The organism is Aeromonas ichthyocola (genome assembly GCF_046087985.1).
GTDB classification, from domain to species: Bacteria; Pseudomonadota; Gammaproteobacteria; order Enterobacterales; family Aeromonadaceae; genus Aeromonas; species Aeromonas rivipollensis.
In genome coordinates this window covers 57672-115342 of record NZ_JBJSWH010000003.1, presented here as the reverse complement: position 1 = coordinate 115342, position 57671 = coordinate 57672, and the positions used below count along the sequence as shown (strand labels likewise).

Here is a 57671-nt window from a genome sequence, read left to right as displayed (position 1 = left end):
CGGATGTTTCAAGAAATCATTCAGGCAAGTTGTCGCTTGTTCTCCGCGGATCGAAATCTCTATGAAATAGCGGCCTCAGCCGCAGCCGAACGCTGGCAAGCCACCATTGTCTATGAGCAAAACATTCAGACATTGCTGCAAGATATCCTTCAAGAAGGCCGTAAAACTGGTGATTTTGAGCGAAAAACACCATTGGATGAAATAACTGCGGCGATTTATCTTGTCATGAGGCCCTATTTAAATCCTCTCATGCTGCAACACAACTTCGACTGCATTGACAAGGCGCCAACCCAATTATCTAACCTGGTGCTGCGCAGTCTCGCGCCATAATAATTGTGACTATTGACCAATTTGGTCACTTGAATTACATTGCCTCCTGAATCGTTCTTCATGGAGGCTTCTGTATGTCTCGTCACAGCATACTGGCAATTATCACTGCTTTACCGCTGGCCCTGACGGCTTGTGGTGAGCAACAACCATCTGATCCGCGTACGCAAGTACCGCTGGTGCGTACCGTCACGGTCAATGATGCAGAGGTTGAATCACGCTCTTTTACTGGGGTAGTCGCGGCTCGCATTGAGAGTGACTTGGGTTTTCGCGTATCTGGCAAGGTGCTGCAGCGCCTCGTAGACGCAGGACAAACCGTCAAACGGGGTCAATTGCTGATGCGTATTGACCCGGTTGATCTGACACTCGCCGCGCACGCACAACAGGAGTCGGTTGTGGCAGCCAGGGCGAGAGCGAAACAAACCGCGGAGGATGAAGCCCGTTACCGAAATTTGCGTGGCACGGGCGCGATCTCCGTTTCCACTTACGATCAGGCCAAGGCGGCGATGGACACGGCCCAAGCCGAACTTCGAGCCGCCGAAGCACAAGCGGAAGTGGCCCGTAATGCCACTGGTTATACAGACCTGGTCGCCGATGTTGATGGCACCGTGGTAGCGACACTGGCGGAGCCAGGGCAAGTCGTTAACGCCGGGCAAGCCGTCGTGCGCATTGCCCATGCGGGGGCGCGTGAAGCGGTCATTCAATTGCCAGAAACATTGCGTCCCCCATTGGGTTCCCAGGGCCAGGCAACGCTCTTCGGAAGAGGCGATGGCACAGCCGCGGCAACGTTAAGGCAGCTTTCCGACGCAGCAGACCCGAGCACTCGCACCTTTGAAGCACGATATGTGCTGACAGGAGCGCTTCAGGATGCACCTTTGGGTTCCACTGTGACTCTCCATCTGACAGAGGACCCGGTTGCGGCAAGAGCTGGCGTTCAGATCCCGATCAGCGCCTTGCTCGATACCGGTCAAGGCCTTGGCGTGTGGCGTGTTCATGGTCATCCCACCAAAGTCTCCTGGAACCCTGTCACAGTGTTGAACCTTGACAGTGACGCTGCCCAGGTTTCAGGCCAGCTCCGGCAAGGCGATCTGGTGGTCGCCATGGGCGCTCACTTGCTCCATGAAGGGGAGCTGGTGCGCACGCTCCTACCCTCTGCCAATGTGACAACAGAGGATGCACGTCCATGAGCGAACGTCGCTTCAACCTGTCGGCGCTTGCGGTGCGCGAACGGGCCATCACGCTGTTTCTGATCATGCTGATCTCCTTGGGCGGGATCACCGCCTTCTTCAAGCTGGGGCGGGCCGAGGATCCCTCCTTCACCATCAAGGTCATGACCATCATCACCGCCTGGCCCGGCGCCAGCGCGCAGGAGATGCAGGATCAGGTCGCCGAGAAGATCGAAAAGCGGCTGCAGGAGCTGCGCTGGTATGACCGCAGCGAAACCTACACCCGTCCGGGGCTGGCCTTCACCACGCTGACCTTGTTAGATAGCACCCCACCGTCGCAAGTGCAGGATGAGTTCTATCAAGCCCGTAAAAAGGTCGGCGACGAAGTGCGCAATCTGCCCCTAGGCGTGATGGGGCCATTTCTCAACGATGAATATTCCGATGTGACCTTTGCCCTGTTCGCCCTCAAGGCAAGGGGCATACCACAGCGTGAGCTGGTCCGGGATGCGGAAAAGCTACGCCAGCGCCTGCTGCACGTGCCCGGCGTGAAGAAGGTCAACATCGTTGGCGAGCAGTCGGAGCGTATCTATGTCGAGTTTTCCCATGAGCGCCTGGCCACGTTAGGCGTCAGCCCGCAAGAGGTGTTCACGGCCCTGAACGGCCAGAATGCATTGACGCCAGCCGGCGCCATCGAAACCAGGGGGCCAGAGGTGTTCATTCGCCTGGACGGCGCCTTTGACGAGCTGCAAAAAATACGCGACACCCCCGTTGTGGCACAGGGACGCACGCTGAAGCTCTCTGATATCGCGACGGTGAAACGGGGCTATGAAGATCCGGCGACCTTCATCATCCGCAACGGCGGCGAACCTGCGCTGCTGCTGGGGATCGTCATGCGCGACGGCTGGAACGGGCTCGATCTGGGCGAGGCCCTGGATAACGAAATCACCGCCATCAACGCCGAGCAACCGCTGGGCATGAACTTGAGCAAGGTGACCGACCAGGCCGTCAACATCAGTTCGGCGGTCGATGAGTTCATGATCAAGTTTTTCGCTGCGGTACTCGTGGTCATGCTGGTGAGTTTTGTCAGCATGGGCTGGCGGGTGGGTGTCGTGGTCGCCGCAGCCGTGCCATTGACACTGGCTGTCGTCTTCGCCGTGATGCTCGCGACCGGCAAGCATTTCGACCGCATCACCCTGGGGTCGTTGATCCTGGCCCTGGGGTTGCTGGTAGACGACGCCATCATCGCCATCGAAATGATGGTAGTGAAAATGGAAGAGGGCTATGACCGGATCGCGGCGTCGGCTTACGCCTGGAGTCATACCGCAGCGCCCATGCTCTCAGGCACCTTGGTCACCGCCGTCGGATTTATGCCCAATGGTTTTGCGCGATCCACGGCGGGTGAGTACACCAGCAACATGTTCTGGATAGTGGGCATAGCGCTCATTGCCTCCTGGGTAGTGGCCGTGGTTTTCACGCCATACCTCGGGGTCAAGCTGCTACCCGATGTAAAGAAGGTCGAAGGCGCTCACCCTGCGCTCTACAACACGCCGCGCTATCACCTCTTTCGCAAACTGCTGGGCAACGTCATAGCCCGCAAGTGGCTCGTGGCAGGCTCGGTGATCGCGCTGTTCGTGGCATCGGTGCTGGGGATGAGCCTGGTGAAGAAGCAGTTCTTCCCGATCTCGGATCGCCCTGAAGTCCTGATAGAAGTGCAGATGCCCTATGGCACCTCGGTTACCCAGACCAGCTTGGCGGCAAATAAGGTGGAAGCCTGGCTGGCGAGGCAGGAGGAGGCCAGAATCGTCACCGCCTACGTCGGCCAGGGGGCTCCCCGTTTCTTTTTCTCAATGGGACCAGAACTGCCCGATCCGTCGTTTGCCAAGATAGTGGTGCGCACGGACAGCCAGCACGAACGCGAAGCCCTGAAGCACCGACTGCGCCAGGCCATTGCCGAGGGACTGGCCCCCGAGGCTCGGGTGCGCGTCACCCAGCTGGTGTTCGGCCCCTACTCCCCCTTTCCGGTGGCCTACCGGGTGAGTGGACCCGATCCGGCGGTACTGCGCAACATCGCGGCTGACGTACAGCAGGTCATGAGCGCCAGTCCACTGATGCGCACGGTCAACACCGACTGGGGTGTCCGCGTGCCGACGCTGCACTTCACTTTGCAGCAGGATCGACTGCAAGCGCTGGGACTGAACTCAAGCTCGGTGGCGCAGCAACTGCAATTCCTGCTCAGCGGCATTCCGGTCACTGCCGTGCGGGAAGACATTCGCACCGTACAGGTTGTTGCGCGATCTGCGGGCAACATCCGGCTCGATCCGGCCAGGATTGGCGATTTCACACTGGTCGGCGCCAATGGACAACGGATCCCGTTGTCACAAGTGGGCAATGTCGATGTCCGCATGGAAGAGCCGGTCATGCGCCGACGCGACCGGGTACCGACCATCACGGTACGGGGCGACATCGCCGACAATTTGCAGCCGCCAGACGTATCGACGGCGATCACCCGGCAGTTGCAGCCCCTCATGGCAACGCTGCCAAGCGGTTACAGCATCGTAGAGGCCGGCTCCATCGAGGAGTCAGGCAAAGCAATGACGGCCATGTTGCCTGTCTTCCCCATCATGCTGGCCATCACCTTGCTCATCATCATCCTGCAGGTGCGCTCGATTGCGGGCATGATCATGGTCTTCCTGACCAGTCCACTGGGTCTGATCGGTGTGGTGCCGACACTGTTGCTGTTCCAGCAGCCCTTCGGCATCAATGCGCTTGTCGGCTTGATTGCACTGTCGGGCATCCTGATGCGCAACACGCTGATCTTGATCGGGCAGATCCGTGAAAACGAGCAGGCGGGGCTAGACCCTTTCCATGCGCTTGTCGAAGCGACCGTGCAGCGTGCTCGTCCGGTCATTCTGACTGCGCTGGCCGCGATCCTCGCCTTCATTCCGCTAACCCATTCGGTGTTTTGGGGAACACTGGCTTACACGCTGATTGGCGGCACCTTTGCGGGCACTATCCTGACGCTCGTGTTCCTGCCCGCCATGTATTCCATCTGGTCCAGGATCCAGCCTGGTTGAAAAAGGCATCAGAAAAATCGTTGGAAGGACATCACCCCCGCCCTGGTGCTGAATGTTGTCGATGCATTCGAGCAGGTGGAGAACAACTGAAATGTGCGATCACCGCCCTGACACAGTGCCAGAGGAGTGATACCACTATTGGCGCGCCGCCAGCACCCGCTCCACGGTGTCGACTATGGCCTGGGTCTGGGGATCGATCTCTATGTTGGTCTGCCAGCCCGCCTTGACCCAACCCAGGTTGGTGCGGGCCAGGGTCTCGGGAATGAGGTTGACGCAGAACTCATGGCCGCGCACCTCGCCCACGGTCAGGCTGATGCCGTCAATGCCGATGTAGCCCTTGGTCAGCACGTATTTCATGAGCGTGGGGGCGAGGCGGTACCACAACTGGCGATTGTTGGGGCTGTCGATGACGGCACTGACCTCGGCCGTGCCCATGATGTGGCCGGACATGGCATGGCCGCCAATCTCGTCCCCAAAGCGGGCGGCCCGCTCCACATTGACCTTGTCCCCGACAGCCAGCCCACCGAGGTTGGTCAGGCGCAGGGTCTCCTGCATCAGATCAAAGCTGACCAGTTCCCCCTCGATGCGGGTGACCGTCAGGCAGCAGCCGTTGTGGGCCACGGAGGCGCCGAGTGCCAGCCCCTCGCCCCAGGCCGGGCTCGGCATGCGGATCACATGGGTGCGAAAGTTGGGCAGCTCTTCGATGGCCACCAGTTCGGCGGTCCCCTGTACTATGCCGGTGAACATGTCTCGTCTCCACGCTGTAACAAAATTGTCGGCAGGTTACCCCCGGCCACAGAGCAAGACAAGCATGCCGGCTGACAAGGGGGGCACCGATCGTTATAGTGACCCCATTCAATCTTGGCTTAACGAGGAAACAAAAATGCAGGTATATCAATGCTGTGAGGCCATTCGCATCGCCTACAACCAGATAGGCTCAGGTGAGCAGGGCTATGTGCCCCAGGCCATCGCCGCCAGCATACGGGCGCTCAACGCCGTGGCGAGCGACGATAGGGTGCCCGCGGATCTGCGCGAGCAGGCCGCCTACGCCGCCGCCAACCTGCTGATCAGCGATCACGAGGACGCCTGATCCCGGGTAGAAATGCGCCGCCAACCTTCCCCGTTGGCGGATTTTCAGGCTAGAATGACACCCCCGCGTTTTGTCTCCTCCCGGCAGGAGATAAAAGCCCCTCTCATTTACCCGTTCTTTTCTCTTTTATCTGATCCACTCGGAGGTGTCAGTGCAACGTTATTGGACCGAGGCGAAGCAGCTCGTTCGTCTAGCCAGCCCCATACTGGTGGCCCAGGTGGCCCAGATCGCCATGAACTTCGTCGATACCGTGATGGCGGGACAGGTCAGCGCCGTGGATCTCGCCGCCGTGTCGGTCGCCTCCAGCTTCTGGCTGCCCATCATCTTGCTGGTGCAGGGCATCATCATGGCGCTCACCCCCATCGTTTCCCAGCTCAACGGGGCCCGCAAGCGGGACGAGATCCGCCCGGCCGTGCACCAGGGCTTCTGGCTGGCGCTGATGGTGACCCCCATCGCCATGGTGGCGCTCTACTTCAGCCCGCTGGCGCTGCAGTTCATGGACGTGGATCCGGTGATGGCAGACAAGACCGCCGGTTACCTGCACGCCATCCTGTGGGGTCTGCCCGCCTTTGTGCTGTTCCAGGTGCTGCGCAACTTCAGCGAGGGGCTCTCCCACACCATGCCGACCATGGTGATTGGCTTCGTGGGACTGGCGGTCAACATCCCCGCCAACTACATCTTCATTCACGGCCACTTCGGCATGCCCAAGCTCGGCGGGGTCGGCTGCGGCGTGGCCACCGCCATAGTGCTCTGGGCCATGCTGCTGGCGATGATCGCCTACGTGAAGCTCTCCCCCCACTTCAAGAAGATCAATCTGTTCGCCCAGCTCGCTCGCCCCAACGGCAGCCGGATCTGGCGCCTGTTTCGCTTAGGCTTCCCCATTGCCATGGCCATCTTCTGCGAGGTGACCCTGTTCACCGTGGTGGCCCTGATGCTGGCCCCCTTCGGCGCCGAGACGGTGGCGAGCCACCAGATAGCCCTGAACTTCTCCAGCCTGGTGTTTATGCTGCCGCTCTCCATCGGCGTCGGCGTGACCATCAGAGTCGGCCACAGCATAGGGGAAGGCCAGCCGGAGCACGCCCGCGTTGCCGCCCGTACCGGCCTGATGCTGGGGATGGCCATCGCCGCTGCCACTGCCGCCATGACGGTACTGCTGCGCGAGCAGATCGCCTCCATCTATACCGATGATCAGCAGGTGATCGTCCTGGCGGCCATTTTGCTGTTCTTCGCCGCCATCTATCAGGTCTCGGACTCGGTGCAGGTGGTGGCGGCCGCGGCCCTGCGTGGCTACAAGGACACCAAGGCCATCTTCTACGTCACCATAGTCGCCTACTGGGGACTGGGGCTGCCCACCGGCATGATCCTGGGGTTGACCGACTGGGTGGTGCCGCGCATGGGGCCCCAGGGCTTCTGGATCGGCTTTATCGTCGGTCTCACCAGCGCGGCCCTGATGCTGGGGGCGAGATTGCGCTACATCTACGGCCGTTTTGCCACTCCGGAAGCCTGCACTACCCTGTCGCGATCTCAGTAACAGGGCTTCGGAATACAACTCGCCTGCAAAATCAACAGGCTGCGCAAGAACTGGGCAAACAGTCTCCTTTGTGCATATGGCCTGTTGACAGCCTTGGGGGGCATGGGTAGTATGCCGACCACGTGGGCAGCGCTGGCGTAGTGAAGTAAGAGAAAGTGGGTTTATAGCTCAGTTGGTTAGAGCACTACCTTGACATGGTAGGGGTCGTTGGTTCGAATCCAATTAAACCCACCACTTTTTCTGTGATGCGTCCTTAGCTCAGCTGGTTAGAGCACCACCTTGACATGGTGGGGGTCGGTGGTTCGAATCCACTAGGACGCACCATTACAGAACACTGATTATGCGTCCTTAGCTCAGCTGGTTAGAGCATCACCTTGACATGGTGGGGGTCGGTGGTTCGAATCCACTAGGACGCACCATTCAGTTTCAAAACTTTGCAGAGTTGCCTGATGTGGGTTTATAGCTCAGTTGGTTAGAGCACTACCTTGACATGGTAGGGGTCGTTGGTTCGAATCCAATTAAACCCACCACTTCTGGCAAATGAAAAAGCCGCATTGCGCACCCTGCGTCCTTAGCTCAGCTGGTTAGAGCATCACCTTGACATGGTGGGGGTCGGTGGTTCGAATCCACTAGGACGCACCAAATTTGAAAAGCCCGCTCATCGAGCGGGCTTTTTGCATTCCGCCTTCGCCCTACCCTTCCGACCCTCCTGATCCGGGTCAACCCCCGGTGGCGAGGACTAGCTCGCTAGAAGAGATCCAGCTGCTGACCGCAGATACGGTCGAACGACTCGCCGATAAAGGGCAGTATGGCGTCGGCAATGGGCCTCAACTGCTTGTCGATGTAGTGCTCGTAGTCGATGGCGCTGCGCCTGTACTCCAGCGGCTCGGGGCCGTTCAGGGTCATCAGATAGGCGATGGTGCCCCTGTGCTGATAGCGCTGGGGCTGACCGCGGCGCAGGTTCTCCTCGTCCGCCAGGCGCGCCGCCCGCACGTGGGGGGGCACATTCTTCTGATACTCCTCGAGTTTCTGGCGCAGCCGCTTGCGATAGATGAGCAGATCGTCGTGCAAGCCGGCCCGGGTCTCATCCACCATGGTGCGCACATAGCCGCTGGGATCTTCGTCGTGGAACACCATTTCGTAGAGCCGAGTCTGAAACTGCTTGGCCAGCATGGTCCAGTCGGTGCGGTGGTATCTCTGCCCAGATGAACGAAGGTGGAGTCGGTGTCGCCATAGATCACCTCGAACCCCTTAGCCTCTATCCACTCCCGGGTCTGCTGCATGATGCTGTGACCGCGCAGGGTGATCGATGAGGCAAGTCGCGGATCATAGAAGCGGCAGCCCCCCGAGCCCAGCACGCCGTAGAAGGAGTTCATGATGATCTTGATGGCCTGGGAGAGCGCCTTGTTGCTGGCCGCCTTGGCCCTGTCCCGCGCCGCCCAGAGGGTGGCTATGAGATCCGGCAGGAAGTGCCGCTCGCGGGAGAACAGGGCGCCGCGAAAGCCGGGAATGGCCTGTTCGGGGTGCTGCAACCCCTCCACCAACCCCATGGGATCGATGCAGAAGGTGCGGATGATGCTGGGATAGAGGCTCTTGAAATCGAGCACCAGCACGTGGCGATAGAGACCGGGTTTGGAGTCCATCACATAGCCGCCGGGGCTCGCCAGCCCACCGTCGGCTGGCAGATTGGGGGCCACGTAGCCGCCGCGATGCAGTCGCGGCAGATAGAGGTTGGTAAAGGCGGCCACCGAGCCCCCTACCCTGTCGAGCTCGAGACCGGTGAGGGAAGCCCGCTCTATGGCGAAGGGGATGAGGTGGCAGTAGTCGAAGATCTCCCACACCAGCTTGCAGTCTTCCAGGTTGTAGCGGGCCAGCGCTTCCTTGTCGGAGTGGAACAACTCGGTGATCTTCTCCCCCCGGTTCGCCACATCCTCGATGTCCTTGCCACGACCAAGCAGTTCGCTCGCCACCGCGTCCAGGCTGTAGCTGGCAAACTGCCAGGTGGCGCTTTTGAGGGTGTCGATGCCGTCGAGCACCATGCGCCCCGGGATGATGACGTTGCCGGTCTGGGGATCATTGCGAGACGAGCGCCAGAAGCAGAGCTCGCGCCCTCGTCCGAGCCGCAGGCGGCGCTTGCCCAGCTCGGCGCGGCGCAGCAGCAGGCGAAAGTCGAAGTTGACCACGTTCCAGCCAATCACCAGATCCGGGTCGTGCCGCTGGAACCAGCTCTCCAGCGCGCCGAGCAGGGCGCTTTCATCCGCCACCCACTCGACCTGGGTGCCCCAGCTGTCGGCATCCGCCTCCGGGGTGCCTATCATGATGACCCGCGCATCCTGCTCGCTGTAAAGACCGACCGAGAAGAGGGCCCCGTCCATGGCGCACTCCACGTCCAGCGATACCCAGGAGAGGGTCGGCGTCACCGCCTGCGGCGCGCAGCGTGCCTCGTTCACCTCCCAGTAGCCCTGCCTGCCCCCCTTCTTCACCGCTCGGCCATCGAAGCGCACGCCAGCGGTGATGAAGCGCTCCATCAGGAAGCGCTCCGGCAGCCGGATATCCGCCTCGAAGTGCTCCAGCCCGCGAATGAGCAGCAGCTCTATGGCGCGGTGAAAGGCGCTCAGGGTGGCAAAATAGCAGCCCACCACAGGGCGGCCGTCGAAGGTGTGCATGGGCAGGCGGCGAAACCGCCCCCTCACCCCGGCGCCCTTGAACAGCTCGGCGGCCTCGGTCATATGGCTCTGTGGCAGAAAGAACACCGGCTCCTGCCCCGGCACCACCACCCGCACCGGCCCCTGGGCGCTCCATAGCCACATCACGATTTCGGTGGTGGCGGCGTGCCCGTCGCGGCCGCGCACGTCCCGACCGTGGCGGGTCAGGATAAAGCCGTCGAGGGGCGGAGTGGCGGGAACGGTGGGCTGGGTCGCGGTCATGGGCAATAGGGGTCGGCCTTGGGATGGGACTATTGTACGTTCATACAGTGCCTGCTCGCAATCGTCACCCTAGGCTGCGGGGCCTGAGTCAAACTGGTAAGCTCGATCCCGTCGTCATCCTCATCAACCCCTTTATTACCGCGCTTCGCCGACGAAAGGAGTCACTGTGGCAATCTATTCCCTGCTGGATCGGCTCGCCATCCCCTACCAGCGTATCGATCACCCCCCCGTTTTCACCTGCGAGGAGGCGAGCAGGCTGCTGCCCGACCTGCCCGCTGCCAAGACCAAGAACCTCTTTTTGCGCGATCCGAAGAGCGAGCGGCTGTTTCTGGTGGTGAGCCCGGAGGAGAGCCGGGTCGATCTCAAGACGCTGGCGGCACGGCTCGGGGTCAAGCGGCTGAGCTTTGGCTCCCCCGAACGGCTCGAGGCAGTGCTCGGCCTCACCCCGGGTTCGGTCACCCTGCTCGCCATGGTGCGCGATAGCGAGCATGCCGTGGAGCTGGTGGTGGACGAGCGTATCTGGCAGGCCGAGCAGGTGCAGTGCCACCCGCTGGTCAATACCGCCACCCTGCTCATCCGCCTCGACGATGTGCGCCGTCTGCTGACCCATCTGGGCCGAGAGGCCTGCGTCATGGCATTGCCGATAGTGGCAGCCGATTAAATGGCCGACACCACCATCAAGATGCAGCACCAACCAGAACCGACCCGTTTCGAATGCCACCTGGCGCCGTTATATGGCCGACTGTGCCGAGGCGGAATAGCCGCGCTATCAGGTGGCACGATTTGACCCGGATGGCTGGCTACTAGCCTGCGGGGCCACGCAGCAGGGTGTAATCTAGGGCCACCACTCCCTCTCCTGCCCTCGATGCCGGGAAGATCCTCGCTACCCGGCGCCTGATGGGGGCTGGGTCTGCCATCCAGGGCCGGATTGGTGCATAGTCAGGTTATCATCCGTCCATTGCGTCCTTTCGTGGCACCGGGAGCATCATGCGCATCGCCCTCCTCATTCCCCTGCTGGCCCTGGCCCTTGCGGGCTGCAGCAACACCTCCTCGTCAGGCGCCAGCGTGGGGCTTGGCGCTGGTGACTATTACGGCGGTCACTATGGCGCCTCTTACTGGTGGTATGACGACTATTACGGCTATTGGGATGACTACTACCCCTGGTGCTGCGACAACCAGGGGGATTTTGACGAGCTGATCAAGAAGTGGTGGAGCGGGCTCGATCCTGAGCGCCAACAGGAGATCAAGGAGAAGTATCAGGATTGGCAGGAGAACAATGGCCAGCCCGATGTGGCCGCCTTGCGAGGGGAGCTGGCGGGCCGTTGGAATGCCATGACGCCGGAGCAGCAACAGGCCCTGCGTGACAACCGGCAGAACAGACCCAGCGTCAGCAACCCGGACAAGGGCCCGCGCTCACCGCTGGATGACAAGGGCGGCACTCTCCCCAGGGCCGAGAGCGGCCTGCTGACCCCCGGGACACAGCCCAAGGTCGACGGCGGCCTCTTGATGCCCTCCACCCTGCCCAAGACAAATAACGGCCTCTTGACCCCCGGGACCCAGCCCAGGGTGGATACCAGACCGCACCTTCCCCGCGCCATGGCCACCCCGGTGCGCGCCCCTACCGTCAGACCGGCGATAAGGCCAGGCTTCACCCCCATGCGCAGCTTCGGGGGCGGAGGCCGCCGCCGCTAGCCCCCACCCCTCTCGGCGAGCGCGAGGGATACACTATCCTGATGCAGCAGGATCACCGCCCAGCAAGGAGCACGACATGACACAACAGTGGCAACGCATTTCCTCCCGCCTCACCGACGTGGGCGGCATCCCGGTGGCCCGCGCCCTCCCGGTCAAGGAGCGGCGCACCATAGGCCCCTGGTGCTTTCTCGATCACATAGGGCCGACCCGCTTCGCCCCCGACGCCCCCGGGCTGGACGTGGGGCCCCATCCCCACATCGCCCTGCAGACCTTCACCTGGATGCTGGCGGGGGAGATTTTGCACCGTGACAGTCTCGGCAGCGAGCAGGTGATCCGCCCGGGCCAGGTCAATCTGATGACGGCCGGGCGCGGCATAGCCCACACCGAGGAGTCCCTGGCGGGCTACCCCGACCTGCACGCCGCCCAGCTCTGGATAGCGCTGCCTGAGCGTGATCAGGACACACAACCCCGCTTCGATCACTACCCCCTGCTGCCCAGCTGGCAGGAGAGCGAGACCACCCTGACCCTGCTCATCGGCGAGCATGCCGGGCGCCAAGCCCCCACCCTCAGCTTCTCCCCCATCCTCGGGCTGGACTTGCACGCGCCCCATGGCGGGCACATAGTGCTGCCGCTGGATCCGGCCTTCGAGCACGGACTCTTCCCCTTGCAGGGAGAGGCGACCATAGCAGGGGAAGCACTCGCCCCCGAGCAGCTCCTCTATCTGCCACCGGGCACCCGGGAGCTGGCGGTGACACTCGGCCCGGGCACCCGCCTGCTGCTCATCGGCGGCGAGCCCCTGGCCGAGCCGCTGCAGATCTGGTGGAACTTCGTGAGCTTCAGCCCCGAGGCCATTCGCACCGCAGCCGCAGATTGGGAGAGCGGCCATCCCCGCTTCGGCGAGGTCAAGGGTTACCCCGGCCCCCGCCTCAAGGCCCCGCCCCTGACGGGACGCTGAACCTGCCGTCGCCCCAATGAAAAAGAGCGCCAAGGGCGCTCTTTGCATGGACAGGATCCGGGCTCTCGTCAGAACTCCTCTTCCTGCTCGGCCTTCATGCGGGCCCGACGCTCCATCGCCTCCTCTTCCGCGCTCTCGATCTCGTGCAGCACGGCATCAATGTCGATGGCCTCGGTGCTCTCCTCGAACAGGCCGGTCAGCTCGGATTCCGGGGTGAGCTTGCCGTCTTCGAACAGCGCCCACATCTCCCTGGCATAACGGGTCTTGAGCAGCTCGGGCGCATAGATGCCGTAGTAGTTGCGCATGTTGTTGACGTCCCGCTCCAGCATGGCCCTGGCCTGGTTGTTGGCGGCGGCATCCACCACCTGGGGCAGATCGATTATGACCGGGCCCTCTGCATCCACCAGCACATTGAACTCGGAGAGATCCCCGTGGATCAGGCCGGCGCAGAGCATGCGCACCACGTAGCGGATCACCTTGCCGTGATCGATGAGCGCCTGCTCGGCCGAGAGCGCCACGTCGTTGAGGCGGGGCGCCACGTTGCCCTCGGCATCTGTGATGAGCTCCATCAGCAGGACGCCATCCAGGCAGACATAGGGGGTGGGCACCCGCACGCCGGCGGCGGCCAGCTTGAACAGGGCATCCACCTCTGTGTTCTGCCACACCTCTTCGTGCTGCTTGCGACCGTACTTGGAGCCCTTCTCCATGGCGCGGGCACTGCGACTGTTGCGCACCTTGCGCCCTTCCTGATAGACCACGGCCTGCTTGAAGCTGCGCTTGGAGGCCTCTTTATAGACTTTGGCGCAGCGGATCTCGTCGCCGCAGCGCACCACATAGACGTCGGCTTCTTTGCCGCTCATCAGCCGGCTGATGACATCGTCGACCAGGCCGTCATCAACCAGAGGTTGGATTCGATTTGGAATTTTCATGACCGCCCTTTTACCTTATTTGCACCTTGTTTGCACCTTGTTTGCGTGGCGGTAGGCCAGACAGGGCGACAGGGCCCCGCTTTGGTCCCCCGCCGGCCCCTTGCCGAGGGTGGCCTGGTGTGCCCTGCCCCAACCGCCTCTCACTGGCTGTCAAAACGACCCGCAAGGGAGCCCTGTGGTTCAAGGCTCGGGGGGCAACCCCTGGCGGATGCGCCGGATCCCCTCCTCGTAGAGGCCATCCTCCCCTTCGTTATCCGCTTGGGTCTCGAAAATCTTGAGAAACCACATGTACTGCTCGGGGAAGCGGCCGAGCTGCTGCTCCACCATGCGGTTCATGGCGTTGACGTCTGCCTCCAGATCCTGGGTGGGATAAGGGTAGAACGGCGGCTCCACCTCGAGCCGGTAGCAGCCCAGATCCTCGTCATAGCAAGCCAGGATGGGCACGGCCCGGGCGCCGGTCAGCTTGACCAGCTTGGGCAGGGCCGGCAGGGTCGCCTTGGGGTGGCCGAAGAAGGGCACGAAGATGCTCGCCTCCCGGCCATGATCCTGATCCGGCAGATAGAAGAAGCTGTCGCCGCTGCGCAGGGCCTTGATGGCGGGCTTGATGCCGACGCTGCGCTCATAGACACGCCCGCCCTTGCTGCGCTCGCGGTTGATATACCAGTCGAACACCTGATCCTTGGGGCTCTTCATCATGGTGCACAGGGGCACCCCCTCATCGGTCAGGTAGCGGCCTATCATGTCCACCGCCCAGGTGTGAGGCACCACCAAAATCACCGGGCGGCCCGCGGCCAGCTCGGCCTGCTATATGCTCCCAGCCGGTAACCTTGATGCGACGGGTCAGCCGTGCCTTGCTGCGCCAGCTGAGCTCGCCAAAGCCCATAAAGGTCTTGAGCCCGACCCGGATCGATTTGAGCAGCAGCGCCGATCAGCCGCATCCAGCTCGGGAAAACAGATCTTGAGGTTGGTATCGGCGATATAGGCCTGCTTTTTCGAAAAACGCATCAGGTCGGTGAGACCAGGTCGGCAAAGCGATCCCTCAACCGCAGGAGTAAATGCCAGCAGGGAGCAGGCCCAGGCGCACCAGCTGCCCCACCATTTGGGATGCAGCAGGCGGATATGAAATGAGGTATCAAATACCGGATCGAAAGCAGACATGGCGACCATCACGTCATCAAAAAACAAACGGTTATTGTAGTTATCCTGACATTTTTTCTACCCTGAGCAGGCTGGCCATCGACCTGCAAGGCACTGATCAGACTAGTTATCATAAAAAATGGCCCACTGGGGCCATTTCAATCAATCCAAATTCTGGGTTAGCCCTGGGGTGGCAACCCCTGGCGGATCCGCTGGATCCCCTCTTCGTAACGGCCATCCGAGCCCCTCCTGATCCTCACGGGTATCGAAGATCTTGAGGAACCACATGTACTGGCCCGGATGGCGCATCAGCTGCTGTTGCACCATGTCGTTCATGCGACAGGTATCGGCCATCACATCCTCGGTGGGATAGTTGTCGAACGGTGCCTCAATCTCCAGCCGGTAGCAGTGGTTCGCTTCGTCATAGCAGGCGAGCAGCGGCACCGCCTTGGCGCCACTGACCTGCACCAGACGGGGCAAGGCAGGCAGGGTCGCTTTGGGATAGCCAAAGAAGGGGGCGAAAGATGCTCCTCGCGGCCATGATCCTGATCCGGCAGGTAGAAGAAGCTCAGGCCGGATTTCACCGCCTTGATCACCGGCTTGATGCCGGCGCTGCGCTCGTAAACGCGGCAGCCATTCTTGGCCCGCTCGCGGTTGATGTGCCAGTCGAACACAGGGTTGCGGGCGCTCTTCATCATGGTGCACATGGGCAGGCCCCGCTGGGAGAAGTAGTAGCCCGCCGCATCGATGGGCCAGCTGTGGGGCACCACCAGGATCACCGGGCGACCGGCGGCTTGCTCGGCCTCGATGTGTTCCCATCCGCTCACCTGGATGCGCTTCATCAGGTACTCGGGGCTGCGCACCGTGAACTCGCCAAACCCCAGCAGGCTCTTGAGGCCGACCCGGATCGAGGTCATCAGTATGGCGTCCCGCTCTGCCTCGCTCTGCTCCTTGAAGCAGATGGCGAGGTTGGTTCTGGCGATATAGACCTGCTTTTTCGAGATCTTGAGCACCAGGGGCGCCAGGGCGTCGGCCAGCTTGTCACGCCAACGGGGCGGCACATAGGCGAGCACGCCGAGCACGCCGAGGGCAAGCCAGCTCACCCAGTAACGCGGGTGCAGCAAACGGGTCTGGAATGCGGAGTCAAACACGGGATCTTGGGAGGACATGGGTACTATCAAACAGTAGAAGTGGGCAATTGCGGCAATCCTGACAGGTAATACCAGTGAAAACCACCTTAATATCGCCTGAATGAGCGACAATTTGAGCCTTTTCACGGATTGACAGCGCCCCCTGATCCCCAGGCAGTGGGCGCTGCTCACGCTTTGTACCGGCCCCGGATGCAACAGACCCCGCCAGGCGGGGTCTGCTCTTGGTCGAGACCGGCTGCGACCTTAGCGGCGCAGGGGCTGCTCCAGCATGCCGACCTGGCCCAGCGGCAGGAAGAACATCAGGTAGCGCAGCGCCACATAACCGACGATCAGGGTCGCCGCACCGAGCTCCAGATAGGCCAGCTGGTTGATCTGCGCCGCATAGTGGGCCGCCTCTGGCCACTGCGACAGCAGGTGACCCACCTTGAACAGGGCGGTGGCGCCTATCACCAGGGGGAAGGTGAAGGCGGCATAGCCCGGCGAGAACGGCAGGCGCAGCAGCTTGATGAAGGCCAGGTAGATGATGCCTGTCATCAGCACGGCTATCCCCAGCAGCACGGCCACCAGCAGCAGCGACGGATCCTGGCTCACGGTGAGGTAGCCGGCGAGCGACAGGCTGGCAGGCGCCGCCAGGATGGCGATGGTGGGCTTGGCGGCATCCGGCACCTCGTGGCTGAAGATGAGGCGATAGAGCATCAGTGGCAGCATCAGGGCGTAGCAGGCCATGCCGAACCAGAGCAGGCCATTGGCCAGGACGGCGAAGGGACCACCCGGGTAGGCGACGTCGGCCACTATGATCCCCACCGGCGGCACGAACCAGCTCGGCACCATGTGGTGAATTTCAAACGCCTTGGCCCTGTGCCAGACGAAGGTGGCGAGGAACACCAGGTGAATGATCACCGCAAACAACCAGAGCCCCTGGCCCAGGGTCGGGGCCAGCAGCCCCACCGCCTTGGAGACCACCATGGTCCCCATGGCATAGGTGGGCACCACGCTGCCCACCACGGGGTGGGCGAGATCCTGCCACAGCAGACGCGGGTGCAGCAGGAACTTGAAGGTGAGGACGAGGAGCAGCACGGCGGCGATGGCGGCCCCCAGCAGTTGCAGGCGGCCATCGAACTGACCGGCATTTTCCCAACACCAGCCGAGGCTGGCGATCCCGAGTGCCAGCCCGGCCATGGGGGTCGGGGCGGCGGCAAGGGAGCGACGGGTGCGTGCGATCATGACCTGGTACCCTCTTGTTGATGACGATGTGCATAGGATAAAGAGGGTCTATCGTTTACGATATCTAAATGAATTGAACTAAGCGTTTAGGAAAATCAAACGACATGAAGCTGACCCTGCAACAACTCAAGGTGTTCGCCACCATAGCCCGCCACGGCAACCTGGGGGGCGCGGCCAGCGAGCTCTGCCTCAGCAAGGGGGCCGTCTCCCAGTCGTTGCAGGAGCTGGAGCGCCAGCTCGCCACCCCGCTGTTCGATCGGGTGCATCCGAGGCTTCAGCTCAACAACGAGGGGCGACTGTTGCAACCGGCCGCCGAGGAGCTGCTGACCCGGATGCAGGAGATAGAGCAGCTGTTTGGCCCGGACGCCGAGCCGAGCGGCCAGTTGCGCCTGGGGGCCAGCCAGACCATAGGCAACTACCTGCTGCCCAGTCTGCTGGCGGGGGGCGCCCAGGAGCTGGGATCCGCCCCCAGGGTGACCATCGCCAACACCCACCTGTTGTGCCACTCCCTCGCCCACTTCGAGCTGGATCTGGCCCTCATCGAGGGGGAGAACCATCACCCGGATCTGGTGAGCGAGCCCTGGCTCGAAGACGAGATGCTGATCATAGCCCCGCCCCAGCACCTCCTGGCCGGGCAGCTGGAGCTGCCCCTTCGCCTGCTCGCAGGCGAAACCTGGGTACTGCGCGAGCCCCAGTCAGGGAGCCGCGAGCAGTTCGAGCAGCAGATCCAGCCCAGGCTGCCGCGCTGGCAGGCGGGGCTCGAGCTCAACACCCTGGAGGCGGTGATGCTGGCGGTGGAGAAGGGGCTCGGCATCTCCTTTATCTCCCGCCTCGCTGTCTCCGATCGCCTGCACAGCGGCCGTCTGGTGGCGCTCACCCCGAGCCAGACCTTCCCCCGCCAGCTCTCCCTCGTCTGGCACAAGCAGAAGTTCCACTCCGCGGCCCTGCGCCGCTTCCTCTCCTTCTGCCGCGCCCAGACCCTGCCCGCTCCCTGAGCCTAGGGTCACCCTAAAACAAAAACAGAGGGCGCCGTGGCGCCCTCTGTTGTTCAAGAAAGGTGTTGCGAGGATCTCTTGCGAGACAGCGTGCGGCGCCGTCAGCCTCCCCGGTGCAACCCCGCCTCGACCCAGCCCAGCACCCGCCGCGTCAGGGCGTGGGGCACCCAGGGGGAGTCCAGCAGCCGGTGGCGCAGGCAATCGGCGAAGTGATCCGCCTCGTGCTGCATGCCGCCCCCCTGTACCGGCAGGTAGATGTCCGCCGGCCAGGCGGCAGGCGGCGTATCCCCCTGCCAGCGAATGTGCTGGGGATTCCACCACTTGCCCTCGATGACCAGGGTCCACGCCTCCCCCGAGAGCCAGGCATCCCGATCGAGATCCTCGACGATGGAGGCGCCAAGCTCCGCCGAGAAGGGGCCGCCGAAGCTGAAGCGGGCCGCGAGATCCACCTCCCCCGTCGCCCTGTCCAGCGCCACCTCGGGGGCCTGGGTCGCGAGCCCCAGCCGCTCGCAGAAGGCGGCATAGAGCCAGAGCGGATAGACCCCCACATCCCAGGCGGCGCCGCCGTCCAGGGCCGGATCGAACAGCTTGCCGACCGGAGGCGGGGCCGAGCCGAACGCCGCCCGCAGGCTGCGGGGCGCGGGCAGCAGGGGCAACCGCTGCAACAGGGCCCGCATGGCGGGGAAGCACATCACCTTCATGGCTTCGAGCAGCAGCAGGCCGCGCTCATGGGCGAGGGCCACCAGGGCGTCCCAATCCGCCACCCGGGTCACCGCCGGTTTCTCCACCAGCACGTGCTTGCCCGCCAGCAGCATCTGTCTGATCAGGGCGGCATGCTGTGGGTGGATCACCGCCACATAGACAGCCTCCACCTCGGGGCTCTCGGCCAGGGCCTGATAGCTGCCATAGGCCAGCCCCAACCCCAGCTCACGGGCGAACTCGTCGGCCCGCCCCTGATCCCGGGCGGCGATCGCTACCACGCGCCCGCCCCTGGCGTACTGATTGACGTCGCGGCAAAAACGCCTGGCGATGGCTCCCGCCCCGGCTATCCCCCAGCGCAGCAGTGGCGCGGTTCCCTGTGATTGCATCTCGTCTCCTCGTATGGGTAATGCCCTTCCCCCCTTATGGCGGGGGAAGGCGCGGCACCGGCCTCTGTTCAGGCAGCCCTGCGGCTCAGGCCCTGGCCAGGCTGCGCAGCCAGCGTATCTCGTCACTCCAGATCGTCTCGTCTATGGTCTCGAGGATAAGCGGAATGCCGTCGAAACGGTGATCGTTCATGATGTGGTGGAACACGGCTTCCCCCAGGTTCCCCTCCCGCAGGCTGTGGTGACGATCGACCCGACTACCGAAGGTACACTTGGCACCGTTGATATGCATCCCCTTGAGGTACTCAAAGCCCACGATGCGGTCAAAGTCGGCAAACACGGCGGCGCAGGACTCGGGGGTGCGCAGATCGTAACCGGCGGCGAAGGCGTGGCAGGTGTCGAAGCAGACCCCGACCCGGCTCTTGTCCTCCACCCCCTCTATCAGGGTGGCCAGGTGCTCGAACGACCAGCCGAGGTTGGTGCCCTGGCCGGCGGTGTTCTCTATCACCGCCGTGACCCCTTGGCTTCGCTCCAGCGCCCAGTTGATGGACTCGCTCACCAGTTTGAGGCTCGCCGCCTCGGGGATCTGCTTGAGGTGGCTGCCGGGGTGAAAGTTCAGATAGCAGAGCCCCAGCTGCTCGCAGCGCCTGATCTCGTCCAGGAAGGCGTCGCGGGACTTGGCGAGGGCGTCGGGATCCGGGTGGCCCAGGTTGATGAGGTAGCTGTCGTGGGGCAGGATCTGCTCGGGGCTAAAGCCCCCCTTGTCGCAGGCCGCCTTGAAGGCGCGGATGCTGGCCTCGGAGAGTGGCGCCGCCTGCCACTGGCGCTGGTTCTTGGTGAACAGGGCGAAGGCGTTGGCCCCGATAGCCTGGGCGCGGGCTATGGTGTTCTCCACCCCGCCGGCCGCACTGACGTGGGCTCCGATAAATTTCATCTTGTCTCCTCTGCGCGCTTGCTGGGTGCACCCGCCTCTCGCGGTCGCGAGGCGCGGCAACCCTGATGGGGCGTCATTATGCCCAAGCCAGCCCCTTGCGCCAAACCGGGATTGTCGATGGCGGCAATGGAAAAGGCGCCCGCAGGCGCCTTGGTGATCATGGATGTCGGGCTCGCCCTCAATAGGCCAGACCGGCACCATAGGGGTAGAGCGGGTTCGCGGAGTCCTTCGCCACGTCCGGGTGCTGGTTTTGCACCGCCTGCCAGCTGGAGGGCAGCTCGAAGGGCAGCTTGCCGCTGGCCTTGACCTTGCCGCTGATGACGTCGAACAGCGCCTGATCCAGGGCCCCGAAGTTGGCCAGCAGCACCTGCGCCGCCGGTGCCACCTCGGTCAGGATGGCGGGCCTGTCCAGATAGACGGAGAGCACCATGGGCACCCCGGCCTGCGCGACGGCCTGGATGGCGGCGTACTCGTCCGCCCCGCGATAGATCCCCTCGTGGGCCGTCTCCTGCACCACCTGATCTGCGCTGGCAAAGCCGAGCTGACCGAAGTGGATACTGCCGAACGGGAAGCGGGGATCCTGCTCACCCGGGGCATTGACCCGCACTATGGCGAGATCGGCCTGGGCCAGGTCCGTCACCACCGTATAGCCGTTGGCCGCGGCCACCTCGGCATTGACGTTGTGCAGGTAGACCCGCTTGCCGTCCGCCTTCTGCGGCAACAGGGCCCCCTCGTTCTTCAGCAACACATGGGACGCCGCCTGGGCGGCCTGGGCAGCTTGCTGGAACTCGGCCTTGCCCACCAGGGCCACCGCAGCCTGGGTATCCACATAGGGGTTTTCGAACAGCCCCAGGGCGAACTTCTGCTCCAGGATGCGCTCGGCCGAGGTGGTGATCGCCGCCTCGGTTACCAGGCCGCTCTGCACCGCCGCCAGCAGGGGGGCGGGATCTTCCACGCCGCCAAACTGATCCACCCCGGCGTCGATGGCCTTGGCGTAGCGCTCGGCCTTGGTGAGCTTCTCCACGCCCCAGGACATGCCAAAGGGCACAGTCCAGGGGCTGACCCCCGCCGTCACCTCATCCTGGCTCAGCCCCTGCTCGCAGCGGGCGTTGCAGTCGTTGACTATGCCCCAGTCGCTCAGCACCACGCCGTCGAACTTGAAGTGGCCCCGCAGCAAGTCGGTGAGGATCTGGCGGTTGAAGCCAAAGCCCACCTCCTCGATGGCCTGACCTTCATGGGTCAGCCCCTCGGGCAGAGCGTAATAGGGCATCACGGCCCCCACCTTGGCCTCGAAGGCCCCCTCGAAGGGCACCAGGTGATAGGCGAACTGGCCGCCGGGATAGACCTGCTCCTTGCCCCAGGGGTTATGGGCATCCAGGCCATCCTTCTGGGGACCGGCCCCGGCGAAGTGCTTGACCACTGTGACCACGCTCTCCTTGCCTATGCCGTCGCTCCCCTGCTGGAAGCCCTCTATGTAGGCCTTGACCAGGGATTTGGCCAGCAGGTTGTCTTCACCGAAGGTGCCGTTGATGCGGCCCCAGCGCGGCTCGGTCGCGAGATCCGCCTGGGGAGAGAGGGCCTCGTGAATGCCGACGGCCCTGTACTCCTGACGGGCGATGTCGCCAAAAGCGCTGCACCAGGGCGGCATCGCCGATGGCGGCGAGCCCCAGGGTCTCGGGCCACTGGGAGAAGGCCCCGGCGCCTATGCTGGTGGCGTTGGGATCATGGGTAAAGTGGTTGCGGGGATCCGTGCTCACCGTCATGGGGATGCCGAGCCCCACCCCTTCCAGCAGGGCCTGCAGCCGGTTGTTGTCGTCGGCGATGGCCGCCGGATCCCCCGCCATGCGGGTGATGAAGGTATTGACGCCATCCTCGCGCAGCATCTTGTCCATGGCGGTGAGGTTGACCCGCCCGTCTGCGTTCAGCACCAGGGTGCCGTGCATCATCAGGCCCGCCTTCTGGGCCAGGGAGAGCCTGCCAGGGAGAGCCTGACCAGCATATCCCGGGCCCGCTCGGCGGCGCCAAGGCGCCAGTCTTCATAGGGGGTCAGGGCGCCGCTGCCATCGAGATCCTTGAATTGCAGGCCATCCTGCTCGATCAGGCTGACGGTGCGGTGCCCCAGGGTGGGCTGCTCCGGCTTGGGGCTGGAGTCGTTGCCATTGCACCCTGCCAGCAGCAGGACGCCCATGCTCAGGGTGAGACGGGTCAGAGCGAAGGGGGGATATGTCATTATTGTTATCTTCCATGTGTGTGTAGGAGTGGCCACTCTATGCAAAATCGGCCCGCCTCACTTGCCCTGCGGGTGCAGGGAATTGCCGGTTGGGAGCACGTTCGAAAAGTGTGAAAAGGGTTGCAGGGTTACCCTTGGTTACATTTCTGAAACATGAAGCCGAACCTGGCTCACGGCAATTCATGGCCAATGGCGGATGATGGTGGGCCACCGCCGACAAGGATTTTCGCCGTGAAGACAGTCTCCAACCGGATAGCACTACACTGCCTCAACCACTGGCAGAGACAGGGACGGGATCCGGCCCAGCTCCTGCAAGGTGCCGGGATTGCCAGAGAAGAGCTGCTGCTCCCCCAGGGGCGGATCGACGCCCAGCGCCACTTCCGGCTGCTGACCCAGGTCGCCCCCCATGTGGACATGGCCCACAAGTGGTCGCCCCCCTCGCTCTCGGGGCTCTTCGCCGACTACCTGCCGCTGGCGAGCCTCTGCTGCAACGCCGCCACCCTGCGCCAGGCCCTGCACTTCTTCCTCGCCTACCGCCCCCTCATCGGCGAGTGCGATCGGATACTGCTGCGGGAAGAAGAGGGACAGGCCAGGCTCAGTTACCATTCGGAGTCCGATCACCCGGACGTGATCGCCATGAGCAGCCTGGCCAACCTCGGTCACCTCTATGCCCTGCTGCAGTTCTACCACCCCGGCCAGGGCCGGCTGGTGCTGCCCACCCCGGTGCGGCCCAGGCTGTGGCGCGAGCTGGGGGCCTGGCTGGGGGATCGGCTGCAACGGGGAGAAGCCTTTGAGCTGCGCTTCCCCGCGGCCTTGCTCGATCTCGCCCACGGGGGGCTGCAACGGCCCCCTGCAACCCCTGCTGCTGGGGGAGCTCGACGGCCAGATGCGGTTGCTGCGCCCGAGCAGCCACTACAGGGAGCGGGTGCTCGGGCTCATCCGCCAGCGGCTCTGGCAGGAGAGCGTCGACTCCCCCCCACCCTGCTGGCGGGGATCTGCGAGGCCCTCAGGCTGACCCGCTGGACCCTCAACCGCCACCTGCGCGAGGAGGGGTGCCACTTCTCAGGATTGCTGGAGCAGGTGAGAAGGGAGGAGGCCTGCCGCCTGCTGCAGGATCCCGGCCTGCAGCTGCAGGAGGTGGGCGGGCGCCTCGGGTTTGCCAGCCAGAGCAGCTTCACCCGCTTCTTCAAGGAGGCGTTCGCCCTCTCCCCCAGCGAATACCGCTCAAGGCGCAGCCGGCTCTGACTCCCCGGCCAGGGCCCCGGCGAGCAGGTCCGCCAGCCAGTGGATGAAGAGCTGGACCCTGGGCGCCAGCTGGCGGCGATGGGCATAGAGGGCGTGGATGGGGAGCGGCGGCGCCTGCCACCGGGGCAGCAGGCTTATCAGCTCGCCGCGCCCGAGCAGCCCCTCCACCCCTACCCTCGGCATCTGTATGATGCCAAGCCCCGCCAGCGCCGCCGCCAGGTAGGTCTCGCTGTCGTTGACCATCAGGGCCCCCGCCATCGGCAAGAGGGCGCGGCTGCCATCCGCCTGCTGGTACTCGAAGCCCGGCTCGCTGCGCCCCTGCCCCGACCCATAATGGACCAGCCGGTGCCCGGCCAGATCCGCCAGGGTCTGCGGCACCCCGTGACGGGCCAGGTAGGCGGCACTGGCGCAGTTGATCTGGCGATAGTGACCCAAGGGGCGCGCCACCAGGCTGGAGGGCTCCAGCGCCCCGACCCGCACCACGCAATCGAAGCCATCGCGCACCAGATCCACCCGCCTGTCCGTGCTGCTCAGCATCAGCTGCAAGTCGGGGTGCTGGGCCAGGAAGGCGGGCAGCGCCGGGATCACCAGATGGCGGGCCATCCGGCTTGGCATGTCTACCCGCAACTGCCCCGAGATCTGACCCCCCTGGCGAAACAGGCCGTCAAACTCCTCCATGTCCGCCAGCAGATCCCGGCACCTGGCGTAGCAGAGCTGGCCATCCGTGGTGAGCTGCACCCGTCTCGTGGTGCGCAGCAAGAGCCGGGTGCCCATGCGCTCCTCCAGCCGGCGGATGGCGGCGGAGAGGGTCGCCTTGGGAATGCCCAGTTGCTCGGCGCAGCGGGTAAAACTCTCGAGTTCGGCGACCCGCACGAACAATTTCATCGCATCCAGTTGATCCATGGCCTGATTGTCTCTTCAAACGGAACAGTGATTTCATTATCACGCTATTTATCCGGCAATAAAGGAACAATACAGTGATCCGGTCGGCTCGCACCGAGCCCTTGCCACCCACAGGAGTCACACCATGACCAGACCCATAGCCCTCATCACAGGCGCCAGCCGTGGCCTTGGCAAACACAGCGCCCTCGCCCTCGCGGCCAAGGGGGTGGATCTCATCATCACCTACCGCAGCCAGGCCGACGAAGCGGCCACCGTGGTGGCAGAGGCTCAGGCCCTCGGGGTCCAGGCCCATGCCCTGGCGCTGGATGTGGGGGTGAGCGCCTCCTTTGTCGCCTTCGCAGAGGAGGTGAAGCAACTGCTCGCCCGGGAGTGGCAACGGCCGCAGTTCGACTACCTGGTCAACAACGCCGGTATCGGCATTCATGCCAGCTTCGAGCAGACCACGGAGGAGCAGTTCGACACCCTGCTCAACATCCACTTCAAGGGGACCTTCTTCCTGACCCAGAAGCTGCTGCCGCTTATCCGTGATGGCGGGCGCATCATCAACCTCTCCACCGGCCTCACCCGCTTCGCCATGCCGGGTTACGCCGCCTATGCCGCCATGAAGGGGGGCGTGGAGGTGCTGACCCACTATCTGGCCAAGGAGCTGGGCCCCCGCGGCATCGCCGTCAACGTGGTGGCTCCCGGTGCCATCGAGACCGACTTTGGCGGCGGCGTGGTGCGCGACGACAAGGGGGTCAACGCCTTCCTCGCGAGCCAGACAGCGCTGGGGAGAGTCGGCCAGCCCGACGACATCGGCGGTGTCATCGCCGCCCTGCTCTCCGATGACAACCGCTGGATCACCGCCCAGCGCATCGAGGCCTCGGGGGGCATGTTTATCTAGGCCGGGATGGGCGCCAAAGGCTTGCACGCCGCCATGAAAAAGCCACGAAAAAGGCCCCCGAGGGGGCCTTTGCATTGGGGCGGCGCCATGCGCCCGCGCCTTAAGTCAACGCTTTACAGCGTCTTGCCACCGGAGGCGATCACCTGGCTGTACCAGTGGAAGCTCTCCTTCTTGATGCGGCGCAAGGATCCCCCCTGCTCGTCGCGCTCCACATAGACGAAGCCGTAGCGCTTCTGGTAGCCGTTGAGCCAGCTCAGGATGTCGGTGAAGGACCAGGCGCAGTAGCCGATGAGCTCGACCCCGTCCTGCATCGCCTCCTGGCAGGCTTTCAGGTGGCTGTGCAGGTAGGCGATACGGTAGTCATCCTGCACCCGGCCGTCCGTGGTCAGCTTGTCGAACTCGCCGAGACCGTTCTCGGTGATCATCAGCGGCAGGCCGTAGCGGGACGAGAGGCGGCGCAGGGCGATGCGCATCCCGGTGGGATCTATGGCCCAGTCCCAGTTGCTGGTCTCCAGGTGCGGGTTGGGGGTGGTCTTGTAGAGACCGGGGACACCGCTCGATGGCGTTGTGCCCTTCTGCCCCGTGGTGTTGATGCGCTGCATGGTCTGGCCGCCGAGGGGATTGTCGGTGAAGGTCAGGGTGTAGTAGTAGTTGACGCCTATGTAGTCGGGGGTGCCTTCGCGCAGCAACTCGAGATCCCCTGGCAGTATCTCGGGGGCCTCGCCGGTTTCTCTCAGGTAGGCGAGCGCCGCCTGGGGGTAGCGGCCGAAGCAGTAGGCATCCAGCCACCAGAGGTTGGTAAACTCCTCGGCATTCTCGAACGCCAGCATGTCGCTCGGGGCGCAGGAGGCCGGATAGGCCGGGGAATAGGCGAAGCTCGGGCCTATGAGGCCGTTTGGCACATGCTGACGGAACGCCTTGATCACCCGGGCGTTGGCCAGAAAGGCGATGTGGTTGGCGGCGAAGAAGCGCGTCCTGTCCTGCACCGCGGGCGGATGGGTGCCGAGCTGGTAGGCGTTGGTCAGGTTGTAGTTCTGCTCGTTGAGGGAGACCCAGTACTTCACCTTGCCGGCGAAGCGCTGATAGAGGGTGACGCAGTAACGCTCGAAGTCCTCGATGATGCGCCTGTCTTCCCAGCCGCCGTATTCGTCCTGCAGGGCCTGGGGCAGGTCCCAGTGGTAGAGGGTCAGAACAGGCTCTATGCCGTGGGCCAGCAGGGCGTCGATGAGCCGCTCGTAGAAGGCGAGCCCCGCCTCGTTCACCTCACCTCGCCCGCTTGGGAAGATGCGTGGCCAGCTCACCGAGAAGCGATAGGCCTTGAGCCCCATCTCGGCCATCAGCGCCACGTCCTCTTCCACCCTGTGGTAGTGATCCACCGCCACGTCCCCGTTGCTGCCCTCGAAGGTCTTGCCCGGCAACTTGGTGAAGAGATCCCACACCGAGGGGCCCTTGCCGTCTTCGTTCCAGGCCCCTTCCACCTGGTAGGCGGCAGAGGCGGCCCCCCAGAGGAAATCCGCGGGGAAGTCGTTGAACTTGGGATGGTGCATCTGGCTTGTCTCCTGCTGCTTGAGGATGGTGCCGCCTTTCCCCTTGGGGCATGGGCGGGGGTCAAAACGAATTGGCATCAGCATCGAACAGTTCTAGAATTCCGTCCAATGACAATTTTTGCCATTCAATATTCCAAGCAGGAATGAAGGAGTCGTGATGGAGTTGCGAGATCTGAAGGCCTTCGTCACCCTGGGGGAGGTCTTGCACTTCGGTCAGGCGGCGGCGCGCCAGCACATCACCCAGTCGGCACTGAGCAAGCAGATCCGGCGGCTGGAGGGGGAATTTGGCGGCGAGCTGTTCGAGCGCAATGCCAGCAGCACCCGGCTCACCCCCCTCGGGCGCGCCCTCTACGGGGATGCCTGCGCCCTGGTGGCCCAGAGCGAGCAGCTCGGTCGCACCGCCCGCGACGTGCTGGCGGGCAATGGCGGCACCCTGCGCATCGGCTTCGGGGTCGCCACCAAGCTGCTGGTGCCCGCGGCCATCGCCCGTTTTCGGGCCAGCCGCCCCGGGGTCGGCATAGAGCTCAACGATCTCTCCACCCATCACCAGTTGCTGGCGCTCAGTGAAGGCAAGCTGGATCTCGGCTTCTGCCGCCTGCCCGCTCCCAAGGGCTGGCAGGTGCTGCCCGTGGTGCGCGCCCATTTCGTCGCCGTGCTGCCCGCCGGCTACCAGGGGGTCACGGGGCTCTCGGATCTGCTGGACAAGCCGCTCGCCATCTTGCGCCGGGACAAGGCCCCCTCCTTCCACGATCAGTTCGTGCACTACCTGGCCCAGAGCGGGCTGCGCTTTGGGGATATCCAGTATGTCAACGACTTCGCCGCCGGCATCGCCACCGCGGCGGCGGGCATCGCCTGGACCCTGGTGCCCTCCTCCACCACCATAGAGCACCCGGACGTCATCACCCTGCCCCTGGAAGAGGCCGAGGCGAGCTGGATCATAGGGCTCATTCGCCCGCCGGGAGGGGATAACCCCCTCATAGCCCCCTTCTGGCAGACGGTGGCCGAGCTCGGTGATCCCGCCCTCACCGCCCTGGGTGATCAGGGCGGTGCAGGAACATGACGCGGCCATGGCTGTCATTCACGACACGGCATCGTTCGAGAACCACATTAACGGTAGCTTTTGCGCAGCCAGCCCCCGTAAAATTGCACCATGGCTCCGGCGCCCGGCGCCAACCGACAAGGACTCGTTTCTCCAATGCTATCTCACTGGCTGCTGAGGTTTGATCTCCATCGCCTCATCCTGGCCCTGGCCGTGCTCGGCGTGCTGGCCACCTTCGGCAACAGCTTCTACGCCATCCATCAGGCACAGCGACAGCTGCTGATCGACAGTACCCTGGAGGCCAACCGTGTCTATGCCACCAAGCTGGCCGCCTCCGCCGAGGCCATGCTGAATGCGGCCCAAGGGCAGCTTGCCTACAGCGCCACCCTGCTGGCGCCGCAGCTGCAGGCCAACGACATCGCGGGGCTGGAGCAGGAGGTGGCCCAGCTGCGCGAGCGCACCAACACCTTCAACTCGGTGGCCGTCGTGAACACCGAGTCCACCATAGTCGCCGTCTCCCCCGAGACCCTGAAGGTGAAGGGGGCCAAGCTCAGCTCCCGCAGCGCCCGCCAGACCCTCGCCAACCAGCAGCCGACCATCTCGGACCCTCTTATCTCCCTTTCGGGCAACTACCTCATCAGCCTCTCCTATCCGGTGTTCTCGACGGACAGGCGCTACCTCGGCTATGTCGCCGGGACCATCTACCTGGAATCCGCCAGCGTGCTCTCCAGCCTGCTGGGCCAGCACTACTACCAGGATGGCTCCTATCTCTACGTGGTCGACCGGCAGAAGACCCTGATCTACCACCCCAACCCCAAGCGCATCGGCCAGAAGATAAGTGACAATGTGGTGGTGGACGAGGTGTTGCAGGGGCGGCAGGGGGCGCAAGCCGTGCTCAACTCCCGGGGAACCGAGATGCTGGCGGGCTTCGCCCCCGTGGCCGGTGCGGGCTGGGGAGTGGTGGCCCAGCGTCCCCGCAGCGCCACCCTGGCCGGGCTGGATGAGCAGATGCTCGACATATTGAAGGGGATGATCCCGGTCACCCTCTTCATCCTCTTCGTCATCTGGCTCTCGGCCACCATCATCTCCCGACCTCTGCGGCAACTGGCCAACAGGGCCAGGCTGATGGATCAGCAGGAGGCGGCCTCCAACATCTCCAGCATCCGCGCCTGGTACTTCGAGGCGGCCCAGCTCAAGCAGGCCATCCTCAAGGGGCTGGGGCTGCTCAACACCAAGATTGACCAGTTGCACACCGACAGCCACACAGACCCCATGACGGGCCTCTTCAACCGGCGGGCCATGCAGCAGATGCTGGACGACTATCAGGCGCAGGCCCGGCCGCTGGCGGTCATCGCCCTCGATATCGATCACTTCAAGGCCATCAACGACCGCTTCGGCCACGACGTCGGGGACGCCGTCATCGTCGCCCTGGCGACCCTGATGCAGCGGGATCTGCGCGCCGATGCCGCCCTGTGCCGCAGCGGCGGCGAGGAGTTCCTGCTGCTGCTGCCCGGGGTCTCCCTGGTGCAGGCGCAGCGGATCGCCGAGCGACTGCGGCAGACGGTGGCGAACCACGAGATGGAGCAGGCCGGGGGCATCACCATCTCCCTCGGGGTCGCCCACTGGCCAGGGGATGCCAGCGATCTCGGTGCCGTGCTCAAGCAGGCGGACAAGGCGCTCTATCAGGCCAAGCACAGGGGCCGCAACTGCGTGGTGGTGGCCGGCGCCTGAGGCCCGGCGTCAGAAGCTGTAGCCCATCTTGAGGTAGATGCCCGCGTTGTCGTCCTTGCCCATCGCATACTCGAGGTTGGCGACTATGCCCGCCTCCGGCTTGAGCAGGTACTGCACCCCCGCCCCCCAGGCGGGATAGATGTTGTCGCTGTCGCCACAGTCGAGGGACTCCCCGTTCACGGCGTCGCCGTAGAGGCAGGCCACCCCGGCGAAGGCGGTGAGGGTCCAGCGTTCGGCGAGCTGGTAGCGCTCCTCGACTTCCAGCGCCGACATGTGCTGACCCAGGTACTCCCCCGGGGTGTAGCCACGCAGGTAGATGGGGGAATAGGAGCCGCTTGGCGCGTTGTGGGAGAACTGGTTGCGATTGCGCCAGGCGAGCACATTGCCATCCCCGTGACTCCAGTAGCCCCGATAGTCGACCCGATAGATGTCAAAGTCCCCCTCTCCCCCCAGCCCTTCCCGGTAGGCCAGGTTGTTGACGTTCAAATACCAGCCCCTGGTCGCGCTGAAGTCGCTGTCCCGGGAGTCGTGCTGCACCACCAGCCCCAGCCCCCCCGAGGTGAACCCCTCCAGCCCCAGCTCGTCCAGGATCTGATCCGACTCCAGATCCTGTCCCTGCACCTCGTAGTTGGAGTAGGCCGCCATGCCGCCGACGAACCAGTCCCCCTCCACCCGATAGAGGTAGCGCAGGAAGGCGGAGCGGAAGTTGTCGTTGGTCTCGAGGGCGCGGCCGGTGCCGAGGTAATCCTGGTAGCTGTTGTTGATGTCGCCGAGGATGACGCCACCGACGATGCGGTGGTGATCCGCCCCGAACGACGTCTTGGCGAAGGCGCTGGTGATGAGGGACGCCGAGGTGGTGTACTTGCCGGACAGGGTGAACAGGGAGGGGCGCGAGCCCTCATCGAACTGGTGCAGATAACCCACCATCAGACCCGCCGCCGTGTCCAGCTTGGGGCTGGAGCTCAGCAGGGGCACGAACAGCCAGGGGGAGCGCTCGCCCTCCTTGGCCGCCTTTGCCTTTCGCTCGTCACGGCGCGTCTGCGCCTCTTCCTTGGCGGGATCCGCCGCCATCGCGGGGCTGGCCGCCAGGATAAAGGCCAGGCCGGCCATCAGGGGGGAGATTGCATTGCGCATGTGTGGGTTCCGCACAGGATCGCGCACGGCAAACCGGCGGCGCTGGGCCACCCTGCTCGGCAGGCACGTCGGGGTTCAGGTTGCCGGCCGCCCTGCATCAGGGGCCGGAAGAGGGCCGCAGCATAGCGGCATCCCCCGACCCCGACCACAGCAAGATGGTGCGCCATACAATCGCCGTACAGCTTCGGCAAACGAGAGGGCCTGGTGAATAGCGGGCATGAAAAAACCCCTGCCTGGGCAGGGGTTCGGAGCGCGGATGCTTACAGATTGACGGCGAGGCTGGTCACCGGCGCCCGGGTCGGCGTCACCAGCACGGGCACCGACTTGGAGGTGGGGGTGAAGGATCCCTCCCCTATGCTGTCGATGGCGACCAGGGGGTTGGTCTCCGGGTAGTAGGCGGCGATGTTGCCCCTGGGGATCTCGTAGAAGATCACGCTAAAGCCGCGCACCACCCGCTCGCGCCCGTCGTTGCAGATGGCGGTCATGTCCACCTGCTGCTCCTCGGCCAGCCCCAGGCGACGGGCATCCTCCTCGTTCATGAAGACCACGTTGCGCCGCCCCTTGATGCCGCGGTAGCGATCGTCCATGCCATAGATGGTGGTGTTGTACTGATCGTGGGAGCGCAGGCTCTGGAGCAGCAGCACGGGCTCGCCCACCATCTGCTCCGCGTGGCTGGTGCACTCGGGCAGGATGGAGTCCGGCAAGCGGCTCGCCCGAAATTCGGCGCGCCCGCTCGCGGTATTCCAGCGCAGCAGGGCGGCGCCGTTCTCCAGGTGGAAGCCGCTGGGCTCCTCGATGCGGCGGTTGAAGTCGTCAAAGCCGGCTATGGTCTCGGCGATGAGGTTGCGCAGCAGGGCGTAGTCGTCCCGCAGGGCCAGCCAGTCCACCCGCTCGCTGCCGAGCGTCGCCTCGGCCATGCGCGCGACTATGTCGATCTCCGAGAGACACAGCGGCGAGACCGGCTCGTTCATGCCGGTGGAGGCGTGCACCATGCTGAAGGTATCTTCCACGGTGATCTTCTGGATGCCGCTGCGCTGCAGATCGAGCTCGGTGCGGCCGAGGCAGGGCAGGATCAGGGCATCCTTGGATACCATGAGATGGCTGCGGTTGAGCTTGGTGCTGATCTGCACGTTGAGCTCGCTCTTGCGCATCGCCTCATAGGTGAAGTCGGTGTCCGGCGCCGCAGCTGCCAGGTTGCCCCCAAGGCAGACGAGCACCTTGCTCTTGCCGCCGTGCAGGGCCTTGAGCGCCTCGTAGACATTGTGCCCCGGCGTGCGCTTGAGGCCCACCGGGAAGCGGCGCTCCAGGCGGTCGATAAAGGCGGCGTTGGGTTTCTCGTTGATCCCCATGGTGCGGTTGCCCTGCACGTTGCTGTGGCCGCGCACCGGGCAGAGCCCCGCCCCCGGCTTGCCGAGCTGACCGCACATCAGGTGCAGGTTGACGATTTCGCGGATGGTGTCGACCGAGTGCTTGTGTTGGGTGATCCCCATGGCCCAGCAGCTGATCACGCTCTCGCTCTGGGCGAAGATCCTGGCCGCTTGGACGATCTCCTCCCGGCTGAGCCCGGATTGCGCCTCGATCTGCTCCCAGTCGGTGGCCTTCACCTTGGCAAGATAGTCATCAAAGTGCGCCGTGTGCTGCTCGATGAAGGCGAGATCGATGCGGCCCCCCTCCTCTTCCAGGATGTATTTCGCCATGCCGCGAATCGCCGCCATGTCACCGCCAAGTTTCGGCGTGAGGTACTGGTGGCTGATGCGGGTGGCCGCCGGGGTCAGCAGCTCCGCCGGGCTCTGGGGGCTGGCGAAGCGCTCCAGCGCCACCTCTTTCAAGTTGTTGAAGGTGACTATCTGGCAGCCCTGGCGCGCCGCCTTGCGCAGGGCATTCATCATGCGCGGGTGGTTGGTGCCCGGGTTCTGGCCGAAGACGAAGATAGCCTTGGCGGCGTCGAAGTCATCGAGCACCACAGTGCCCTTGCCCACCCCGACGGACTGGATGAGCCCCACCCCGCTCGCCTCGTGGCACATGTTGGAGCAGTCCGGGAAGTTGTTGGTGCCATAGAGACGGCCGAACAGCTGATAGAGGTAGGAGGCCTCATTGCTGGCGCGGCCCGAGGTGTAGAACTCCACCTCGTCGGGGCTCGCCAGGCTCTTGAGCTTTTCCGCGATGAGGGCAAAGGCCTGGTCCCAGCTTATCGGCTCGTAATGATCGCTGGCCGGGTTGTAGCGCAGGGGCTCGGTCAGTCGGCCCTGATACTCGAGCCAATAGTCGCTCTGGGCAGAGAGGCGGCGCACCGAATGCTCGGCAAAGAAGGCTGCCCCCACCGTCTTGCCGGTGGACTCCCAGGCCACCGCCTTGGCGCCGTTCTCGCAAAACTGGAAGGCCCCCTGCTTGTTGTCCCCCCAGGCGCAGCCCGGGCAGTCGAAGCCGTCGGTCTGGTTGACCCGCAGCAGGTTCTTGATGTTCTGCCGGGTCTTCTGGCTCTGCAGCACCCGCTTGAAGGTGGACTGCAGGGAGGAAAAGCCGCCGGCCTTGGCCGGTTTCTCAATATGACTGGACATGGGAGTCTCCGAACTGATCCTGGGCGCGGGGGCTGGCATAGCAGACCGGGGCATCGGATCTGGGCACATGAATGAGGGTCAGGTTGTATTTCAGGGCCAGTCGTACCGCGAGCTGGCTGGGAGAAGCAAGGCTGATGAGGTGGGCGGCGCCAAATTGCACCGCCTTGTGAATGAGTTCGCTGCCGCAGCGGCTGGTGATGACCAGGGTGGCGGCCTGCGCGGGCTGGCGCAGTTGCATGCCGATGAGCTTGTCCAGGGCATTGTGGCGGCCTATGTCTTCCCGGCAGGCCAGGATCTCGCCGCGATCATTCAGTGCCAGGGCGGCATGGAGGGCGCCGCTCTGGCGAGCCTTGCTCTGCCAGGGGGCGATGCGCTCCCGCAAGTCCCGCAGACGCGCGGTATCCAAGGGGGCGCCCGGGGTCAGGGGGGTCAACTCGGGAAGCGCATGCTCTATGGCCTCCACCCCGCAGATACCGCAGCCGCTCGCCCCGGCCAGGCGACGCTTGCGCTGGCCAAGCGCAGCCAGGCAGCGGTTGGCGATGGTGATGTCGAGCACCACGCCGTGCTCCGAGGGGGTGATCTGGATGTCGTGCACATCGTGATTGCCCCCTATGATGCCCTCGCCAAACAGGAAGCCGATGGCGAAGTCGTCGAGATCATCCGGGGTGGCCATCATGACGGCGTGGTTGATGCCATTGATGTTGACGGACACGGCCACCTCTTCCACCAGCTCATCCAGCCTGGGCAACCGTGAATTGAATGGGATCATGCGAGACGCTTATAACGTGTATTCGGGCCTCAAGTTTAGATAAGTCGCTCCCCCAAAACCAATGAAACAAATCTATTCACCGATAGAAAACCTCTATTGCCATTACGATGTCGATTGATTAACTTTGTCAGCCATCCTCCACGCCAGGCGCTTCCTCTTCGATGAACATCAAGCAGTTGCACTATTTTTACGAGCTGGCCCAGCACCGCCACTTCGCCAAGGCGGCCAAGGCCTGCTTCATCACCCAGCCGACCCTGTCCGCCAGCATCACGGCGCTGGAAAAATCCCTCGGCACCGAGCTGGTGGTGCGCAACAGCCAGTTCGTGGCGCTGACCCAGGCGGGGGAAGTGGTGCTGCGCCACGCCGAGCGCATGCTGCTGGAGCAGGACGCCATGCGCCAGGAGCTGAGCCTGTTTGGCGGCGCCCTCTCGGGGGTCCTGCGCATCGGCATGGTGCCCCAGTCGAGCATCGACATCATGCCACTGCTCAAGCGCTTCAACGACGCCTTCCCCAAGGTCAGCCTGCGCCTGTCAGTGATGACCCACGCCACCCTGCTCGAGCAGCTGGATCTGCACCAGACCGACATCGGCCTCGGCTTTGACGAGCTGCTCACCGAACATCAGCGCCGCGCCCTCGACGTCCAGTTGCGCCACCCCAATCCCATGGCGCTGCTGGGGCCCCTGCCCCCGCACCTCTCCCCGAGCCAGCCCCTGAGGCTGGCGGACTTGCAGGATCTCCCCCTGATACTGCCGAGCGCCACCATGCAGTTTCGTCGCTATTTCGACGAGGCCGCCGCCCGCCAGCAGCTCAGCCTGCGGGTGGTGCTGGAGACCGACTCCCTGTTCCACCTGGCCAACGGGGTGAGCCACGGCCTCGGCTGCGCCGTGGTCAGTGCCGGCATCGCCGCCACCGCCCATCAGCTCTTCAAACTGCCCTGCCAACCCCTGGTCGATGCGAGCGCCGGCACCATCGCCTTCATCACCCGCAAGCACAGCGTCACCCCGGCCATGAAGGCCTTTCTCGGCCTGCTGAGGACCTGAGTCCCCCCGCAGGGCTACGAGGCTCAACGCGAGTTAAGCCCGCCTTCTGCGGCCGACAAGCCTGTGCTGGCCAAGAAAAAACGCCCCTGAGGGCGTTTTTTCTTTATTAGGGAACAGGACAGCTGGCCGGCGATCCCTGGTCGCGAGGCCAGAGGGTGCTGCCATCCGTACTTGAGAGGGGCAGGAATGTCAGCCCCTCGCTCATGTTGGCGGGCGGGAGATCGTCCTCCAGCACGTACATCCCCATGGGCAGGACGCCCGAGGGCTGGTTCGCCTGCACCTGAGCGGCGGCAAGCGTCGAGTAGCGCAGACCCAGCAGATCGAAGTGGCTGCGCCAGTCCAGGCCGGTTAGCCTGCCGAGGGCAACCAGCATGAAATCGTTGCCCGGTATGTCTCTCACCTGCTTGCCGCCATAGACCCCATGCCCCTGGAAGGGGAAGAGGCCAAAGCCGAGCCTGTCCCTGTTGGCATTCCAGTCGCTCTCGTTGTCGGCAACGGCGCCGAAGATCCGTGAATGCTGGTAGAGCAGGGTGAAGATATTGAAGCCGTTGCTCAGGCGGGTGCCATCCGCCAGCCTCATGCCGTGGGCGCGCAGCGCCATCTGGATATAAAATGCCATGCGATAGCCGTTGTGGATCGCATAGGCATTGCTCTGCCAGGGCGCCTCGTAGCGGCTCTCCCCCGCATCCAGCACCTTGCAGTTGGCCCCCAGCACCACCCGGTTGCCGCTCTTATCCTTCACCCCGGCCGCGTCGGACATGAAGGCGTAGAACAGATCCTTGTGATTCATGTGACCATCTTTGATGGGCGCCTGGTTGCCGTCGCGCAGATAGTGGGCCTGCCACTTCACCACATAGGGGAAGATGTTGTTGGAGTTCTCCCCGGCCCGGCTGCCATAGCCGCGCCAGTTGTCGGCATCGCTGGCGGCGGCATAATGCACATTCAGGCGCTGGGTTTGCAGGTTGTGCCCCAGCTCGTGATTGTCCAGCCAACCGGTCGGGCTGATGCTGCCGGAAGAGTCCCAGGGGTTACCGCTGCAGCCGACCCCGCAATGGGCATTCTGGTCGTAGTTGGCGTGCTGGATGATAGTGCGGGTATGCAGTGATTCGTCGAGACACTGATCCCCCAGCAGCGCGACACAGGCGCGCCTGACCTCGTCAGGCAGCGACTCCTCCAGGCGCTTGCCCTGGATCTTGAAGCCCGCCAGGGTATAGACGCTGTTGATATGATCCCGGGAGATGCTCTCCAGCAGGGCATCGGTGTCGGCAATGGTCCCCCCGATGGCCCCGGTGAAGCGATCCCGCCGCAGATGCTGCTCGGCGCCATCGGCCCTGAGATCGACATGGGGCAGCTCGGTCTGCTCCAGCCGCTCGTTGAAGTCCCGGATCTGTTGCTCATCACTGAAGTCCAGGATGGCTGGATGGCGGGTCACGCCGGTGGCGGTCACCTCCACTTGCAGCGCCCCGTCTCCCCCCTCCAGATAGAGATAGACAGGGCCCCCATAGGGCGAGGTGAAGCTGACGCTGTCGCCCTTGTTCAGAGGAAGCCGCCCGCTGGCCAACTCCAGCGGCGCCCGATAGACCTTCTGCTCATAGGCCCTGTTGGTGTTGGGTCTGTGGTAATTGAGCCGAATGGTAGCGGAAACATCCGCGGTATCCGTGCGACTCAGGGTAATACGCTGCCCCGGCAGGGCATACCAGCCCGTCGAGGTCCACTGCCCGGAATAGGGCACCGAGATGCGGCGGCTGTCGCTGATGACGGCGGGATAGGCGTAATGGGCCTGATCTCCCTTGAACACCTGGCTGCGATCGACGACGTACTCCCCCAGATCCGGCTGGGCCAGGTTGCGAACACGGGCATAGCTCACCAGCCAGTCGGCAAACATCGCCCGCTGCCAGGCCTGATGCTCGTCCCAGGCGATGGGGTAATCGATGGCGGCGCGGTATTTGTCGGCCAGCAGCAGGCTGGCCGGCAACAGTGCCAAGCCGCCGCGGGCGAAGGGGCTGATCCCCGCCTTGTCCAGGGTGATGGCGGCATTCCTGAGCCAGTCGGCGCCGCTCTTGAACTGCAGATTGAACTCATCGACACCGCCGCAGTTGAGGAAGTTGCCGCTGCAGGCATCCAGCCATTGGGTGCTGAATTCCCCCTCCTTAAGGTTGCTCAGCAGCGTATCGACCGCCATCAGCTGGGGATCTGGCGCCATGATGGTGCTCGCCGCCAGATTGCTGACCTTGAGCTTCGACCAGTAGTTGCCCCAGGTCACCAGCCCCATCTCCAGATAGAGGGGCGCCAGCAAGGGGCTCGCCTCTCGCCGGTAGTTGGAGAGCAGCAGCGGGATCCCGGCGGCCTTCGCCTTGGCGATGGCCTGGGCTATGCCCTGGTATCCCAGCCCCTGGCGATCGAGGTCGCTTATCACGATAAGATCCGGCGCCATGCGGTCGATGCAGGCGCCGAGGGCCTGATAATCGCACTCATCGGCCTGGTTGATGCTGTGCGCGTCCGGATACATGGCCTTGAGCCAGTCCCGGATCCCCTCGTTATGGGGGAAATACCAGCTGTCGGCGCGACTCGGCACCTGGGCGGTCAGGATGCGAAGACCATCGTCATCACTATCCCTCCCCCGGGTCAGCCAGCCGATCAGACCCTTGAGCAGTGCCTCGCTCTGGGGTGTGCGATCCACCGCAAACAGATTCGCCCCCATGGCTGCCCGGCGATAGTCATCTTGCTCGGAGACCATCACCAGGCCGCGGATCTCGCTCTCCCCCTTGCCATTGATGTTGGAGGGAAGCAGGGTCACGGTGTTTTCGGGTTGGAAGCTGGAGAAGGTGATGGAGTCGTGGCTCGGGTTCCAGCTGATGGCCCCCAGACCCTGATAGAGGGTGCGGACCAATTCGGTGCGACGCGCCTCGCTGTCGGCGATGGCGCCACGGGCATGGGCGATCAGCTCCACGTCGCTGGCGAGGGCGTGATCCTCACGGGCAATGGCATGGGCGGCATGCTTGATGAAGCGAGCCGACACCTGACAATCGGCGCCCATGGGGCCTGTGATGTAGTCGTGACCCTGCAGGGTGCCGTCACAGCCCTCTATGCGCTCCAGCACGAAGCCGGCGTCGGGCGCTAGGGTGAAACGCCCCCGCTCACCGGCGCTCAGGCGCAGGCTGGCCGGGCTCAGCCGCCCACCCTGGCTGCTCTGGGTGGTGGCCTCGAAATAGACGGGGGCTGTCTCCTGAGTGAAGCTCGCCGAGACCTGGCAATCGCCGCGCATGGGGCCCGTGGTATAGGTGAGGCCGTCCAGCGTCCCCTCACAACCCGCAATCTGCGCCAACACATAACCGGCGTCGGGTGCTACGGTGAAACTGCCCTGCTCACCGGCGCTTAGGCGCAGGCTGACCGGGCTCAACTGCCCACCCTGGGTACTCTGGGTGGATGCCTCGAAATACGTTGTTATCGTGGGGGGAATGGCATCGTCTTTCCCGCCCTCTCCACCCCCGCATCCGTTCATGGCAAGGGCCAGCAAGGGTGTGAGAATGACTCTTCTCATCTTCTATCCTCCTCTCTACCAGGCTGTTTGGGGCGGGCAGTGTAGGGGGCGTGCTGCGTAATTTCAACCCTGAACGAATCCCATTTTAGGCTCCGACCAACCGGGATCGCCTTCCCTCGCCTGGCGGCACTTCATTCCCCCGGGGCGGTCTACCCCGCAAGAGAATGACAGCCCCTTCCATGACGGGCCGGACACCATGGCTTTCGGAATAAATATGCACATAAATCAGCATAAGCATGGCGCCATATATGAACTTGTCTGCTGTTTGTATGAAGCATCATGCTGCTGAAATTTTTCTGTGAGCCACCTCCCGTCGTTAAACCCAAGAGCCTATAACCTTGACCCGTACAATAAAAACCTGACGCGTTCCGGTTTATTTCACCATGCATCACAAAGGAGTGTCACATGTATAAGAAAGTGAAACTGGCGGGCATTATCAGCACCCTTATTCTCTCTGCCTCTGCATATTCTGCCGAGATGACGGTGGGCTTCTCTCAAATAGGCTCTGAATCCGGTTGGCGGGCAGCGGAAACCTCGGTCGCCAAGACGGAAGCACAGAAACGCGGCATCACCCTGAAAATTGCCGATGCCCAGCAAAAACAGGAGAACCAGATCAAGGCCATCCGCTCCTTCATTGCCCAGGGGGTCGATGCCATCTTTATTGCCCCTGTGGTGCAGACCGGCTGGGATCCGGTATTGCAGGAGGCGAAAGAGGCCGAGATCCCGGTGTTCCTGCTGGATCGCAACATCACGGTGAAAGATGACGCCCTCTTCATGACCGGGGTCGCCGCAGACAGCGTCCACGAAGGGGCAGTGGCGGCCCAGTGGCTCATCAAGCAGCAGGATGGCAAGGCCTGCAACGTGGTTGAATTGCAAGGCACAGTGGGGGCCAGCGTGGCGCTGGATCGCAAGAAGGGCTTCCTCGATACGGTGGCGGCCGTACCCACCATCAAGATCATCCGCACCCAGTCCGGCGACTTCACCCGCAGCAAGGGCAAGGAGGTGATGGAGAGCTTCATCAAGGCGGAAAATAACGGCAAGAATATTTGCGCCGTCTACGCCCACAACGACGACATGGCCATAGGCGCCATCCAGGCCATTAAAGAGGCCGGGCTGAAACCGGGCAAGGATATCAAGATCATCTCCATCGATGGGGTGCCGGATATTTTCAAGGCGATGATGGCCGGCGAAGCCAATGCCTCGGTGGAATTGACGCCAAATATGGCAGGCCCAGCCTTCGATGCCCTGCTGGCCTATAAGAAGGATGGCGCCCTGCCCCCCAAACATATCAAGACGGAGTCTATTCTGTTCGAGCCTGCCAGTGCCGAGGCCCAGCTCGAGCTGAAAAAAGACATGGGATATTAATGCCGCTCGCCCGCTGAGCCTGCCAGTTGAATAAGACGCCATATCGGCTGGGTTGCGATATGGCGTGTTATATCGGAGAGCCTCTATTCATGTCAGAAAACACTCAGGATGTCCTGTTGAACGCCCGCGGGATCTGCAAGACCTTTCCCGGGGTGCGTGCCCTGCATCAGGTGGACTTCTCCCTGCGAAGGGGGGAGATCATGGCGCTGCTCGGCGAGAACGGCGCCGGCAAGTCCACCCTGGTCAAAACCCTCACCGGCGTCTATCAGCCCGACGGCGGGCGCATCGAACTCGATGGCGTCCCCATCTCCCCCACGAACACCGCCCATGCCCAGCGCCTGGGGATTGGCACCGTCTATCAGGAGGTCAACCTGCTGCCCAACATGTCGGTGGCAGACAACCTCTTCATCGGCCACGAGCCCCGCCGTTTCGGTTTCATCGACAGAGCCGCCATGGCCCGGCAGGCCCAGACCATCATGGCAGGATACGGCTTCGAGATGGATGTCTCCCTGCCCCTCGGTCACTATTCGGTCGCCATGCAGCAGATAGTGGCCATCGCCAGGGCCATCTCACTGTCGGCCAAGATCCTCATCCTCGATGAACCCACCGCCAGCCTGGATGCCAGCGAGGTGCAGATGCTCTTCTCCCTCATGGGGAACCTGCGAGATCAGGGAGTGAGCCTCATCTTCATCACCCATTTTCTCGATCAGGTCTACGCCATCAGCGATCGCATCACTGTGCTGCGCAACGGCGAGCTGGTCGGCACCCGCGACACGGCCGCGCTGCCGCAACTGGATCTGGTCAAGATGATGCTGGGGCACGAGCTTGACGAAAACGCCCTCAAGCGGGCCGGCAAGACACTGCGCAGCAACCAGCCCACGGTGTCGTTCAGGGGTTATGGCAAGCGCGGGGTCATAGCCCCCTTCAGTCTCGACGTCATGCCCGGGGAGATAGTGGGTCTGGCCGGCCTTCTCGGGTCCGGTCGCACCGAGACCGCCGAGCTGATGTTCGGCATAGTGCCAAGAGACAGTGGCGAGTGCCGGGTGCGGGGCAAGCCGGTGACCATCCGCAGTGCGCGTCAGGCCGCCGCCAATGGCTTTGGCTTCTGCCCGGAGGATCGCAAGAGCGCCGGCATCATCGCCTCGGCCTCGGTGCGCGAAAACATGATGCTGGCCCTGCAAGCCCAGCGGGGCTGGCTGCGCCCCTTGCCCCGCAAGGAGCAGGACGAGATCACCGCCCGCCTCATCGAGCAGCTGGCCATCAAGACCCCGGGGCCGGAGCAGCCCATCCAGTTTCTGTCAGGGGGAAACCAGCAGAAGGTGTTGCTGGCCCGCTGGCTGCTGACCAAGCCGCAATTCCTGATCCTGGACGAACCCACCCGGGGCATAGACGTGGGGGCCCATGCCGAGATCATCCGCCTCATCGAATCCCTCTGCGCCAACGGGCTGGCCCTGCTGGTCATCTCCTCTGAGCTCGAGGAGCTGGTGGGCTATGCCGATCGGGTGATAGTCCTGCGCGACAGAAAACAGGTGGCAGAGCTTGCGACGGACGCCCTCAGCGTCCCTGCCATCATGAACGCCATTGCATGCGAGGCCTGATATGACGTCATCCACCCTCCCCCTTCCTGGCGGGCCGGCGCGCCCCCGCAGAGCCCTGCCCACGGGCACGGCCCAATGCACAGCCCTGCTCTGCGTACTGCTCATCAACGCCCTGGTCGCCGACAACTTCTTCGCCATCCATGTCCAGGATGGGCGGCTGTTTGGCAGCCTCATCGACATACTCAACCGCTGCGCCCCTGTGGCCCTGCTCTCCCTCGGCATGACGCTGGTGATCGCCACCGGCGGCATCGACCTGTCGGTGGGGGCAGTGATGGCCATCAGCGGGGCCACCATGGCCAGCCTGGCCACCGGCGGTCACAGCCTGCCGGTCATCGTCGCCTCAGTGCTTGGGGTGGGTCTCTTGTGCGGCCTGTGGAACGGCTTGCTGGTGGCGGTGTTCAAGATCCAGCCCATAGTCGCCACCCTGATCCTCATGGTGGCGGGCCGGGGCATAGCCCAGCTCATCACAGAGGGGCAGATCATCACCTTCAACAACGAGGCCCTGGCCTGGATCGGCAGCGGCGCCCTCTTCTATCTGCCCACCCCTGTCATCATCACCCTGGGAATGGCGCTGCTGCTCTGGCTGCTGACCAAGCGCACCGCCCTCGGCCTCTTCATCGAGGCGGTAGGGATCAACATCAAGGCCGCCAAGAACGCCGGGCTCAACACCCCCATGGTGGTGATCGCCACCTACCTGCTGAGCGGCATCATGGCCGCCGTCGCCGGCATGATAGTCGCCGCCGACATCCGCGGGGCTGATGCCAACAACGCCGGGCTCTGGCTGGAGATGGACGCCATCCTGGCGGTGGTGATAGGGGGCACCTCCCTGATGGGGGGACGCTTCAACCTCGCCCTCTCCCTGATCGGCATACTGATCATCCAGGGGGTGAACACAGGTATCCTGCTCTCCGGCTACCAGCCCCAGTGGAACCAGATCGTCAAGGCCATGGTGGTGCTGGCGGTGCTCGTCATGCAGTCGCCGGCCCTCAACCACCTGTTCCAGCGAGGGACTCGCCATGTTTAAACGCAACCTGCCCCTGATGGTGACCATCATGGTCTTCGTGCTGGGCTATCTGCTCTGCCTGGCCTCCTTCCCCGCCTTCATGTCCACCCGCATCATCTGCAACATACTGACGGACAACGCGTTTCTGGGCATAGTGGCGGTCGGCATGACCTTCGTCATCCTCTCTGGGGGCATCGATCTGTCGGTGGGCGCCGTCATCGCCTTCACCGGCGTGCTGCTGGCCAAGCTTATCGGGGATCTGGGGGTCAGCCCGCTGCTGGCCATCCCCCTGGTGCTGGTGCTCGGCGCCGGCTTCGGCGCCCTGATGGGCTGGCTCATCGACACCCTGAAGATCCCTGCCTTCATCATCACCCTGGCGGGCATGTTCTTCCTGCGAGGGGCCAGTTTCCTCATCTCGGAGCAGTCCCTGCCCATCGATCACCCCAGCTTCACCTACCTGTCGAGCCTGTCGTGGAAGATACCGGGAGGCGGTCGCTTGAGCCTGCTGGCCCTCATCATGCTGGCGGTGGTGGTCTTCGGCATACTGCTCGCCAACCGCACCCGCTTTGGCAACAACGTCTATGCCATCGGCGGCAACGCCACCTCGGCGGCCCTGATGGGGATCTCGGTGCGCCACACCACCATCCGCATCTACCTGCTCTCCACCACACTGGCGACCCTGGCGGGCATAGTGTTCGCGCTCTACACCTCGGCGGGCTATCCCCTCGCCGCCGTCGGGGTGGAGCTCGATGCCATCGCCGCCGTGGTCATCGGCGGCACCCTGCTGAGCGGTGGGGTCGGCACCGTCTTCGGCTCCCTGTTCGGGGTGCTGATCCAGGGCTTGATCCAGACCTACATCAACTTCGACGGCACCCTTAGCTCCTGGTGGACCAAGATCATCATAGGCCTGCTGCTGTTTTGCTTCATCGCCCTGCAGCGCCTGCTGATCCTGGTATCGGAACACCGCAAGGCCAACAACGCCACCCCCTTCAAGCGGCAAATCCCCGTCGCCCCCCTTGAGTGAAACAGCCATCGGGCCCGCCATGCGCGGGCCAGATGACATGCCCGCAGGACGCATTGAGCCGGCCTCACGCCACGCTGTTCAGAACCGCAGACCAAGACGCCGGGGTTCCCCGACGACGTATCAAATAGTGGGCATGCAGACGATGGCCAGACGCCATGGTGACATCGCAGATGAATGCCAAAAGAAGAAAAACAGGATCACAACAAGGCTAAGACGGAACGAAAAGCACAACAGAGGCAATGCGGAGAAAATGGCGAGTATCTACTGGTCCACACAGAGTAGATGACCAGAGGTCTAGAGGGGTATAGGAGGCTAACTTATTGAATTGCAGAAACAGGTGGTGGCCCCACCAGCCACATCCCGGCACTCGAGTCCCCCGCCTTGGCTGCTACCTTCCGGTCCTGACCAGGTTGACGAGTTATCAATGCGAGCCCAAATAAATCAGGCACTTAGGGATGGCGTGGTTGCCATCAACATGATTTCTAAAGTCAAAATTTAACAACCAACCCGACCAAGGTAATCCACATGAAGTGGAGTAGCTATAAGGGCAATTGAGGAGCCAATGATAACTACCCTCCCCCAATGCTTCAAGCCAATGAAGAATAGACGTAGTAAACCAACGTAAAACAGCTCCGCAGATGTAGAGAAACTAGTAATAAAAAGCCCACTGGAAATCCATTCGTCTGAAGGATGTTGTGAAGAGGATCAAGTAACTATGAGAGAGCTTTCAGCATAATAAATTCCAAAGTGAATCGGAGACTTCTATGCGTATTCTAAGTGCTAGCTTATTTGCCCTTCTTGTCGTGTTTGGATTGCCTGTTGCTGTCGCGTCTGAAGATTCAGAAGAGTGCGTTCAAGCAAGAGAAGAGGCTGAGAGCGCGGCAGACGTTCTTGCAACAGCGGCGAACTCATTACATTCATGCGCAACAAATTTGGATCTTGAAGATGACTGTTCGTATGAGATGAGTAATGCGCAAAGTGCACATTCTGATTACGAATCTAGTGTTGCTGATGTCAGTAGTTACTGTGAATAACTTACCATTCTTGGAGACATCAGCACTCTTGGAGACATCAGCACTCCAAACAAGCACTGTTCAATAAGTAGTCAGAAAAATTCGTTCCAGCTCAGGCCGACTTGGTATTTCCCCAGTTTGTACAGATCTAGTCATCATTCGACCATCCTCTATTCCAACAACAGGGATGTGGAGATCCCCAGAGTATGGTGATCACCAAGTTTGAGAGCGCTGATAGGTATCTTATAGATAGGATTATTGGAATGGTCTTTATTGGTAATCATCTCTAGTCAGAACCGGCATTCATTCCAAGGAGCAAGCGATGTCAGGTCTGATAGAAGGTCTGGTAGAAGGTCTGGTAGACAATGCTTTTTTGATAATCATCCCAGACCAAGATACCAAGACTGATGGGATCAGACTGTCCCTGTAAATAACGTCAGACTACCCTCAAATCAACCCTATGCTGCCTGACACTCCGACCAGACCGAGGAAAGATCTGACGGATTACTAAATAATGTCAGACTATTTCCAGTTGACCCCCTTCCTATCTGTTCCCCGAGTTCTAGCTTGTCGAGGTAGTAGTCGATTGACTTACTTGCACTGATCGCCGCATTGGTTAGCTGACTCACGTATTGCTTGCTGACAGAGCCCGCCATTCGAGGCTCAAGGTACGCCTTCACATTGGCATTGGTCAGCGTGGGGAAAGCCATGAGGAGCTTGATGATGAGTGTTGTATTTAAGGGTTTGCCGGTGTACTTCTCGGAGTTGTTCAACCTTGCAGCTCCGACAATCACATCATGGCACCAGCTTGGCAATTCGTAGATGGACGGGACTTTAAAGGGTATCAGCAACTCATCTTCCAACATGGGCGTACTGCTATAGCGGTAAAGCCATTGGCGGACAAAGCGATTATCGTGGGTAAATACAGGACGACCACGCTTAGGGGCAGCAATGGAATTAGTCAGTTCAATCATTCGGTTTTCTCTGGTTCGGTAGGTTTATCTCATGGCAGTTCTCCATTGGTCAGGGTTTAATTGGAGGCGATTTTACAAGGGAAGGATCACGAGGACAAGCTGGCAGGCTGTCCAAAACAGGGTGGGTAAGGGAAAGGGTCGATAGATTAGTTCTCTCCTATGGTCAGGGTTTATTCAAATCAGCTAAGCATCGGACAGGTGATAGGTTGCCCATGGATGGAGGCAGCGACAGGAAGCAGTCTCAGTGATCCTCTTTGATCATCCTAGGCCAGCACCTAGGCCACCCTATGGCCAGTTATACGATTGATCAGAGATCGTTTGGTGCGTGTAGTGGTCAACTAATGGTGGAAGATTGAATAAGGAAGCCGAGCTAGAGGAGCCCGACTCCTATTGATCTCGATAGGTTACTCGGATAGTTCCCCAGCCTCTCGCGCCTTCTTCAGCACTCGCATGACGGTAGCTCGTGACATACCAGTCATCTCCACAATGTCCCCCACTGATACGCCATTGCGCCTGAGATCAACCATGACTTTGTGCTTGGCAGCATCAGCGGTGCTTCCCCTGTACTTGCCCGCCTCCTTAGCCTTGGCGATGCCTTCAGCTTGTCGCCTTCTGCGATCCTCATAGTCTTTCCGAGCAAAGGCAGCAAGCAGTTCAAGCATCATCAGGTTCACAGCCCCAAGGATCCGCTGAGTCATGTCTGCGGCTCCAGCCTGTCCCTTGTCCATAGCTCCCCAAGAGGTAGGTAGATCCAGAGCTACTATACGCATCCCAGCATCTTCAACGGCTCGCTTGAGTTGCTGCCATTCGGATTCAACTAGACGGCTCAGGCGATCTACTTGCTCCAGTAGCAAGACGTCTCCAGGTTGAGCGTCAGCCAGCAGGCGGGTCAACTCGGGACGCTCCAAGTGTGCGCCTGAGACGTTCTCAGCATACCAAGCCGCTACCGTATGACCTCGCTCTTGGGCAAAGTCTGCAAGTGTCTGACGTGCCCGTTGTGCGTCTTGTTCCTGTGTACTGGCCCGCAGGTATGCCCTCACAAACATCTTTCCTCCTTAACCTCTCTCAGTCGTCATGCCAGTGGCTAGAAGGCTACACTGCCGTTGGCTGCGCGGTACTTCTGGTCGGTGGTCAGTATCGTGTCTTCGTTAGGTAGTGTCTCAATCAAGTAGGCTCATCGTAAATGTCTCATTGAAGTAGGGTCAATGATTTTTTTATCAGTGATTGTGGCACATCAACTATGTATCGCTGGTGTATACCCTAATGAGATAATTGAAGCGACCAGGGCAGCAGAGGGACAGGCCCAGCAATTGAGTCAAGGTAACGGCGTGATGATGGAGAGCGGGTTAAAGAGAGACGCCGCGAAGGGCAACAGGATGACGCAGGGGATCGCCTATGAGCTGGCGATAGGGAGGCTTAGGGCATACAGGAAGATGAGCTGGGGAGCATCTAGGTGATCACAGATACGGGACGGCAGGGAGACCGGCAGGCTGGCGAGGGGCACCCCACCGGGGGGTATTGGCTGGCTCGCTGGTACTCAAGAGTGGGCACAGACATTTTTCAGAATTTGCCAACTGCCTTACCAGCACTGTGACTCAATCAACGCATGCCGTTCAGTACTAGTGATACAGTGTGACGACTTGCAGTAGAACGGAGTTTTCAGGGATGAAAAGAGCAGTATTGGCGTTGCTTTTGGCTGGGCTTTGCTCTTTGGGAGCTATCGTTCAGGCGAATGAATGGGTGATTAAACCTATTGAAGAGGTCAAGCAAGCAGCAGCGCAGGGGGATGCCGAAGCGCAGTATGCCCTCGGGTTGATGTACGGCCTCCTCTATGTGGGAACAGATGAGTATCACAATCAGGATGAGGTTTGGTTCCGCAAGGCAGCAGAGCAGGGGCACCCTGAGGCTCAATACGAACTTGGAAGTATGTACGAAGGGGGGCGTGCTGGGGTCACACAGGATTACAGAATGGCTGTGGAGTGGTTCCGCAAGTCAGCAGAGCAGGGGCTCGCGAAGGCTCAGAACAGCCTCGCGGCGATGTACTATAGAGGCACTGGGATCACACAGGATTACCGTCTGGCTGTGGCTTGGTTCCGCAAGGCAGCAGAGAAAGGGAACTCGATGGCTCAATGGAACCTCGGGAGGATGTACAATAACGGCGCTGGGGTTACACAGAATTTCGAAATGGCGTATGTATGGTTTTCCGTTTCTGCCGCCAATGGCGATGTGTTAGGAACCCTTGCTGCAGAAGACAGGGACAGTACTGCCAAGAAGTTGACCCCAGCGGCTTTGGTAGACGCACAGACACTGGCTGCTCAGTTTTTTAAAAAGTATCAGCCAAAGGAGTGACCACTTCGGCCGATACAAACTAAGGGTCTCTTACTGAGTAAAGGGTTAGATCGCATTTTTACGAACAACAGCATCTGAATTGAGAACCTGTGTGGGCCGCCGAGCTAAACAGCGACCAGCTCAGCAATTTTTGCCGCGACAACTGACATTGAATCTTCTCCAGTGTCCAAGCCGCTTCGTGAAGCGAGCAAGGGGCTGACATTGCGGAGAGCTTCATACGTTGTGTTATGCACGATTGGAACGAGCTGGTTACCCGCCAAGAGTGCCGAAAGCTCTTTGTCAGCAACTCCCTCTCTGGGGAGTCTATTCAGCAGCGCAGGGGTCACCAGTACAAGTCCGATTCGTGAATTTGCTAAGCCCTTGTCGATGGCGCGCATCATAGGAACTCCGAGGCCAAGGTCCTTCTCGCTGAACCAAACTTTGACACCAACCGCCTCGAGTAAATCGTGTAGCTCTTTGGCTATACCCAGCCGGTCGTCCCACGCATGGCACAGGAAGACGTCACGAAGGTCAGGTTGCTCCGCAGCTCGTGTCTCAATAGTTTGTCGGATTGGCGTGAGTGACTGCACTTGGGCATACGTGTAGGACACGGACGAACCGGCTCGTGACCAGCGCGGCTTTGTGCTGTTGGACCCGCTGCTACCGGACCTACCGCCACTTCCCGACGAGGAAGATGACGAGCTGGAATAAGGACTGTAGTCACTGTAGCCACCGTAGCTACTGTGTCCACCGTAGCGACCACCGCATGCGGGGCAGTCTGCGGCTGCGGCCGCTGACCTATGTCCACGTACTGGTGCTGTGCATCTAGCCATGTTGCAATTCTCCCTATCAAATCGGATTACGTTGTTTTAGCTTCAATGCTAGTAATTGACTAAATTTCAGTAGCCTAGAACCGTCTGCGTTGATTTTTTGTACTAAAACACGGTTATAACCCAAATGGGGCTTCGCCTCAATTGATTCAGGAGTTAATAGTACTTGGTGAAATTGTACATAGAGCTAGTTCAATAGCCGCTTGCAACTTCTCCACTGCTACCCCGCCACCGTATCTGTCATAACTGATGGCACCATTGGTATGGCCTAGAATGGCTGCCGCGTACTGTAGCGGTACACCATGATCCTTTAACGCTGTTGCCACGGTATGCCGCAGGCTGTGGAAGTCTTTATCTACAGGACGATGACGGCTGAACCACTGGCCCCAGAGGTGGCTGTAACCATCTTGCCGATGGGGTAGTTCTGCAAACAACCGTCCCCCTGCCCTCTCAGCACAAACTCGATAAAGCCCGCCGCAATCAGCGATGAATGGATCGGCACAAGGCGAGCACTGTTAGCCGTTTTGAGTTTCTGGTCTGGACGACCGCCCCGAATGTTCAAGCACCATACGCCATCCACCTGTTGTACATCGTCAGCGTACAACTGACAGATCTCATTGGCTCTCGCTCCCGTATACATACCGAGTAACGCTACCCACTTGCGGTAAACCTGCTGCTGCCCTGCCCACACGACGAACTGCCGCCGCTCTTCTGCTGTGTACCCGCTTCTTGCATTGACCTCCTTCGCTCGCTGCAACTTGAGACCAGCGAAGTGATTAACGATGCCTTCGTGGTGATTGCCTAGCCAAACAAACAGCAGAGATAGCTTTTGGAGATACTTGTTGATAGTCGTCGGGCTCTTTCCTGAGTTCAGCAATTCGTCCTTGAACTTGACCACATCGGCCTTGCTGTACGCGGTGGGAGATCTATCCCCCAGCGCCTTGATGAAGTAGCCAATGTAGTTCTTCTGGTTGCTGAGTTCTTTGGGAGCCCATGACAGACCCTTCTCTTTCAGGTAACGCTCACTGAGTTCTGAGAGTACAGGGGATGAAGCCGCAGGAGCTGTTTGAGGGGCAGGATTGGCCGCTGAGGGTGTCTGTTGCGGTAGCCGCTGAGGCTCTGGCATGTAGTTTGGCTGAGGTTCTGGCTGGACAGCCACGGGCTTTACCCGAGAACGAGCGCAGGTAAGCAGCTGAGCCACTTGTTCACGAGCGACGAGCTTGTCCCGAGTACGGAGAGATTTCTTGATGTCTTTGCGGCGACCACAGGGGAGCACTGTCACCTTGCGGTAGTACCAGATACCTTGAGGACTGAGCCAGAGATTCACTATGAAGACTCCTGATCTATCCACACAAAGTGGATTACCAAGAGGTCTGAAGGGGGTTGTTAGTCGTAACTTATTGATTTTCAGAAACAGGTGGTGGCCCCACCAGCCACATCCCGGCACTCGAGTCCCCCGCCTTGGCTGCTACCTTCCGGTCCTGACCAGGTTGACGAGTTATCAATGCGAGAGGACCAATGGGACCACCGGCGAGGAGAATAGGCAAACTGGCCTGCCAATGCAATGGCTTTCTGCCAGGAGACGAACCGTTCGCCTTATTTTTCAACAATCTGCCGAATGGATCAGCTAAACAGCATGAATTTGGCCCCCACCACCAGCATCAGCAGGGCGAACGCCTGCTTGAGCCGCTTGGGAGAGAGGCGATGGGCCAGCTTGGCGCCGACGCGGGCAAACTGGGTACTGGTGAGCACTATGCCAAGCAGGGCCGGCAGATAGATGTAGCCGACACTCCACTCGGGCAGATCGGCGTGACCCCAGCCGGCATAGAGGTAGCTCAGGCTGCCCGCCAGGGCGATGGGCATGCTGCAGGCGGCGGAGGCCGCCACGGCGTTGCGCATGGGCACCGAGTTCCAGCTGAGGTAAGGCACCGTCATGGAGCCCCCCCCTATGCCAAACAGCGCCGAGAGCCAGCCGATGACGGTGCCCGCGATGCCGGTGCCGACCGGCCCTGGCATCTGGCGTTCCGCCTTGGGCTTGAGGTTCAGCCCCATCTGCAGGGCCATGGTCCAGGCGAAGCAGCCGATGATGATGTTGAGGGTGCTGGCGCTGAGCTGGCTGGCGGTCAGGCCGCCGGAGCCAGGCGCCGATGAACATGCCCGCCCCCAGGCGGCGGATCATCACCCAGTCGACGGCCCCCGCCTCCTGGTGTGCACGCAGGGAACTGAAGCCGGTGAAGATCATGGTTGGCAGGGAGGTACCGAGGGCGAGGTGGGTAATGATCTCCGGGGCCACCCCCTGGGCATGAAAGCTGAGCACCAGCACAGGCACTATGATGAGCCCGCCGCCGATCCCGAACAGTCCCGCCAGCATGCCCGCGAAGGCCCCCAACACCAGATAACCCACAAACAGCATAAAAATTCCTTATATAGCTAAATGGCGGTCTAGTTGACCGCCACTGCCCATAAAAAAAGAGATGGCGTCATGCCATCTCTTTATTGTGCCGATTAATGCAGGGGAATGGTACCGTCCATCACCTTGTAGAAGGCCAGCACGGCGCAACCGAGCAGGGCCGCCGTCATCCCGCGCTCCAGCCGGTTGAGGCTGCGCAGGCCATGGTGCTGGCGCGCCTTCCAGTAGATGAAGATGCCGGGGCTGTAGAGCAGCGCCACCAGCAGCAGGTACTCCACCCCGGCGGCATAGACCAGCCAGCAGCCGTAGACGGTGGCCACCAGGGCCAGCAGCAGATCACGCTTGCGCTGATGGGGCTGGTGCTCGTAGGTGGTGCCTTGCAGCGCCAGCTTGAGGCCATAGGCGCCGGAGAAGACGTAAGGCACCAGGGCCGCCGAGGTGGCGATGTTGACCAGCGCCAGATAGGTGCTGCTCTGGAAGTAGATGATGATGAGGAAGGCTTGCACCAGACAGGTGGAGCACCAGAGCGACACCTGGGGCGAGCCGTTCTTGTTCTCCTTGGCAAACCAGGCCGGGAAGACCCCTGTCTTGCCCGCTATGTAGGGTACTTCCGCCGCCAGCACAGTCCAGCTCAGCAGGGCCCCCATCACGGAGATCACCAGGCCTATGTTGATGAGCCAGGCGCCCCAGGGGCCGACCACAGCTTCCAGTATCATGGCGGTGGAGGGATTCTTGAGGGCCGCCAGCTGCGGCTGGTTCATCACCCCCAGCGAAAACAGGGTCACCATGACGTAGAGCGCCAGGGCGCCGAGCAGCGCCAGCACTGTGGCACGGCCCACGTCCTTGCGATGACGGGCACGGGCTGAGACCACCACGGCTCCCTCTATGCCGATGAAGACCCAGAGCGTCACCTTCATGGTGGACTTGACCTGATCTATCACGGAACCCAGCTCGGTGTTGCCCTGCCCCCAGATGTCCAGGGTGAAGGTCTCCATGTTGAAGGCGAGCAGGACGGCGACGCAGAAGACGATGAGGGGCACCATCTTGGCGATGGTGGTGACTATGTTCACCAGGGCCGCCACCTGGATGCCGCGCAGCACCAGGGCGTGCACCGACCAGATGAGGAGGGAGGCGAGGGTGATGGCGACCGGGGTGTTGCCGTCGCCGAAGATGACGTTGTCCGGCGTGTCTAAGAAGTAGCTCAGGGCGCTGAACACCACTATGGCGTAGGAGACGTTGGCCAGCAGCTGGCAGAGCCAGTAGCCCCAGGCGGCGTTGAAACCGACGAAGTCGCCGAAACCGGCCTTGGCGTAACTGAAGATGCCCCCATCGAGATCCGGGCGACGCATGGAGAGGTTCTGGTAGACCAGGGCGAGGCAGATCATGCCGATCCCGGTGATGGCCCAGCCCAGGGCGACGGCCCCGGCGCTGGCGTGCGCTGCGATGTTTTGTGGCAGACTGAAGACCCCGGCACCGACCATGGAGCCGATCACCAGCGAAATGAGGGCGCCGAGCCCTAGTTTCTTGTCCATCTCAAACCTGTTTTATTAAGCGGCGGCTGAGCATCCGTATTCATACAGCGCGCGACATGGGAGGGGCGATAAATCCGTACCCCGTGAAAAAGGCGGCAACTATATTGCATGACTATTCCGACCGCAATCCTTCGCAGTGCCAATCATGCACCGCCTTGACCGCGCGCAATTCTACAGCACTCACTCAGCTGGCCTGTGAGCTGGTTCAAATTCAGAAAGACCCGTTGATCTTTCACGTTTTTCCATGATGTCAGCCCTGTTTTTCACAGAAGCCCTGCATGCCCATGCAGCGGGCCGCCCTGGGCGTCAGGCAGGTCTTTGGGTTTAAACGGCCATAAAAATGCCCCTGTGCCAGTGGCAAGGGGCATGGGCGGATCGCCGCCGGGGTTAGAGTCGCAGACCGCCGTCGAGGTCTATGATACGCCCGGACAGGTAGTCGTTGGCGAGGATGAATTGCACCGTCTGGGCCAGTTGCTCCCCCTGCCCGAGGGCGCCGACCGGAATGGCCTGCTGCATCCGGGCCATGGCCTCCGGCTTCATGGCCGCCGTCATGTCGGTGGCAAAGACCCCGGGGGCTATGCCCATCACCCGGATGCCGTGGCGGGCCAGCTCCCGCCCCCAGGTCACCACCAGGGAGGCGACCCCCGCCTTGCTGGCGGCATAGTTGCTCTGGCCTATATTGCCCGCACGGGCGATGGAGGAGATGTTGATGATGACGCCCCCCTGCCCCCCTTTCGCCATCAAGGCCGCCCCCTCGCGGCCGCAGAGGAAGGTGCCGGTGAGGTTGACGTCGATGACGGCCTGCCACTGGGCCAGGCTCATCTTCTCCACCAGCGCCCCCTCTTTCACCTTGATGAGCATACCGTCGCGCAATATGCCGGCGCAGTTGACCAGGCCATGCAGGGCGCCGAGCTGCTCCTCCATGGCGGCAAAGGTCGCCTCCACCTCGGGCTCGTCCGCCACGTTGCAGACGAACAGGGCGCAGCGACCATCCCGGCTGCGCACCTCGGCCTCGGTCACCTCCAGATCGGCGCGGTTGACGTCGACCAGGGCCAATATGGCCCCCTGACTGGCCAGACGCAGGGCGATGGCGCGGCCGAGCCCCCGTCCCGCCCCCGTGATAGCGATGACTTTATCTGTGATATCCATAAATGCTCCTTGTTGCCTGGCCCCGGATGACGGGAAAGAATGAGTGGCAGGCTCCCGCGTCACATAGCGCCGGGCTTGTCTTGGGGTTTATCCAGATAGAGTTCGAGAATGCTGGAAAAATCCCGTGCGCCCTGCCCCTTCGCAGCGTGCAAATTGAAGAGAGTGATGAGAGGCCAGCGTTCTCACTTCTCACCCTGAGCTTTACCGAGATACAACGCCAGGATACTGGAGAAATCCTTGCTCTCCTGACCCTGGCTTGCGTGCAGGTTAAAGAGGTTGCGGGCCAGCGCCCCCATGGGCACGGCGCTGTGGGCGTGCTCGGCCAGCGCCATGGCGAGCCCCAGGTCTTTGACCATCAGCCGGGTCATGAAGCCCCCCTCATAGTTGCGGGACGCGGGGGCATTCTCCATCACCCCGGGCCAGGGGTTGTAGCGCTCCAGGCTCCAGTTGTTGCCCGAGCTCTTGCCCATGATGGTGGAGAGAACGCCCGGATCCAGCCCCTCCTTGACCCCGAGCGCCAGGGCCTCTGCGGTGCCCGCCATATGGATAGCGAGCAGCATGTTGTTGCACATCTTGGCGATCTGCCCCGCCCCGAGCGCCCCGGCATGGAACAGGTTCTGCCCCATGCTGGCCAGGATGGGTTTGGCCGCCTCGAAATCGGCGCTCTCGCCACCGACGATAAAGGTGAGGGTGCCCGCCGCGGCGCCAGCGACCCCGCCGGAGACGGGGGCATCGAGGAAACGGATGCCCCGCGTCTTCGCCGCCGCCCCCACAGCGCGGGCCGAGGCCACATCTATGGTGGAGCAGTCGATCACCAGGGCCCCCGTCGGCAAGGCCCCCAGCAGATCCTGGCCGCCTCCCTCCGACAGCCAGAGCCCGCGCACATGATCCCCGGCCGGCAGCATGCTGATGGCGACATCGCAGCCGGTGACCGCCTCCCGGGCATCCCCGGCGACGATGCAACCGGCCTTGATGGCCCGCTCCAGGCTCTCGGGCACCAGATCAAAGACCTGCACTGCATGGCCCGCCCTGGCGAGGTTCGCGGCCATGGGCCCTCCCATGTTGCCGAGCCCGATAAATCCAATCCTTGTCATTCTTTGCTCCTTGCTCAGTTCGTTATCCGGCAGCTCGGCCGGCGCGCCCTTGGCAGCGCTAGACCAGGGGATTGGTCCCCTCGGGCCAGCGATAGAAATCGTCGAGCCAGTCAGTGCCGGGCCGGGGCGGCTGCCAGCGGGGGGACTTGTCCTTGTCGATGAGCAGGGCCCGCACCCCTTCCACGAAATCCCCCTTGAGCACGCAGTTGACCGAGAGCGCCAGCTCGTCGGCAAACACCTCGGCCAGGGACTGACGGCGCGCCGTCCAGTACTGGCGCCAGAGGATGGCGCGGCTGATGGGGCTGCCGGTGCGGCAGGTGTCGCGGGCCCGGGCCAGGTCGGGCTCGTCCAGTTCGGCCCTGTCCAGCCTGTCCAGCACCCCTTGCAGGGTGCGTCCGGCCAGCAGGGCATGGATCCTGGCCTGATGGGGCAAGATCACGGGGGCCGGCAGCAGCTCGCCAGCCTCGGCGTGCAGCCCGCCCAGCAGCCTATCTATCTGCTCGCGTGGATCCCCCTGGTCGGCCCAGTCGAGGGCCGCGAGCCGCGCCGGCAGCTCGGCCCGCTCACGGCTCGCCATTGCGTGATCCGCAAGCCCCAACCCCAGGGCATCCGCCCCGTTGAAACGGGCGCCTGTGAGGCCAAGCCAGAGCCCGAGTCGCCCGGGCATGCGGCTCAAGAACCAGCTGGCCCCCACGTCCGGGTAGAGGCCTATGGTCACCTCCGGCATGGCGAACAGGCTCGTCTCGGTCACCACTCGAAAATCGGCGCCGGCAAAGAGACCGATACCGCCCCCCATGCAGATGCCATCCGCCACGCAGATGAGGGGTTTGGTGTAGCTGTGGATATGGTGATCCAGCCTGTATTCCTGCTCAAAAAAGTCGCGGGCATAGGCAAAGAGCGCCTGCTTGCTCTCCTCCTGCCGGCGGTAATAGAAGGAGCGAATGTCGCCACCGGCGCAGAATGCCTTCTCTCCGGCCCCCTGCAACAGCACGCAGACCACGGCCGGGTCCTGCTCCCACGCGGTGAGCGCCCCTTGCAGGCGCTGGATCATCGGCAGGCTCAGGGCGTTGAGGGAGGCGGGGCTGTCCAGGGTCAGGATGCCGATGAGGTGCCCGTCCGCAGTGGGATGGGTTGCCAGGCGCACGGGTTCAGTCATGGGACTCTCCCGCGCTCTTGTCATAGCGCCAGCGCGGGGCACGCTTCTCGAGGAAGGCCGCCACCCCCTCGCGCTGGTTGGCATCGTCAAACAGGGCGAGGAACAGGCTGCGCTCCAGGGGCAGGGCCGCATCTCTGTGGCCGCTGCGCCCCTGGTTGATGAGCCGCTTGCAGGCGCGCAGGGCGCTGGGGCTCTGGCGCTCCACCCGCTGCGCCATCTGCTGCGCCGCCGTCCAGGCGTGCCCTTCGGTCACCACCTCCTCCACCAGCCCCATCTCGTAGGCCAGGGTGGCGCTCACCTTCTCGCCACAGAGGATCATCCGCTTGGCCCAGCCCGGCCCCACCAGCTCGGTGAGCCGCTGGGTGCCGCCGGCGCAGGGTAGCAAACCCACCGAGGCCTCAGGCAACCCCAGCAGCGCCTGCTGCTCGGCGATGCGAATGTCGCAGGCCAGCGCCACCTCGAGGCCCCCCCCCATGGCAAAGCCATTGATGGCGGCTATGCTCACCCCGTGGAAGCGGGCCAGCGCCTCGAAGGCGCGACCGAAGGCCTCTGCCACTTCGCGGGCGTGCTCCACATTGCCGTCGGCAAACATCTTGAGATCGGCGCCGGCGCAGAAGAACTTGTCCCCCGCCCCGCGGATCACCAGCGCCACCACATCGGGGCGGCTGTCGAGCTCCACCATCATCTGCAGGAAGGCCTGCAGGCTGGCGAGGGTCCAGGTGTTGGCGGGCGGATGATCCAGGGTGATGTAGGCCACGTGACCGTGATATTCGAGCCTGATCCTTGTCATTGCATTGTCCTTGTGAATAATCCTGCCCCGCCATGATGACAGGGTTGAATGGAGCCGAAATTCGGCTGGCTCACAAAGCCTGACGACGGCGCGGCGCCTGTCCACCGCCCCCCGGCAACAAGAGACGGAGGACGCGCTGCCCCCCTACTCCAGCGACAGGCCGGGATCCCCCAGCAGACGGCGGGCGATGATGAGTCGCATCACTTCGTTCGTGCCTTCCAGAATGCGGTGCACCCGGGTGTCGCGCAGGTAGCGCTCGAGCGGGTACTCGCGGATATAACCATAGCCACCAAAGAGTTGCAGGGCCTCATCGCAGACGCGATAACCCACGTCTGTGGCAAAGCGCTTGGCCATGGCGCACCAGGCGCTCTTGTCCGGGCTGCCGCTGTCGAGCTTGGCGGCGGCCTGGCGCACCAGCAGGCGGGCGGCGGCGAGTTCGGTGGCCATGTCGGCGAGGCGGAACTGCACGCTCTGGAATTCGCTGATCGGGTGTCCAAATTGCTGGCGCTGCTGCACATGGGCCAGGGCGTCGTCCAGCGCCTGCTGGGCTGTGCCCAGCGAGCAGCTG

Annotated in this window: 43 protein-coding genes, 5 tRNA genes, 2 other RNA genes and 5 pseudogenes (2 of these 55 cut by a window edge); 25 read left to right on the top strand and 30 right to left on the bottom strand. The window is 62.4% G+C overall.

The window, feature by feature from the left end; all coding sequences use genetic code 11:
• From ACF2JD_RS09265 to ACF2JD_RS09255, 3 genes are all read left to right on the top strand, one after another.
• A protein-coding gene (locus ACF2JD_RS09265) for a TetR family transcriptional regulator (RefSeq protein ID WP_440987259.1) crosses the window boundary here: on the top strand, positions 1-330 show its 3' portion. Its footprint begins 288 nt before the window's first position; the window shows 330 of its 618 coding nt (coding positions 289-618); its start codon lies off the left edge, out of view; the stop codon is at positions 328-330.
• Between the two features lie 74 nt (positions 331-404).
• The gene (locus ACF2JD_RS09260) at positions 405-1514 is read left to right on the top strand and encodes an efflux RND transporter periplasmic adaptor subunit (protein ID WP_440987258.1); all 1110 of its coding nucleotides are present in this window, start codon (positions 405-407) and stop codon (positions 1512-1514) included.
• Positions 1511-4567, top strand: a complete 3057-nt coding sequence (locus tag ACF2JD_RS09255; RefSeq protein ID WP_440987257.1) for an efflux RND transporter permease subunit — start codon at positions 1511-1513, stop codon at positions 4565-4567. The genes ACF2JD_RS09260 and ACF2JD_RS09255 overlap by 4 nt, the downstream gene beginning before the upstream one ends.
• A gap of 135 nt (positions 4568-4702) precedes the next feature.
• Here the strand turns inward: ACF2JD_RS09255 and ACF2JD_RS09250 are convergent, their stop codons facing one another.
• Positions 4703-5314, bottom strand: coding sequence for a riboflavin synthase subunit alpha (locus tag ACF2JD_RS09250; RefSeq protein ID WP_440987256.1), 612 nt, complete (start codon positions 5312-5314; stop codon positions 4703-4705).
• A 136-nt stretch (positions 5315-5450) separates the two neighbouring features.
• Between ACF2JD_RS09250 and ACF2JD_RS09245 the strand changes: the two genes are divergently transcribed.
• The 7 genes from ACF2JD_RS09245 to ACF2JD_RS09215 all read left to right on the top strand — a co-directional run bounded on the left by ACF2JD_RS09245 (position 5451) and on the right by ACF2JD_RS09215 (position 7830).
• On the top strand, positions 5451-5657 hold the full coding sequence (locus ACF2JD_RS09245; RefSeq protein ID WP_005324956.1) for a YaeP family protein: 207 nt from the start codon (positions 5451-5453) through the stop codon (positions 5655-5657).
• A 151-nt stretch (positions 5658-5808) separates the two neighbouring features.
• Positions 5809-7188, top strand: coding sequence for an MATE family efflux transporter (locus ACF2JD_RS09240; protein ID WP_440987255.1), 1380 nt, complete (start codon positions 5809-5811; stop codon positions 7186-7188).
• Positions 7189-7345: 157 nt separating this feature from the next.
• Positions 7346-7422, top strand: a tRNA-Val gene (locus tag ACF2JD_RS09235).
• Between the two features lie 13 nt (positions 7423-7435).
• A tRNA-Val gene (locus ACF2JD_RS09230) sits at positions 7436-7512 on the top strand.
• 18 nt (positions 7513-7530) lie between these two features.
• Positions 7531-7607 (top strand) — tRNA-Val (locus ACF2JD_RS09225).
• Positions 7608-7641: 34 nt separating this feature from the next.
• Positions 7642-7718, top strand: a tRNA-Val gene (locus tag ACF2JD_RS09220).
• A gap of 35 nt (positions 7719-7753) precedes the next feature.
• Positions 7754-7830 (top strand) — tRNA-Val (locus ACF2JD_RS09215).
• A gap of 105 nt (positions 7831-7935) precedes the next feature.
• On the opposite strand, the pseudogene ACF2JD_RS09210 reads toward ACF2JD_RS09215, so the two are convergent.
• Positions 7936-10115, bottom strand: a pseudogene (locus ACF2JD_RS09210) (DNA polymerase II).
• A gap of 166 nt (positions 10116-10281) precedes the next feature.
• Between ACF2JD_RS09210 and ACF2JD_RS09205 the strand changes: the two are divergent.
• From ACF2JD_RS09205 to ACF2JD_RS09195, 3 genes are all read left to right on the top strand, one after another.
• On the top strand, positions 10282-10776 hold the full coding sequence (locus ACF2JD_RS09205; protein WP_429170242.1) for a prolyl-tRNA synthetase associated domain-containing protein: 495 nt from the start codon (positions 10282-10284) through the stop codon (positions 10774-10776).
• A 326-nt stretch (positions 10777-11102) separates the two neighbouring features.
• Positions 11103-11807 carry a hypothetical protein gene (locus tag ACF2JD_RS09200; protein WP_440987254.1) on the top strand — a complete coding sequence of 235 codons (705 nt, stop codon included), beginning with the start codon at positions 11103-11105 and terminating at the stop codon, positions 11805-11807.
• A 76-nt stretch (positions 11808-11883) separates the two neighbouring features.
• Positions 11884-12762 carry a pirin family protein gene (locus tag ACF2JD_RS09195; RefSeq protein ID WP_440987253.1) on the top strand — a complete coding sequence of 293 codons (879 nt, stop codon included), beginning with the start codon at positions 11884-11886 and terminating at the stop codon, positions 12760-12762.
• A 68-nt stretch (positions 12763-12830) separates the two neighbouring features.
• On the opposite strand, the gene ACF2JD_RS09190 is transcribed toward ACF2JD_RS09195, so the two are convergent.
• From ACF2JD_RS09190 to ACF2JD_RS09175, 4 genes and pseudogenes are all read right to left on the bottom strand, one after another.
• Positions 12831-13691, bottom strand: a complete 861-nt coding sequence (locus ACF2JD_RS09190; RefSeq protein WP_106886881.1) for a PA4780 family RIO1-like protein kinase — start codon at positions 13689-13691, stop codon at positions 12831-12833.
• Positions 13692-13871: 180 nt separating this feature from the next.
• Positions 13872-14849 (bottom strand): annotated as a pseudogene (locus ACF2JD_RS09185) (LpxL/LpxP family acyltransferase).
• Between the two features lie 158 nt (positions 14850-15007).
• Positions 15008-15997: pseudogene (gene lpxM, locus ACF2JD_RS09180) on the bottom strand (lauroyl-Kdo(2)-lipid IV(A) myristoyltransferase).
• A gap of 225 nt (positions 15998-16222) precedes the next feature.
• On the bottom strand, positions 16223-17203 hold the full coding sequence (locus ACF2JD_RS09175) for a TDT family transporter (protein ID WP_440987252.1): 981 nt from the start codon (positions 17201-17203) through the stop codon (positions 16223-16225).
• 104 nt (positions 17204-17307) lie between these two features.
• Between ACF2JD_RS09175 and ACF2JD_RS09170 the strand changes: the two genes are divergently transcribed.
• Positions 17308-18198, top strand: a complete 891-nt coding sequence (locus tag ACF2JD_RS09170) for a LysR substrate-binding domain-containing protein (protein WP_440987251.1) — start codon at positions 17308-17310, stop codon at positions 18196-18198.
• A gap of 101 nt (positions 18199-18299) precedes the next feature.
• Here the strand turns inward: ACF2JD_RS09170 and ACF2JD_RS09165 are convergent, their stop codons facing one another.
• The 5 genes from ACF2JD_RS09165 to ACF2JD_RS09145 all read right to left on the bottom strand — a co-directional run bounded on the left by ACF2JD_RS09165 (position 18300) and on the right by ACF2JD_RS09145 (position 22447).
• Positions 18300-19286 carry a Gfo/Idh/MocA family protein gene (locus ACF2JD_RS09165; protein WP_393938210.1) on the bottom strand — a complete coding sequence of 329 codons (987 nt, stop codon included), beginning with the start codon at positions 19284-19286 and terminating at the stop codon, positions 18300-18302.
• Between the two features lie 85 nt (positions 19287-19371).
• Positions 19372-20217 (bottom strand): deoxyribonuclease IV, encoded by an 846-nt coding sequence (gene nfo, locus ACF2JD_RS09160; RefSeq protein ID WP_408864543.1) that lies wholly within the window; start codon positions 20215-20217, stop codon positions 19372-19374.
• 178 nt (positions 20218-20395) lie between these two features.
• A complete protein-coding gene (locus ACF2JD_RS09155; protein ID WP_440987512.1) occupies positions 20396-21805 on the bottom strand; it encodes a glycoside hydrolase family 3 N-terminal domain-containing protein in 1410 nt (469 codons plus the stop codon).
• Positions 21729-22163 carry a hypothetical protein gene (locus ACF2JD_RS09150; RefSeq protein ID WP_440987250.1) on the bottom strand — a complete coding sequence of 145 codons (435 nt, stop codon included), beginning with the start codon at positions 22161-22163 and terminating at the stop codon, positions 21729-21731. The genes ACF2JD_RS09155 and ACF2JD_RS09150 overlap by 77 nt, the downstream gene beginning before the upstream one ends.
• A complete protein-coding gene (locus ACF2JD_RS09145) occupies positions 22163-22447 on the bottom strand; it encodes a hypothetical protein (RefSeq protein WP_440987249.1) in 285 nt (94 codons plus the stop codon). Before ACF2JD_RS09145 ends, ACF2JD_RS09150 begins: the two co-directional genes overlap by 1 nt.
• A 231-nt stretch (positions 22448-22678) precedes the next feature.
• On the opposite strand from ACF2JD_RS09145, the gene ACF2JD_RS09140 reads away from it, so the two are divergent.
• Positions 22679-23692: a helix-turn-helix domain-containing protein gene (locus ACF2JD_RS09140; RefSeq protein WP_440987248.1), complete on the top strand. Its 1014-nt coding sequence runs from the start codon at positions 22679-22681 to the stop codon at positions 23690-23692.
• Here the strand turns inward: ACF2JD_RS09140 and ACF2JD_RS09135 are convergent.
• On the bottom strand, positions 23672-24595 hold the full coding sequence (locus ACF2JD_RS09135) for a LysR substrate-binding domain-containing protein (RefSeq protein WP_440987247.1): 924 nt from the start codon (positions 24593-24595) through the stop codon (positions 23672-23674). The two genes, ACF2JD_RS09140 and ACF2JD_RS09135, sit on opposite strands and share 21 nt — an antisense overlap.
• Before the next feature lie 124 nt (positions 24596-24719).
• Here ACF2JD_RS09135 and ACF2JD_RS09130 point away from each other — a divergent pair, with 124 nt between their 5' ends.
• A complete protein-coding gene (locus ACF2JD_RS09130) occupies positions 24720-25478 on the top strand; it encodes an SDR family oxidoreductase (protein ID WP_440987246.1) in 759 nt (252 codons plus the stop codon).
• Between the two features lie 113 nt (positions 25479-25591).
• Here ACF2JD_RS09130 and ACF2JD_RS09125 read toward each other — a convergent pair whose 3' ends face one another.
• On the bottom strand, positions 25592-27025 hold the full coding sequence (locus ACF2JD_RS09125) for a family 1 glycosylhydrolase (RefSeq protein WP_440987511.1): 1434 nt from the start codon (positions 27023-27025) through the stop codon (positions 25592-25594).
• A gap of 157 nt (positions 27026-27182) precedes the next feature.
• On the opposite strand from ACF2JD_RS09125, the gene ACF2JD_RS09120 reads away from it, so the two are divergent.
• Together ACF2JD_RS09120 and ACF2JD_RS09115 are read left to right on the top strand one after the other, a co-directional pair.
• Positions 27183-28085 (top strand): LysR substrate-binding domain-containing protein, encoded by a 903-nt coding sequence (locus tag ACF2JD_RS09120; protein WP_440987245.1) that lies wholly within the window; start codon positions 27183-27185, stop codon positions 28083-28085.
• 135 nt (positions 28086-28220) lie between these two features.
• Complete coding sequence (locus ACF2JD_RS09115; RefSeq protein ID WP_440987244.1) at positions 28221-29795, top strand: diguanylate cyclase; 1575 nt, start codon at positions 28221-28223, stop codon at positions 29793-29795.
• A 9-nt stretch (positions 29796-29804) separates the two neighbouring features.
• On the opposite strand, the gene ACF2JD_RS09110 is transcribed toward ACF2JD_RS09115, so the two are convergent.
• The 3 genes from ACF2JD_RS09110 to fdhD form a co-directional block, all read right to left on the bottom strand.
• Positions 29805-30929 carry a hypothetical protein gene (locus tag ACF2JD_RS09110; protein WP_440987243.1) on the bottom strand — a complete coding sequence of 375 codons (1125 nt, stop codon included), beginning with the start codon at positions 30927-30929 and terminating at the stop codon, positions 29805-29807.
• 260 nt (positions 30930-31189) lie between these two features.
• Complete coding sequence (locus tag ACF2JD_RS09105; RefSeq protein WP_440987242.1) at positions 31190-33487, bottom strand: FdhF/YdeP family oxidoreductase; 2298 nt, start codon at positions 33485-33487, stop codon at positions 31190-31192.
• Positions 33471-34256, bottom strand: coding sequence for a formate dehydrogenase accessory sulfurtransferase FdhD (gene fdhD, locus ACF2JD_RS09100; protein WP_440987241.1), 786 nt, complete (start codon positions 34254-34256; stop codon positions 33471-33473). Before fdhD ends, ACF2JD_RS09105 begins: the two co-directional genes overlap by 17 nt.
• A 161-nt stretch (positions 34257-34417) precedes the next feature.
• Between fdhD and ACF2JD_RS09095 the strand changes: the two genes are divergently transcribed.
• Positions 34418-35296, top strand: a complete 879-nt coding sequence (locus ACF2JD_RS09095) for a LysR family transcriptional regulator (protein WP_111912071.1) — start codon at positions 34418-34420, stop codon at positions 35294-35296.
• A gap of 106 nt (positions 35297-35402) precedes the next feature.
• Here ACF2JD_RS09095 and ACF2JD_RS09090 read toward each other — a convergent pair whose 3' ends face one another.
• Positions 35403-38696 (bottom strand): ImpA family metalloprotease, encoded by a 3294-nt coding sequence (locus ACF2JD_RS09090; RefSeq protein ID WP_440987240.1) that lies wholly within the window; start codon positions 38694-38696, stop codon positions 35403-35405.
• Between the two features lie 546 nt (positions 38697-39242).
• Between ACF2JD_RS09090 and ytfQ the strand changes: the two genes are divergently transcribed.
• From ytfQ to yjfF, 4 genes are all read left to right on the top strand, one after another.
• Entirely contained in the window at positions 39243-40202 is a 960-nt protein-coding gene (gene ytfQ / locus ACF2JD_RS09085) for a galactofuranose ABC transporter, galactofuranose-binding protein YtfQ (protein WP_425933923.1), read from the top strand.
• An 89-nt stretch (positions 40203-40291) separates the two neighbouring features.
• Positions 40292-41800: a sugar ABC transporter ATP-binding protein gene (locus tag ACF2JD_RS09080; RefSeq protein WP_429167007.1), complete on the top strand. Its 1509-nt coding sequence runs from the start codon at positions 40292-40294 to the stop codon at positions 41798-41800.
• Position 41801: 1 nt separating this feature from the next.
• On the top strand, positions 41802-42824 hold the full coding sequence (gene ytfT / locus ACF2JD_RS09075; RefSeq protein WP_139745869.1) for a galactofuranose ABC transporter, ATP-binding protein YtfT: 1023 nt from the start codon (positions 41802-41804) through the stop codon (positions 42822-42824).
• Positions 42817-43827, top strand: a complete 1011-nt coding sequence (gene yjfF / locus ACF2JD_RS09070; protein ID WP_440987239.1) for a galactofuranose ABC transporter, permease protein YjfF — start codon at positions 42817-42819, stop codon at positions 43825-43827. Before ytfT ends, yjfF begins: the two co-directional genes overlap by 8 nt.
• A gap of 351 nt (positions 43828-44178) precedes the next feature.
• Here the strand turns inward: yjfF and ffs (ACF2JD_RS09065) are convergent.
• An RNA gene (ffs, locus tag ACF2JD_RS09065) (signal recognition particle sRNA small type) lies at positions 44179-44263 on the bottom strand.
• Positions 44264-44591: 328 nt separating this feature from the next.
• Here ffs (ACF2JD_RS09065) and ACF2JD_RS09060 point away from each other — a divergent pair.
• Positions 44592-44861, top strand: coding sequence for a hypothetical protein (locus ACF2JD_RS09060; protein ID WP_408864556.1), 270 nt, complete (start codon positions 44592-44594; stop codon positions 44859-44861).
• A gap of 437 nt (positions 44862-45298) precedes the next feature.
• On the opposite strand, the gene ACF2JD_RS09055 is transcribed toward ACF2JD_RS09060, so the two are convergent.
• Entirely contained in the window at positions 45299-45814 is a 516-nt protein-coding gene (locus tag ACF2JD_RS09055) for a hypothetical protein (RefSeq protein WP_408864557.1), read from the bottom strand.
• 404 nt (positions 45815-46218) lie between these two features.
• On the bottom strand, positions 46219-46860 hold the full coding sequence (locus tag ACF2JD_RS09050; protein WP_408864558.1) for a recombinase family protein: 642 nt from the start codon (positions 46858-46860) through the stop codon (positions 46219-46221).
• Between the two features lie 619 nt (positions 46861-47479).
• Between ACF2JD_RS09050 and ACF2JD_RS09045 the strand changes: the two genes are divergently transcribed.
• Positions 47480-48163 (top strand): tetratricopeptide repeat protein, encoded by a 684-nt coding sequence (locus ACF2JD_RS09045; RefSeq protein WP_440987238.1) that lies wholly within the window; start codon positions 47480-47482, stop codon positions 48161-48163.
• Between the two features lie 104 nt (positions 48164-48267).
• Here ACF2JD_RS09045 and ACF2JD_RS09040 read toward each other — a convergent pair whose 3' ends face one another.
• The 10 genes and pseudogenes from ACF2JD_RS09040 to ACF2JD_RS08995 form a co-directional block, all read right to left on the bottom strand.
• Positions 48268-48975, bottom strand: a complete 708-nt coding sequence (locus tag ACF2JD_RS09040; protein WP_411165871.1) for a toll/interleukin-1 receptor domain-containing protein — start codon at positions 48973-48975, stop codon at positions 48268-48270.
• A gap of 146 nt (positions 48976-49121) precedes the next feature.
• Positions 49122-50299, bottom strand: a pseudogene (locus ACF2JD_RS09035) (tyrosine-type recombinase/integrase).
• 97 nt (positions 50300-50396) lie between these two features.
• Positions 50397-50493, bottom strand: an RNA gene (ffs, locus tag ACF2JD_RS09030) — signal recognition particle sRNA small type.
• A gap of 102 nt (positions 50494-50595) precedes the next feature.
• Positions 50596-51385 (bottom strand): annotated as a pseudogene (locus ACF2JD_RS09025) (sulfite exporter TauE/SafE family protein).
• Between the two features lie 92 nt (positions 51386-51477).
• Positions 51478-52914 (bottom strand): arginine-ornithine antiporter, encoded by a 1437-nt coding sequence (arcD, locus tag ACF2JD_RS09020; RefSeq protein ID WP_440987237.1) that lies wholly within the window; start codon positions 52912-52914, stop codon positions 51478-51480.
• A 387-nt stretch (positions 52915-53301) separates the two neighbouring features.
• Complete coding sequence (locus ACF2JD_RS09015) at positions 53302-54063, bottom strand: SDR family oxidoreductase (RefSeq protein WP_163148214.1); 762 nt, start codon at positions 54061-54063, stop codon at positions 53302-53304.
• Between the two features lie 182 nt (positions 54064-54245).
• Complete coding sequence (gene mmsB, locus ACF2JD_RS09010; RefSeq protein ID WP_440987236.1) at positions 54246-55157, bottom strand: 3-hydroxyisobutyrate dehydrogenase; 912 nt, start codon at positions 55155-55157, stop codon at positions 54246-54248.
• 58 nt (positions 55158-55215) lie between these two features.
• Entirely contained in the window at positions 55216-56313 is a 1098-nt protein-coding gene (locus ACF2JD_RS09005) for a 3-hydroxyisobutyryl-CoA hydrolase (RefSeq protein WP_440987235.1), read from the bottom strand.
• Positions 56306-57103 (bottom strand): enoyl-CoA hydratase, encoded by a 798-nt coding sequence (locus ACF2JD_RS09000; protein WP_163148217.1) that lies wholly within the window; start codon positions 57101-57103, stop codon positions 56306-56308. The genes ACF2JD_RS09005 and ACF2JD_RS09000 overlap by 8 nt, the downstream gene beginning before the upstream one ends.
• 144 nt (positions 57104-57247) lie before the next feature.
• Positions 57248-57671: the 3' portion of an acyl-CoA dehydrogenase family protein gene (locus tag ACF2JD_RS08995; RefSeq protein WP_171276076.1), read on the bottom strand. 734 nt of this gene lie beyond the right edge of the window; the window shows 424 of its 1158 coding nt (coding positions 735-1158); its start codon lies beyond the right edge, outside the window; the stop codon is at positions 57248-57250.

What these genes read in the sequence shown, in the direction of transcription:
- ACF2JD_RS09260 (WP_440987258.1), top strand. Translation starts at nt 405, where the DNA reads ATGTCTCGTCACAGCATACTGGCAATTATCACTGCTTTACCGCTGGCC.
- ACF2JD_RS09255 (WP_440987257.1), top strand. Translation starts at nt 1,511, where the DNA reads ATGAGCGAACGTCGCTTCAACCTGTCGGCGCTTGCGGTGCGCGAACGG.
- ACF2JD_RS09250 (WP_440987256.1), bottom strand. Translation starts at nt 5,314, where the DNA reads ATGTTCACCGGCATAGTACAGGGGACCGCCGAACTGGTGGCCATCGAA.
- ACF2JD_RS09245 (WP_005324956.1), top strand. Translation starts at nt 5,451, where the DNA reads ATGCAGGTATATCAATGCTGTGAGGCCATTCGCATCGCCTACAACCAG.
- ACF2JD_RS09200 (WP_440987254.1), top strand. Translation starts at nt 11,103, where the DNA reads ATGCGCATCGCCCTCCTCATTCCCCTGCTGGCCCTGGCCCTTGCGGGC.
- ACF2JD_RS09195 (WP_440987253.1), top strand. Translation starts at nt 11,884, where the DNA reads ATGACACAACAGTGGCAACGCATTTCCTCCCGCCTCACCGACGTGGGC.
- ACF2JD_RS09190 (WP_106886881.1), bottom strand. Translation starts at nt 13,691, where the DNA reads ATGAAAATTCCAAATCGAATCCAACCTCTGGTTGATGACGGCCTGGTC.
- ACF2JD_RS09175 (WP_440987252.1), bottom strand. Translation starts at nt 17,203, where the DNA reads ATGATCGCACGCACCCGTCGCTCCCTTGCCGCCGCCCCGACCCCCATG.
- ACF2JD_RS09170 (WP_440987251.1), top strand. Translation starts at nt 17,308, where the DNA reads ATGAAGCTGACCCTGCAACAACTCAAGGTGTTCGCCACCATAGCCCGC.
- ACF2JD_RS09165 (WP_393938210.1), bottom strand. Translation starts at nt 19,286, where the DNA reads ATGCAATCACAGGGAACCGCGCCACTGCTGCGCTGGGGGATAGCCGGG.
- nfo (WP_408864543.1), bottom strand. Translation starts at nt 20,217, where the DNA reads ATGAAATTTATCGGAGCCCACGTCAGTGCGGCCGGCGGGGTGGAGAAC.
- ACF2JD_RS09150 (WP_440987250.1), bottom strand. Translation starts at nt 22,163, where the DNA reads ATGATGCACGGCACCCTGGTGCTGAACGCAGACGGGCGGGTCAACCTC.
- ACF2JD_RS09145 (WP_440987249.1), bottom strand. Translation starts at nt 22,447, where the DNA reads ATGACATATCCCCCCTTCGCTCTGACCCGTCTCACCCTGAGCATGGGC.
- ACF2JD_RS09135 (WP_440987247.1), bottom strand. Translation starts at nt 24,595, where the DNA reads ATGGATCAACTGGATGCGATGAAATTGTTCGTGCGGGTCGCCGAACTC.
- ACF2JD_RS09130 (WP_440987246.1), top strand. Translation starts at nt 24,720, where the DNA reads ATGACCAGACCCATAGCCCTCATCACAGGCGCCAGCCGTGGCCTTGGC.
- ACF2JD_RS09125 (WP_440987511.1), bottom strand. Translation starts at nt 27,025, where the DNA reads ATGCACCATCCCAAGTTCAACGACTTCCCCGCGGATTTCCTCTGGGGG.
- ACF2JD_RS09120 (WP_440987245.1), top strand. Translation starts at nt 27,183, where the DNA reads ATGGAGTTGCGAGATCTGAAGGCCTTCGTCACCCTGGGGGAGGTCTTG.
- ACF2JD_RS09115 (WP_440987244.1), top strand. Translation starts at nt 28,221, where the DNA reads ATGCTATCTCACTGGCTGCTGAGGTTTGATCTCCATCGCCTCATCCTG.
- ACF2JD_RS09110 (WP_440987243.1), bottom strand. Translation starts at nt 30,929, where the DNA reads ATGCGCAATGCAATCTCCCCCCTGATGGCCGGCCTGGCCTTTATCCTG.
- ACF2JD_RS09105 (WP_440987242.1), bottom strand. Translation starts at nt 33,487, where the DNA reads ATGTCCAGTCATATTGAGAAACCGGCCAAGGCCGGCGGCTTTTCCTCC.
- fdhD (WP_440987241.1), bottom strand. Translation starts at nt 34,256, where the DNA reads ATGATCCCATTCAATTCACGGTTGCCCAGGCTGGATGAGCTGGTGGAA.
- ACF2JD_RS09095 (WP_111912071.1), top strand. Translation starts at nt 34,418, where the DNA reads ATGAACATCAAGCAGTTGCACTATTTTTACGAGCTGGCCCAGCACCGC.
- ytfQ (WP_425933923.1), top strand. Translation starts at nt 39,243, where the DNA reads ATGTATAAGAAAGTGAAACTGGCGGGCATTATCAGCACCCTTATTCTC.
- ACF2JD_RS09080 (WP_429167007.1), top strand. Translation starts at nt 40,292, where the DNA reads ATGTCAGAAAACACTCAGGATGTCCTGTTGAACGCCCGCGGGATCTGC.
- ytfT (WP_139745869.1), top strand. Translation starts at nt 41,802, where the DNA reads ATGACGTCATCCACCCTCCCCCTTCCTGGCGGGCCGGCGCGCCCCCGC.
- yjfF (WP_440987239.1), top strand. Translation starts at nt 42,817, where the DNA reads ATGTTTAAACGCAACCTGCCCCTGATGGTGACCATCATGGTCTTCGTG.
- ACF2JD_RS09060 (WP_408864556.1), top strand. Translation starts at nt 44,592, where the DNA reads ATGCGTATTCTAAGTGCTAGCTTATTTGCCCTTCTTGTCGTGTTTGGA.
- ACF2JD_RS09055 (WP_408864557.1), bottom strand. Translation starts at nt 45,814, where the DNA reads ATGATTGAACTGACTAATTCCATTGCTGCCCCTAAGCGTGGTCGTCCT.
- ACF2JD_RS09050 (WP_408864558.1), bottom strand. Translation starts at nt 46,860, where the DNA reads ATGTTTGTGAGGGCATACCTGCGGGCCAGTACACAGGAACAAGACGCA.
- ACF2JD_RS09045 (WP_440987238.1), top strand. Translation starts at nt 47,480, where the DNA reads ATGAAAAGAGCAGTATTGGCGTTGCTTTTGGCTGGGCTTTGCTCTTTG.
- ACF2JD_RS09040 (WP_411165871.1), bottom strand. Translation starts at nt 48,975, where the DNA reads ATGGCTAGATGCACAGCACCAGTACGTGGACATAGGTCAGCGGCCGCA.
- arcD (WP_440987237.1), bottom strand. Translation starts at nt 52,914, where the DNA reads ATGGACAAGAAACTAGGGCTCGGCGCCCTCATTTCGCTGGTGATCGGC.
- ACF2JD_RS09015 (WP_163148214.1), bottom strand. Translation starts at nt 54,063, where the DNA reads ATGGATATCACAGATAAAGTCATCGCTATCACGGGGGCGGGACGGGGG.
- mmsB (WP_440987236.1), bottom strand. Translation starts at nt 55,157, where the DNA reads ATGACAAGGATTGGATTTATCGGGCTCGGCAACATGGGAGGGCCCATG.
- ACF2JD_RS09005 (WP_440987235.1), bottom strand. Translation starts at nt 56,313, where the DNA reads ATGACTGAACCCGTGCGCCTGGCAACCCATCCCACTGCGGACGGGCAC.
- ACF2JD_RS09000 (WP_163148217.1), bottom strand. Translation starts at nt 57,103, where the DNA reads ATGACAAGGATCAGGCTCGAATATCACGGTCACGTGGCCTACATCACC.